Below are 56967 nucleotides of genomic sequence, written 5' to 3' on the forward strand. Positions count from 1 at the left end.
CGGGATCAGGTACGAGAGGGTTTTCCCGACGCCGGTCGGCGCTTCAATCGCCAGATGCCGTCCGTCTTCCCCGGCCAGTGTTTTAGCGACATCAGCAATCATCTGCCGCTGCGGCGCACGGGGAATAAAGTCGGGGATCTGTTCCTGAAGCGCCTTATACCAGGCAGCAATTTGCGCTTTTAGCGCAGCCGTCAATGCCATGAGAAAACCTGAAATACTGTATAAACAGCCACTATTGTGGCACTTTCCTGAACGGGTCGCAAAAAGAAAAACCCGACCATTTGGTCGGGCTTCCCGTTGACTGGATTATTCTGCCGACGTCAGTCGGCGCGGGCGGCGTGGCGGGCGCGGTTTATCACCTGCCGGTTTCGCATCACCGAGTCGGCGTGAAGGTTTGGCCGCGGATTTTGGCGCCCCGCCTTCAGAACGACGCGGTTGTTGCTGACCACGGCCTGCTCCACCCTGACCTTGCCCCTGTGAAGAGCGGCCACGACCGCCGCCGTTGCCGTTACCACCACGCTGCTGGCGACCATTTTGAATCGGCTCCGCTTTAATGGAAGGGTCCGGCTCATAGCCCGGCAGCGCGATACGCGGGATCTCTTTTTTCAGCAGCTTTTCGATGTCACGCAGCAGCTTGTGTTCATCCACACAGACCAGCGACAGCGCTTCACCGGTTGCCGCAGCACGCCCGGTACGACCGATGCGGTGGACGTAATCTTCCGGTACGTTCGGCAATTCATAGTTCACCACGTGCGGCAGCTCTTCAATGTCCAGGCCACGCGCCGCGATATCCGTGGCGACCAGCACCCGAATGTCGCCGGATTTAAAATCAGCCAGCGCACGCGTACGCGCCCCTTGCGATTTATTGCCGTGGATGGCCGCGCTACGAATGCCGTCTTTATTCAACTGCTCCGCCAGATGGTTGGCGCCATGTTTGGTGCGGGTGAAGACCAGCACCTGTTGCCAGTTACCCTGACCAATCATCTGCGAAAGCAGTTCACGTTTGCGTTTCTTATCAACAAAATGGACGTGCTGTGTTACCTGATCGGAGGCGGTGTTACGTCGCGCAACTTCGATTTCCAGCGGATTACGCAGCAATTTTTCAGCAAGCGCTTTGATGTCGTCGGAGAAGGTTGCGGAGAACAGCAGGTTTTGACGCTTCGGCGGCAATTTCGCCAATACGCGACGAATGTCGTGGATAAAGCCCATATCCAGCATGCGGTCAGCTTCATCCAGCACCAGAATTTCAATCTGATCCAGTTTAACGGCGTTTTGATGTTCCAGATCGAGCAAACGGCCAGGGGTCGCCACCAGCACGTCTACGCCGCCACGCAGTTTCATCATCTGCGGGTTGATGCTGACCCCACCGAAGACCACCAGCGAGCGAATGTTCAGGTATTTGCTGTAATCCCGCACGTTCTCGCCAATTTGCGCGGCCAGTTCGCGGGTTGGGGTCAAAATCAACGCACGTACCGGGCGACGCCCCTTAGCATGAGGTTGATTGGAAATAAGATGCTGCAACAGCGGCAGCGTAAAGCCCGCTGTCTTACCCGTACCCGTTTGCGCACTGGCCATCAGGTCGCGGCCTTGCAGCACCGCAGGGATCGCCTGCTGCTGGATAGGGGTGGGTTCACGGTAGCCCTGCTCTGCAACGGCGCGCAAAATATCAGGATTTAAACCCAGGGAATCAAAAGACATAACTACTCCGAACCGCCCCGACCGTTCCCGGTGTAGTTTTCAGGGAGATACACGCAAAAGAGATGACAAAAACCACAATGTCATGAAGGGGCGGAGTGTAGCAGTTTTTGTGACGTACCGCATAAATTATCCCGGAGCATACAGAAAACAAAATAAAGCCCCTGACTGGACAAGCGGAAAAATCAGTCATAATGTTAATCAATCGATTGATTAATACTTAGGTCACGCCATGAATACTTCGACCATGACGACCAAAGGTGAGCAGGCAAAGAGCCAGTTGATTGCCGCTGCCCTTGCGCAGTTCGGTGAATATGGCCTGCATGCCACCACCCGGGATATCGCCGCACAGGCCGGGCAGAATATCGCCGCCATTACCTACTATTTTGGCTCAAAAGATGACCTCTACCTTGCCTGCGCCCAGTGGATTGCCGACTTTATTGGCGGGCAGTTTCGTCCCCACGCCGAGGAGGCGGAACAGCTCTTCGCCCAGCCGCAGCCCGATCGCGATGCAATGCGCGAGCTGATTCTGCGCGCGTGTAAGAACATGATTATGCTGTTAACGCAGGAAGACACGGTGAATCTCAGTAAATTCATCTCGCGCGAACAGCTCTCGCCAACGGCGGCCTATCTACTGATACACAATCAGGTGATCGCCCCACTGCATACCCATCTCACAAGGCTGATTGCGGCCTATACCGGCAGTGATGCCGACGATACACAAACCATTTTGCACACCCACGCTCTGTTAGGTGAAGTTCTGGCGTTTCGTCTGGGAAAGGAAACGATCCTCAAGCGCACGGGCTGGTCGCAATTTGATGAGGAAAAAACCGCGCTGATTTACCAGACGATCACCTGTCATATCGATCTCATTCTGCAAGGTTTAACGCAAAGGAGTCTGGACTCATGAAGAAACCCGTCGTTATCGGACTGGCCGTGGCGGTGATTGTTGCCGTGATTGCCGGTGGAACGTGGTGGTACCAAAGTCGTCAGGATAACGGGCTGACGCTGTATGGCAATGTGGATATTCGCACCGTCAATTTAAGCTTTCGCGTCGGCGGCCGACTCTCTTCACTGGCAGTTGATGAAGGTGATGCCATCACCTCCGGGCAGGTGCTGGGCACGCTCGATAAAGCGCCCTATGAAAACGCATTAATGCAGGCCAAAGCGGGCGTCTCAGTTGCACAGGCACAGTATGACCTGATGCTGGCAGGCTATCGCGATGAAGAGATAGCCCAGGCCGCCGCCGCCGTAAAACAGGCGCAGGCCGCCTTTGACTATGCGCAGAACTTTTACCATCGCCAGCAGGGATTGTGGAAAAGCCGCACTATTTCCGCCAACGATCTGGAAAACGCCCGTTCATCCCGTGACCAGGCACAGGCAACGCTGAAATCGGCGCAGGACAAACTGAGTCAGTACCGCACCGGTAACCGCCAACAGGATATCGCCCAGGCGAAAGCCAGCCTTGAACAGGCGCAGGCGCAACTGGCGCAAGCCGAACTCAATTTGCAGGATACCGCACTGGTCGCCCCCTCTGACGGGACGCTGTTAACCCGCGCCGTGGAGCCGGGCAGTATGTTGAATGCCGGCGGCACGGTTCTCACCCTCTCGCTGACGCGTCCAGTCTGGGTTCGCGCTTACGTCGATGAGCGCAACCTGAGCCGGGTACCGCCTGGACGGGAGATTTTGCTCTATACCGATGGTCGTCCCGATAAGCCTTATCACGGCAAAATCGGCTTTGTCTCGCCGACCGCAGAATTCACCCCGAAAACTGTCGAGACCCCGGACCTGCGGACCGATCTGGTCTATCGCCTGCGCATTGTGGTAACGGACGCCGATGATGCGCTACGCCAGGGGATGCCTGTAACGCTGAAGTTCGGTGACGAGGCGCGGCATGAATGACGCCGTCATTACGCTAAACGGACTGGTTAAACGCTTTGCGGGAATGGAAAAGTGCGCCGTGGCGCCGCTCGACTGCACGATTCACGCGGGCTATGTCACGGGGTTGGTTGGGCCGGACGGTGCCGGGAAAACCACCCTGATGCGAATGCTGGCGGGGTTACTGAAGCCTGACGGCGGCCAGGCTTCGGTGATTGGTTTTGATCCGATTCGCGACGACAGCGCGCTGCATGCCGTGCTCGGTTATATGCCGCAAAAATTTGGCCTCTATGAAGATTTGACCGTCATGGAGAACCTGAACCTCTATGCCGATCTGCGCAGCGTCACCGGCGAGGCGAGGAAAAAAACCTTTGCGCGTCTGCTGGAATTCACCTCGCTCGGCCCGTTTACCGAAAGGCTCGCCGGTAAGCTCTCCGGTGGGATGAAACAGAAACTGGGGCTGGCCTGTACGCTGGTCGGCGAGCCAAAAGTTTTGTTGCTGGATGAACCTGGCGTCGGCGTGGACCCAATTTCACGGCGCGAGCTGTGGCAGATGGTGCATGAACTGGCGGGCGACGGAATGCTGATCCTGTGGAGCACCTCGTATCTCGATGAAGCCGAACAGTGTCGCGACGTGCTGCTGATGAACGAAGGTGAACTTCTCTATCAGGGCGAACCGACGGCACTGACGCAAACCATGGCGGGCCGCAGTTTCTTAATCAGCAGTCCACAGATCAACAACCGCAAGCTGTTGCAACAGGCGTTAAAACTGCCGCAGGTCAGCGATGGCATGATTCAGGGGAAATCCGTTCGTCTGATCCTGAAAAAAGGGGCCACGGCGGACGATATTCGCCGCGGTAATGGGATGCCGGAAATCGCGATTGATGAAACTCAGCCTCGCTTTGAAGATGCGTTTATTGACCTGCTCGGCGGGGCGGGTACATCAGAATCCCCGCTGGGCGCGATCCTGCATACGGTGGAGGGAACGCCCGGCGAGACGGTGATAGAAGCAAAGCAACTGACCAAAAAGTTTGGTGATTTTGCCGCGACCGACCAGGTGAATTTTGCCGTCAAGCGCGGGGAGATTTTTGGCCTGCTCGGACCCAATGGCGCGGGGAAATCCACCACCTTTAAAATGATGTGCGGTCTGCTGGTGCCGACCTCTGGTAAAGCGCTGGTCCTGGATATGGATCTGAAAGTCAGCTCGGGCAAAGCGCGTCAGCATCTGGGCTATATGGCGCAAAAATTCTCCCTCTACGGCAACCTGACGGTGGAGCAGAACCTGCGTTTCTTCTCCGGTGTCTACGGCCTGCGGGGGCGCGCGCAAAACGAAAAAATTGCGCGGATGAGCGAAGCATTTGGTCTGAAAAGCATTGCGTCGCATGCCACTGACGAACTGCCTCTGGGGTTTAAACAGCGCCTGGCGCTGGCCTGCTCGCTGATGCACGAACCGGATATTCTCTTTCTTGATGAACCGACCTCAGGCGTAGATCCCCTCACCCGCCGCGAATTTTGGCTGCATATCAATAGCATGGTCGAAAAAGGTGTGACGGTCATGGTCACCACTCACTTTATGGATGAAGCGGAATATTGCGACCGTATTGGGCTGGTGTATCGCGGGAAGTTGATCGCCAGCGGCACCCCGGATGATCTAAAAGCGCAGACCGCCGACAACGACACGCCGGACCCGACGATGGAGCACGCCTTTATCACGCTCATTCACGAATGGGATAAGGAGCATACGCATGATTAACACCGTACTCTCCTGGCGCCGGGTGCGCGCCCTGTGCGTCAAAGAAACGCGCCAGATCGTTCGCGATCCCAGTAGCTGGCTGATTGCGGTGGTGATCCCCCTGCTGTTGCTGTTTATTTTTGGCTACGGCATCAACCTCGATTCCAGCAAACTGCGGGTGGGGATCCTGCTTGAGCAGCAGAGTGAAGAGGCGCTCGACTTTACGCACACCATGACGGGCTCACCCTACATCGACGCCACCATCAGCGATAATCGTCATGAGCTTATCGAAAAGATGCAGGCCGGGCGCATTCGCGGTCTGGTGGTGATCCCGGTCGATTTCGCCCAGCAAATGGCGCGAGTCAATGATACCGCCCCGATTCAGGTGATCACTGACGGCAGCGAGCCGAACACCGCCAATTTTGTACAAGGCTATGTCGAGGGGATCTGGCAGATCTGGCAAATGCAGCGGGCGGAGGATCGCGGAGAAGAATTTAAACCGTTGATTGACGTACAGACCCGCTATTGGTTTAACCCTGCCGCCATCAGCCAGCATTTTATTATCCCGGGGGCAATCACCATCATTATGACGGTGATCGGCGCCATCCTCACTTCACTTGTGATCGCGCGCGAATGGGAACGCGGCACCATGGAAGCGCTACTTTCCACCGAAGTCACCCGCGTTGAATTGCTCCTGTGTAAGCTGATCCCTTATTACTTCCTCGGGATGCTGGCAATGCTGCTGTGTATGCTGGTCTCGGTGTTTATTCTCGGCGTACCCTATCGCGGTTCGCTATTGATCCTGTTTTTTATCACCAGCCTGTTTTTACTCAGCACACTGGGGATGGGATTACTCATCTCGACCATTACCCGTAACCAGTTTAACGCCGCCCAGGTGGCATTGAACGCCGCCTTTTTGCCTTCGATTATGCTGTCGGGGTTTATCTTCCAGATCGACAGCATGCCCGCGGTGATCCGCGCAGTGACGTACATCATTCCGGCGCGCTATTTCGTCAGTACCCTGCAAAGCCTGTTTCTGGCCGGTAATATCCCGGTGGTGCTGATGATCAACGTCCTGTTTTTAATCGCGTCGGCAGTCATGTTTATTGGTCTGACGTGGCTCAAAACCAAACGTCGGCTGGATTAGGGAGAAGAGCATGTTTCATCGCTTATGGACGTTAATCCGCAAAGAGCTGCAATCGCTGCTGCGCGAGCCGCAGACCCGCGCAATCCTGATTTTGCCGGTACTGATTCAGGTTATTCTGTTTCCTTTTGCCGCCACGCTGGAAGTCACTAACGCCACTATCGCCATTTATAACGAAGATAACGGCAAGCATTCGGTCGAGCTAACCCAACGTTTTGCCCGCGCCAAAGCCTTTACGCACATTCTGCTGCTCAATAGCCCGCAAGAGATCCAACCGACCATCGATACCCAAAAAGCGCTGTTGCTGGTGCGCTTCCCGGCGGATTTCTCGCGTAATCTGGATACCTTCCAGCAGGCGCCGATGCAGTTGATTCTGGACGGGCGTAACTCCAACAGCGCGCAAATCGCGGCCAATTATTTGCAGCAGATCGTCAAAGATTACCAGCAGGAATTGATGGACGGTAAGCCCAAACCCAACAACAGCGAGCTGGTCGTCAGAAATTGGTACAACCCGAATCTGGACTATAAATGGTTCGTGGTGCCGTCACTGATCGCCATGATCACCACCATTGGCGTGATGATTGTGACCTCGCTTTCCGTGGCCCGCGAGCGCGAACAAGGGACGCTGGACCAACTGTTAGTTTCCCCTCTGACCACCTGGCAAATTTTCATCGGCAAAGCCGTTCCTGCGCTGATCGTTGCCACCGGCCAGGCCACTATCGTGCTGGGCATCGGTATCTGGGCGTACCAAATTCCCTTTGCCGGTTCACTGGCCCTGTTCTATTTCACGATGGTGATTTACGGTTTGTCACTGGTCGGTTTTGGGTTGTTGATCTCGTCACTGTGCGCCACCCAGCAACAGGCGTTTATCGGCGTGTTTGTCTTTATGATGCCGGCGATTTTGCTCTCGGGGTACGTTTCCCCGGTCGAGAATATGCCCGTCTGGTTGCAGAATTTAACGTGGATAAACCCTATCCGCCACTTTACGGATATCACCAAGCAGATTTACCTGAAGGATGCGAGTCTGAAGATTGTCTGGGGAAGTTTGTGGCCGCTACTGGTCATAGCAGCCACAACGGGATCAGCGGCGTATGCGATGTTTAGACGCAAAGTGATGTAACTTTTTCTCTTTCGTCAGTAACGAAACTACAGCGGGTCCGGCAAGGATTGCCAGCCCCGCAAAAGCCAACAATACGTTGTTTTGTAAAACACGAGACAACAACCACAGCACAATCATTGCCGCGCCGAAATACCAGGTTGTGGTCAACTCTTCCAGTACATCCGCAACGTCACGCCAGCGCTGTTCATGGTGGCGTTGTAACGCCAGCATCAGCAAAACCGTCACGCCGTAAACCACGCACAGACCGAGACCCACGTGTACCAGTGTACCGCTCATCCAGCCCATCACCAGCAACGCCACTACCAGTAAATGCAACATAATCTGCCAGCAACTGAGACCCGTTGCGACACGAACACGTTGTTGCCACCTCATGGCTAATCTCCTGAAGGATTTTTGTCTAATTACTCAGAGTACCGGACTTTACGGAAAATTCTGTAAGACCGCATCTTTTTGTGACGACGACTACACTATTTTTATTCAGGAAAGTGATGCAAACAGGAGAATTATGCCCGGACAAACGCAGCGATTTTCACTCAACGTGCTCACCCTCAATACCCATAAAGGTTTCACGGCGTTTAACCAGCGTTTTATTTTACCTGAGCTGCGGGAGGCGGTGCGGACCGTCGGCGCGGATATTGTCTGTCTGCAGGAAGTGATGGGTGCCCATGACGTACACTCCCTGCACATTGCAAACTGGCCGAAGACTCCCCATTACGAGTTTCTCGCCGATACCTTGTGGAATGATTTCGCTTACGGGCGTAATGCTGTTTACCCGCAGGGACATCACGGCAACGCTGTACTCTCGCGCTATCCCATTGAATATGATGAAAACCGTGACATCTCCGTTGGCAACAGTGAAAAACGTGGCGTGCTTTATTGCCGCATTATGCCGCCACAGTTAAGCCGCCCAATCCACGTTATGTGTGTACATCTGGGCTTGCGAGAAGCCCACCGCCAGGCGCAGCTCACCATGCTGACCGACTGGGTGAACAGCCTCCCCCCAGGCGAGCCGGTGATTGTCGCCGGAGATTTTAATGACTGGCGACAACAGGCTAACCGTCCGTTAAAGACCCGTGCCGGTCTGGAGGAGATCTTCACCCGCGCCCACGGTCGCCCGGCGCGAACGTTTCCGGTGCGCCTGCCGTTACTGCGCCTTGATCGCATCTATGTCAAAAACGCCAACGCCAGCGCCCCCACGGCGCTACCGCTGCATCACTGGCGACACTTATCTGACCATGCGCCTCTGAGTGCGGAGATTCATCTATGAAATGCGGCTGGCGTGAAGGCAATCAGATTCAGCTCCTGGAGAACGGCGATCAATATTACCCTGCCGTGTTTGACGCCATTGCCCAGGCGGAGCAGAAAATCATTCTGGAAACCTTTATCTGGTTTGACGATGAAGTGGGAAGACAACTGCACGCGGCCCTGCTCAATGCCGCCCAACGTGGCGTACACGCCGAAGTGTTGCTGGACGGGTACGGCTCCCCGGATCTCAGCGACGCTTTTGTTGAAGAGCTGACGGCGGCGGGGATTATTTTTCGCTATTACGATCCCCGCCCTCGCCTGCTGGGGATGCGCACCAATCTGTTTCGCCGGATGCACCGAAAGATTGTGGTGATCGATGCCCGAGTCGCCTTTGTTGGCGGGATTAACTACTCTGCGGAACAGATGTCCAACTATGGCCCCGAAGCCAAACAGGATTACGCCGTTCGGGTGGAAGGGCCGATTGTGGAGGATATTCTGCAATTTGAGCTGGAGAACTTGCCGGGGCAACGCGCGGCACGCCGCTGGTGGCGACGCCATCATCGCGCGGAAGAAAACCGTCAGCCGGGCGAAGCGCAGGCGCTGTTTGTCTGGCGCGATAATGACGAACACCGCGACGATATCGAACGTCATTATCTGAAAATGCTCACTCAGGCAAAACGCGAAGTGATGATTGCGAACGCCTATTTCTTCCCCGGTTATCGCCTGCTGCATGCAATGCGCAACGCGGCCCGACGCGGTGTGCGGGTAAAGCTTATCGTGCAGGGTGAACCCGACATGCCGATAGTCAAAGTCGGCGCGCGACTGCTCTACAACTATCTGGTCAAAGGCGGCGTACAGATTTTTGAATATCGCCGTCGCCCTCTGCATGGCAAAGTGGCATTGATGGATGACCACTGGGCAACCGTAGGTTCCAGTAACCTCGACCCACTCAGTCTGTCGCTCAATCTGGAAGCGAACATCATCATTTATGATCGGACATTTAACCAGACGTTGCGCGACAATCTCAGCACAATCATTACCGATGATTGCAAACAGGTTGATGAATCGATGTTGCCTAAACGCACCTGGTGGAATCTCACCAAAAGCGTGCTGGCGTTCCACTTTTTACGTCACTTCCCCGCGCTGGTCGGTTGGCTTCCGGCCCATACTCCGCATCTGGCGCGGGTTGAACCCCCAGCCCAGCCAGCGATGGAAACTCAGGACCGGGTGGAAGCGCAAGATACAGGGGGAAAACCCTAATGGCGAAATCACATACGCGATGGCGGCGGGCTAAAAAAATCCTCACCTGGCTGTTTTTTATTGCTGTTATCGTGCTGCTGGTGGTTTACGCCAGCAAAGTTGACTGGACCGACGTCTGGGAGGTTGTCCGCGACTATAACCGGATTTCCCTGGCAGGCGCTGTCGGACTGGTGATCGTCAGCTACTTACTCTACGGCTGTTATGATTTGCTCGCGCGCCTCTACTGTGGGCATCGACTGGCAAAACGGCAGGTGATGCTGGTCTCTTTCATCTGTTACGCCTTCAATCTGACCCTCAGTACCTGGGTTGGCGGTATCGGGATGCGTTACCGACTTTATTCCCGTCTCGGCCTACCGGGTAGCACAATCACACGGATTTTCTCACTCAGCATCGCCACCAACTGGCTGGGTTACATCGTGCTGGGAGGCGTGATCTTTACCTTTGGCGTGGTGCAACTGCCTGACCACTGGTATGTCGATGAAAATACGCTACGTGTTCTGGGCGTGGCGTTGCTTTTGATCATTACGTTGTATCTATGGTGCTGCGCCTTTGCGAAGCATCGCCATCTCACCATCAAGGGACAAAAGCTGGTGTTGCCCTCCTGGAAGTTCGCCCTCGCACAGATGGCCATTTCCAGCCTTAACTGGATGGTAATGGGGGCAACCATCTGGCTGTTAATGGGGCAGTCCGTCAACTATTTCTTTGTCCTTGGCGTGCTACTGGTGAGCAGTATTGCGGGCGTCATTGTGCATATTCCGGCAGGAATAGGGGTACTGGAAGCCGTTTTTATCGCTCTTCTCGCGGGAGAGCACACCTCTCAGGGCGCGATTATCGCCGCCCTGCTCGCCTGGCGAGTGCTCTATTATTTTATTCCGCTACTGCTGGCGCTTTTCTGTTATCTGGTTCTGGAGAGTCGGGCGAAGAAATTGCGGGCCAAAAACGAGAAGGCGATGGCGAAGTGATTTTTGCCGGATGGCGTTCAGGGCGAACGCCATCCGGCACAACAGCCATTAACGGCGATTACCGAAAATACGCAGCAACATCAGGAACAGGTTGATAAAGTCCAGATACAACGTTAATGCGCCCAGTATGGAGTACTTGCGCAGATTAGCGCTGTCACGGACGTCGATCTGCTCGCCCATGTTTTTCAGCTTTTGCGTGTCGTACGCGGTCAGTCCGACAAACACAATCACCCCGATATAGGTTACTGCCCACATCAACGCCTCACTTTTCAGCCAGAAGTTGACCAACGATGCCAGAACGATACCAATCAGCGCCATAAACAGCATGTTGCCGAAACCGCTGAGATCGCGCTTAGTGGTGTAACCGTACAGACTCATCGCGCCAAACATGCCGCCCGAAACCACAAAGGTGCTGGCGATGGAAGAGTAGGTATAGACGATAAAAATGCTCGACAGCGTTAACCCGGTCAGCGCGGAGTAAAGCATAAACAGCGTGGTCGCCATCCCGGCGCTGAGTTTATGCACCATCGCAGACAGCACAACCACCAACCCAAGCTGCGCGATAATCAACCCAAAGAAGGTGATTTTGCTGGAAAAGATAAACATCATCAGTTCAGGCGTATTGGCGGCATACCACGCGATAAACGCCGTCAGCAGTAGACCGCAGGTCATCCAGCCATAGACTTGCGCCATGTAGGTTTGCAGGCCGGAACGCGCCTGAACGATAGAATCGGATCGTGGAAATCGGTCCATGATAATCTCCTGGTTGAAAGTGATACCTGTCACTAAGCGTATCACATTATCTCACCAGCGTTTCGCCGCCTGTTGATCGCTATCACGCGCTTCGACCCAGCGGTCGCCCTCCGGCGTCGCCTCGCGCTTCCAGAACGGCGCTCGCGTTTTCAGATAATCCATAATGAACTGTCCGGCTTCAAACGCGCTGCTACGATGCGCGCTGGTCACACCGACAAAGACGATTTCATCGCCTGGCCACAGCTCGCCGATACGATGAATTACCGTCACACGCCCCAGCGGCCAACGGCTACGCGCCTCGTCGACAATATCCGCCAGCGCCTTTTCCGTCATGCCTGGGTAGTGCTCCAGCGTCAGCGCCTTTACGCTGTCGCCGAGATTATGATTGCGGACTTTCCCGGTGAACGTGACGACGGCGCCGTCTTCATCGCGTTCCGCCAGCCAGGGATACTCTTCCCCCACGCTAAACGGGGCAGGCCCCACCACAATTCGCGTTTCAGCCATCTCAGCCTCCCGTCACGGGCGGGAAGAACGCCACTTCATCACCGTCGACTAACGGCTGATCAAAGCTGACTAATGTCTGGTTAACCGCCGCCAGCAATTTGCCATCTTCCAGCGCCAGCGCCCAACGATCGCTTTGTGCCGCCAGATGCTGACGCAGCGCGTCCACCGTGGCGAAGCTGGCTGGCAGTTCCAGCGCATCGATATTGACCAGTTCGCGCACCTGCGCGAAGAAAAGCACCTTAATCATGGGCATCCACCTTGAAATCTCCCGACTTACCGCCGCTTTTCGCCAGCAAGCGTACCGGGCCAATCACCATGTCTTTTTGCACGGCTTTGCACATGTCGTAGATGGTCAACGCCGCAACAGACGCCGCGGTCAGCGCCTCCATTTCCACACCGGTCTTCCCTGTCAAACGGCAGACAGATTCGATACGCACACGGTTGTGCTCCGGTTCAGCCTGCAGTTGTACTTCCACTTTGCTCAACAGCAGCGGATGGCACAGAGGGATCAGCTCCCAGGTGCGTTTGGCGGCCTGAATTCCGGCAATACGGGCGGTCGCAAAAACGTCGCCTTTGTGGTGACTGCCAGAGATGATCATTTCCAGCGTTTCGCTATGCATCGTGACGAAAGCTTCCGCGCGCGCCTCGCGAACGGTTTCCGCTTTGGCGGAGACATCCACCATGTGCGCTTCGCCAGCGGCGTTAATATGGGTCAGTTGCGACATACTTATTTCTTCAAATGAGGGTGAAAATTGCACGGACGCGTGCGGGCATCCAGCTGCGGCGCAATAATATTGTCCCACGCGGTGCGACACGCTTTGGTAGAACCCGGCATGGCGAAAATCAGTGTTTTGTTGGCCACGCCAGCCACCGCGCGAGACTGCAGCGTTGCGGTGCCAATCTCTTCAAAAGAGAGCATACGGAACACTTCGCCAAACCCTTCAACTTCCCGGTCAAACAGCGGCAGTAACGCCTCCGGTGCCTGGTCGCCTTCAGTCAGCCCGGTCCCGCCGGTTATCAGCACCACCTGCACGTCGTCGCTGGCAATCCAGGCGGAAACCTGGGCACGAATGGCGTAACGGTTTTCTTTGACGATGGCTTTATCGACCACTTTATGGCCAGCGTCCAGCGCGGAATCACGCAGAAAATGGCCTGACGTGTCATCTTCTTCGCCGCGACGGCTGGAAATCGTAAGAATAGCGATACGGGTTGGGATAAATTCAGTACTTACCTGACTCATCTGAAATCTCCTTTTAGCGTTTATCCACCAATGTACGATAAATTTTGCGTAATTCCGGTCTGGTTCTGATGCAGGAAATGGGTCTGTTTTTTCGCCAGCAACGCGGCCGAAATACGCGCCTCCAGTGCAGACTGTTGCGTGTCATCTTCCAGCAGATCGCGCAGACTGACGCCACCTTCGCCAAACAGGCACAGGTGAAGTTTCCCCACTGACGACACACGCAGACGGTTGCAGGTTGCACAGAAATCTTTCTCATACGGCATGATAAGACCAATTTCACCGGCATAGTCAGGGTGGCAGAACACCTGCGCCGGGCCGTCGCTGCGCTTACGTAACTGATGGAGCCAGCCGCGACGCAACAGTTCGTCACGCAGCACCTGACCAGAAATATGGTGTTTACGGAAGAGTTCACTCCCCTCCCCGGTTTCCATCAGTTCGATGAAACGCAGTTGGATGGGGCGTGCCTGAATCCAGGCAAGGAAGGTGTCCAGTTGATGGTGATTGACATCGCGCATCAGTACGGTATTGACTTTGACCTTTTCAAACCCGGCGTCAAAGGCGGCGTCGATTCCCGCCATCACCTGCTGAAATTTATCCTGCCCGGTAATGGCGTGAAACTGGCGAGCATCGAGACTGTCGACGCTAACATTGATGCCGGTCAGTCCGGCGTCGCGCCAGTTCGCCGCGTCACGCGCCAAGCGGTAACCATTGGTGGTGACAGCAATCTGGCGGATCGCAGCATTTTCACGCACGGCGGCGATGATGTCGGTAAAGTCACGACGTAAGGACGGCTCACCGCCCGTCAGACGCACCTTCTCGGTGCCCAGGTTCGCAAACGCGCGCGTTACCCGGCGAATTTCGTCGACGGTCAGAAAGCCATTATTGGTGACCCCGCCTGGCTTGTAGCCATCCGGCAGGCAGTAGGTGCAACGAAAGTTACACACATCGGTAATCGACAAACGTAAGTAGTAAAACTTACGCGCGAAAGCATCGGTAAGTTGTGAGCCCATGTACACCTTTCCAAATACGGGAGGCGGAGTCATTTCTTCCTGCGCCCTGGTGACAAACACGTTTACGCGTTGTCACGGCCAAAGCACCGTATCATTTGACCCAGGTGCAGAGGCTAGAGTGTTTATTGTGGTTATGCCGATACTAGCGTGTAAACGTTTTTTACGCCATCTACACTTACGCTGTATAATCATATACATAACGTATTGATCGTGCACTTTCGCTACAGAATAAGCAAAAATCACAGTTTTGCATTGATATACATCATTTTGCTGAACCATCCCCCTAGCCATAAAGAGGTAGATGGCAAGATTTTATTTCCACTCAGCCCACCAGGCTAATTGCTGAAAACCCGCGATTTGCGCTACTGTAATGCAGATCTTTTAACACCAGGAATTACTATGCGCAATCGCACGCTGGCAGACCTCGACCGTGTTGTGGCCCTCGGCGGAGGGCATGGATTAGGACGCGTTCTTTCTTCACTCTCGCCATTAGGTTCACGCCTGACCGGTATTGTTACAACGACAGACAACGGCGGTTCAACAGGGCGTATTCGCCGTTCAGAGGGCGGTATTGCCTGGGGCGATATGCGTAATTGTCTGAACCAGTTAATTACGGAACCCAGCGTCGCTTCAGCAATGTTTGAGTATCGTTTTGGCGGTAATGGCGAACTTTCCGGCCATAACCTCGGAAATCTGATGTTAAAGGCGCTGGATCACCTTAGCGTAAGGCCTCTTGAAGCCATCAATTTAATTCGTAATTTGCTGAAAGTGGATGCGCATTTAATTCCGATGTCGGAGCTGCCGGTAGACCTGATGGCGATCGACTCCCAGGGACATGAAGTATACGGCGAGGTCAATATCGACCAGTTGTCCATGCCACCGCAAGAGTTGATGCTGTCGCCGAAAGTGCCTGCCACCCGCGAGGCCGTGCAAGCCATTAGCGAAGCGGATCTGATTTTGATTGGGCCAGGCAGTTTTTACACCAGTCTGATGCCTATTCTGTTGCTGGACGATCTGGCGCAGGCGTTACGACGTACCCCAGCGCCCATGGTGTATATCGGCAATCTGGGGCGCGAGTTGAGTTTGCCCGCCGCCAGTTTATCTCTTGTCGATAAGCTCGCCATCATGGAGCAGTATGTCGGGAAGAAAGTGATTGATGCGGTCGTGGTCGGGCCGAAAGTCGATGTCTCAGCCATCACCGACAGAATTGTGATTCAGGAGATTCTGGAGGCCAGCGATATTCCGTATCGTCATGACCGTCAGCTACTGCACTGCGCGCTGGAAAAAGCAGTACAAGCGCTCGGCTAAACCGATATGCCTGATGGCGACACTAACGCGCTTTATCAGGCCTACCGCGAAATTCCCTAAGATGCCGCAATAAACAACTCGCGTAACTGGTGCAACTGATCGCGGATCTGCGCGGCTTCTTCAAACTCCAGATTCTGCGCATGTTGCATCATTTGCCCCTCCAGCTCATGGATTTTTTGCTGCAACGCTTTCGGCGTCATGTCCAGCTCAACCACATCGGACTTCGCCCCTGCGCGAGACTTCCCTCTCCCCTTCGCTTTGGTCTTCGCAATGTTCTGACCGAGCGCCAGAATATCGACCACTTTTTTGTTCAGCCCCTGCGGGATGATGCCGTGTTCTTCGTTGTACTGCTGCTGCTTCTCTCTGCGACGTTCCGTCTCGCCAATGGCCTTCGCCATTGACGCGGTAATTTTATCGCCGTAGAGAATGGCTTTGCCGTTAATATTGCGCGCCGCGCGCCCGATGGTCTGTATCAGCGAACGTTCAGAACGCAGGAAGCCTTCTTTGTCGGCATCAAGTATCGCCACCAGCGAGACTTCCGGCATATCCAGTCCTTCGCGCAACAGGTTAATCCCCACCAGCACGTCAAACTCGCCCAGACGCAGGTCGCGAATAATTTCCATGCGCTCAACGGTGTCGATATCTGAGTGCAGGTAGCGCACGCGCTCGCCGTGCTCTTCCAGATATTCCGTAAGGTCTTCCGCCATCCGTTTGGTCAGCGTGGTCACTAACACGCGCTCGTTGATCGCCGCGCGAATACGGATTTCAGAGAGTAAATCATCCACCTGCGTCGCCACCGGACGGACTTCAATAACCGGATCCAGTAGCCCGGTCGGTCGCACCACCTGATCCACAACATCGCCACCGGATTTCTCCAGCTCATAGTTACCTGGTGTTGCGGAAACGTAGATAGTTTGCGGGGCCAGTGCTTCGAACTCTTCAAACTTCAGCGGGCGGTTATCCAGCGCTGACGGCAAACGAAATCCGTATTCGACCAGCGTCTCTTTACGCGCCCGGTCGCCGCGATACATCCCGCCAATTTGTGGAATGGTCACGTGGGATTCATCCACCACCAGCAGACCGTCAGCAGGCAGATAGTCAAACAGCGTCGGCGGTGGCTCGCCCGGTCCGCGCCCGGACAGATAACGGGAGTAGTTTTCGATGCCGGAGCAATATCCCAACTCGTTCATCATTTCCAGATCGAATTGGGTACGCTGTGATAAACGCTGTTCTTCGAGCAGTTTGTTGTTCGCCAGCAGGTTTTTACGCCGTTCCGCCAGCTCGACTTTAATTTCTTCCATTGCCTGCACAATACGTTCACGCGGGGTGACGTAGTGCGTCTTAGGGTAGATGGTATAGCGTGTAATCGTTGACTCTACCTGCCCGGTGAGCGGATCAAACAGCGACAAACGCTCCACCTCTTCGTCGAATAACTCCACGCGCAGTGCGATGTCGTCAGACTCCGCCGGGAAAATGTCGATCACCTCGCCGCGCACACGGAACGTACCGCGCTGAAAAGCCTGATCGTTTCGGGTGTATTGCAATTCCGCCAGACGGCGCAAAATGGCGCGCTGGTCGATAATCATGCCCACCGTCAGATGCAGCATCATTTTCAGGTATAAATCGGGATCGCCCAGACCATAGATGGCAGAAACAGAGGCCACCACCACCACATCCCGACGCTCCAGCAGCGCTTTGGTGGCCGACAGACGCATTTGTTCAATGTGTTCGTTCACCGAGGCATCTTTCTCGATAAACGTGTCGGAACTGGGTACATAGGCTTCGGGCTGGTAGTAATCGTAGTAAGAAACGAAATATTCCACCGCGTTTTCCGGGAAGAACTCTTTCATCTCGCCGTACAACTGCGCCGCCAGCGTTTTATTCGGCGCCAGCACCATTGTAGGGCGCTGCAAATCCGCAATCACATTGGCAATGGTGAACGTTTTTCCTGACCCCGTCACGCCCAGCAAAGTCTGGTGCGCCAGGCCATCTTCCAGCCCTTCCTCCAGACGACGTATCGCCTCCGGCTGATCGCCAGAAGGTTTAAATGCGGAATTCAGTTTGAACGGTTTACTCATGTGCAGCTACCTGAAGGAATGGGCGGGCAGGTGTGTAATTTTACTCGGGATAGCTAAGATTGCCAGTAAAATATACTGGATGAAAAAACAGTAGCACGGTAAAGTATTTCTGTTACGCGGGCAAAAACCACGTCATCACAGTGCAAAATTTAGCCTCAGACGAGATAAAAAACCACCCGATGTCGGTTATCCCCAGACCTATGACTTTTTTAACATTTGTCAAGCCATGTAATGCGCGTTTTATGGCATTCAATGACACTTTTCTTGCAGCCATTGCTTTTATTTAACAAGCTGTTTTATAAAGGATATTTCTTTAAGCCGTCTTTCACACCAATTCAGTCGCAGGCCGCGTATTCTCTCGCTTACGTTATGTTTTCTAACTCTAATGCACAAGGTTATCCACAGGAATAGTGGATAACTGCTCCCAGCCCGTATGGACTGCCGCCTGGCAAAATCGACCTTCTGGTCATTTTCATACGACTAAAAAAAAATTATCGCTAATTTTTGATTTTTATCTGCTAACAATACGCCCCCAGCCAGACGAGATCTTGCTCGCATTTTCACCATTTTGTTGGTTGCACTGCTTTCGTCTAACTGGGCACCGATAGCGTGCAATCCTCTGTCATGACGCCTGGCCGGTTAAGAATCCATATCCCAAACCCAGGGTAAGCATCGAAAATCCTTCGTTTTTCCTCCATAACGGGGTTATGGCAAGAGAATTGCAACTTATCAGGACCTGCCGGTCAGGCGAATAGCATCTTGATGGGGGAGTTATGTTGAGTCTTCGCGCGGTGAATCAGTATTACGGTGGTCAACACACGTTGTGGAATGTTGATCTCGATTTAATCCCCGGGCAATGCACCTGCGTGCTGGGGCTTCCTGGGATGGGGAAAACCACGCTGGTGAACTGTATTACGGGGATCTTGCCTATCGAAAGCGGGACGATCTTCTGGCATGAAACCGGGGCTCCGCCCCGCGACCTGCGCACAACGCCTGCCGCCGACCGTTCTGCGATGGGAATGGGCTATCTCCCGCAAGAGCGGCGCATCTTTTCACAGCTGACCGTAGAAGAGAATCTGCATATTGCCCGTAAAGCCGCAGGGGAAAACGTCCCCATTGCGAGCTGCGATATATACGGTTTTTTCCCCGAACTTTATGCGCTGCGCCACCAAAAAGGCGTCATTCTGCCCGAAGACAATCAACACCAACTGGCACTGGCCTGTGCGCTGGTGACACAACCGCGTCTGCTGATCCTGGATGAGCCGACGCGGGGGATCGGGCACGCCTTTATCCACAAACTGGGGAATGTGCTTGTGCGGCTGAATCAGGAATGGGGACTCACCATTTTGCTGGTGGAACAAAGCCTGCCGTTTATTCGCCGGGTCGCTGACCGTTTTTGCCTCCTGCACCGGGGACGCAACGTGGCGCAGGGGCATCTGACCCAGCTAAACGACAAGCTTCTTAATCAGTGGATGACGCCCGCTCCAGAGCGCTGAGATCGAGGTAATGGCCTGTCGGGGCGCATTCCGGCGACTCGGCCAGCCAGGGGATTTCCCCTAACAGCGGCGCCGGGATCACGCGCGATAACGTCTCCATATACTCCTGATGGCGTTTCCCAGGCGGCGTGACGTCGTTGGCAATCCAGCCCGCGAGCGTTAAACCGGCTTGCTGTACCGCCTGCGCTGTCAGCATGGCATGGTTGATACATCCCAGTTTGACGCCCACCACCAGAATCACCGGCAATTGCTCGGCGCAAACCCAGTCAGCAAATGTCAGGGTCGTTGAGAGCGGCGTAAACCAGCCACCGGCCCCTTCAACCAACACCCAGTCAGCCTGGACTTCTAACGCCCGTAAACCGTCAGACATCACCGTCGCGAGAATGGGTCTTCCCTCGTCGGCGCTGATAATATGCGGCGATGTCGGCTCCGCAAAGGTGTACGGATTGATGTCCTGATACGCCAACGCCTGCGTGCTGTTACGCTGTAATGCCTGCGCATCGCCGTTGCGTAAACCTTCCGTCGTCATTTCACTGCCCGACGCCACCGGTTTGTAACCCACCGTCCGGTACCCCCGCAAAGCGGCGGCCTGCAGTAGCGCGCAACTGGCGACAGTTTTCCCGACTTCGGTGTCAGTCCCGGTGACAAAATAACGCTTAGTCACGTTCAATCACTCCCAGAAAAAGATGATAAGTCAGCGGGTATTTCCCCTGCTGTTGCGGCCAGGCCAGTTGTAACTGCTGGAGCTGACTGCGGGTGAGCACTCGCTGTTCGCGCCCTTCATGCAGATGGGTCGCCCCGATGCCTTTGAGTGAACGCATCGCGCTCAGCGCATCGTCAAACCAGAGCGTGATCGCCTGAATCCTGTGCCGTGCGCGCCAGCCTCGCAGGGCGTTTTCGAGAGTCACACCGTCTAAAAAGTGGTTGGCATGCGCCCGATTGTCGACCGCCAGCCACGCCTGCCGCAACTCCGGCAACGACCCTTGCGCCAGGGTGGTAAACGCCACCTGTCCGCCGGGACGCACCACACGATATAGCTCCGATAACGCCTGGGGTAAATCACTGCACCACTGCACGGCGAGGTTACTCCAGGCCAGATCGAAGCTCGCCGTGGGTTGTGAAATCGCTTCAATATCCGCCATCAAATAATGATCTGCGGCCTGTTGACGGCGCGCCTCCTCGAGCATTTGCGCTGAGAGATCGAGCGCCGTCACTTCGCTGCCCTGCGCGCGCCAGTAGCGGCTCATACGCCCCGGCCCGCATCCGGCATCCAGCACCTGTGAAAACGCACGCTCCGGCAACAATCCCAGTAACGCATCCGCGCTCAGGCGTTGCAGTTCGGCATGTTGTTCATACTGCGTCGCGGCCCGACCGAACGCCGCTGCAATAGCCTGCTTATCAAACTGCGCCATGCAGCACCTCCAGCAGGCGATCGATGTCCTGTTTTTCGTGCGCCTGGGTCAGCGTCAAACGCAGCCGCGCGGTGCCGACAGGAACGGTAGGCGGGCGGATCGCGGTCGCCCAGCACCCCTGGCTGCGCAACGTTTCCGCCAGCTGTAATGCGCGCGCGTTATCGCCGACGATCAGCGGCTGGATTGCGCTGTGCGAAGGCGCCAGGGCGAACGCCGTGGTATCCACGCCCGCACGAAAATGTTCAATCAGTGACGCCAGTTTTTCTCTGCGCTGGCGACCTTCATCGCTACGGATCACCGCCAAAGAGGCGCGTAACGCCTGGGCCTGAGCGGGTGGCATACTGGTGCTGTAGATCAGGTGGCGGGCGAACTGCAACAGATACTCTGCCACACTGTCGGAACAGAGAATGGCCGCGCCGCTGACGCCGAACCCTTTGCCGAACGTGACCACCAGCAGTTCTGGTTTCACCTGCTGCTGCCAGCAACTCCCTCGCCCCTCCTCGCCAGTAACGCCAATACCGTGCGCATCATCGACCAGCAGCCACGCTCGGTGCTGTTGCGCGGTACGCTGAATCTCAGCAAGCGGCGCGCTGTCGCCATCCATGCTGAATACCCCTTCGGTCACCACCAGTTGTTGACCAGACGTCGGGGCGGCCAGCAAACGCGACAGATGTTCGGGGTTGTTATGCGTAAAACGACGCAATTGCGCAGGACTAAGGCTGGCGGCCTCCAGCAGCGACGCGTGACTGAGCCGGTCTGCCACGATGCGATCGTCTTTTGCCATCAGCGCGGCAATGACCGCCTGGTTCGCTGCAAAACCGGAAATAAATAACAGCGCACGCGAATACCCCAGCCACTGCGCCAGCTCTTCCTCCAGCGCCTGATGGGCAACGGAATAGCCGCTGACATGACCCGAACCGCCGCTACCAACGCCAAAACGCTCCGCGCCTTGCTGCCAGGCGCAGATAATCTGCGGATGGTGACTCAGTCCCAGGTAATCATTGCTGGAGAAATTGAGATACTGACGATCGCCCGAACAGAGCCAGCGTCCGGCCCCCTGCACCACCGCGTGCCGGCGGCGCAACGCATCGGCAGAACGACGCGCTGACAGCGCATCGTCGATTTTTTGCTGCCAGGTCATACGGTTGCCGCGTTGTAGTAATCGTCGGTGTCCGGGGTCATCAGCGCCTGTTCGAGGCGTTGTTGCTGTTCGTTATCACCCGCCAGCACGGCAGTTTGTTGTGGATTCAGCCCCAGTTTGCGGAACAACTGCAGATCTTTGTCCTCTTCCGGGTTTGGCGTGGTCAGCAGTTTACAGCCGTAGAACACCGAGTTTGCGCCCGCCATAAAGCACATTGCCTGGGTCTGTTCGTTCATCTGTTCACGGCCTGCGGAGAGGCGGACAAACGAGGTGGGCATCATGATACGCGCCACCGCAATGGTGCGAATAAAATCAAACGCGTCGACGTCGTCATTATCGGCCAGCGGCGTCCCTTTCACCTTCACCAGCATGTTGATGGGCACGCTTTCCGGCGGCGTCGGCAGGTTGGCTAATTGCAGCAACAGTCCGGCCCGATCGTTTACCGTTTCACCTAAACCCACGATACCGCCAGAGCAGACCTTAATGCCCGCCTCGCGGACTTTGTCCAGCGTGTCGAGACGCTCCTGATACGAACGGGTGGTGATAATGTTGCCGTAGAACTCTGGCGAGGTGTCGAGGTTGTGGTTGTAATAGTCCAGACCTGCTTCAGCCAGGCGCTGCGCCTGGGATTCGTTGAGGGTGCCCAGCGTCATACACGCTTCCAGCCCCAGCTCCTTCACCCCCTGCACCATCTGCTCCAGATACGGCATATCGCGTTCGTGTGGATTCTTCCAGGCCGCCCCCATGCAGAAGCGGGTCGAACCCGCATTTTTGGCTTTACGCGCAGAGTCCAGAACCTGTTCAACTTCCATCAAACGTTCTGACTCGAGACCCGTTTTGTAGCGAGAACTCTGCGGGCAATATTTGCAATCTTCCGGGCAGGCGCCGGTTTTAATCGACAACAGCGTGCTGACCTGCACCTGCTGTGGGTCAAAATGTTGACGATGAACCTGTTGCGCTTCAAACAGCAAATCCAGCAGCGGTTTTTCAAATAATTCGGTGACTTGCGACATTGTCCAGCGAGCGTGGTGAGCCATGTGGCCTCTCCAAAAGGTGTTGTTAATTTTTGATTCGGTGTAGACTCGTAAACCTAAATCTTTTTAATTTGGTTTACAAGTCGATTATGACAACGGATGATCTTGCCTTTGACCAACGCCATATCTGGCATCCCTACACCTCCATGACTTCACCGCTCCCGGTATATCCGGTGGCGCGCGCCGAAGGTTGCGAGCTGATTTTGTCTAATGGCGAACGCCTGGTTGACGGCATGTCCTCCTGGTGGGCGGCGATTCATGGCTACAACCACCCGCAGCTCAACGCGGCAATGAAAACGCAGATCGACGCCATGTCGCACGTCATGTTCGGCGGCATCACCCATGCCCCGGCTATCAATCTGTGCCGTAAACTGGTGGCGATGACCCCTGAGCGACTTGAGTGCGTTTTTCTGGCGGATTCCGGTTCGGTCGCGGTGGAAGTGGCGATGAAAATGGCGCTGCAATACTGGCGAGCATTGGGCGAATCCCGCCAGCAGTTCCTGACGTTTCGTAACGGTTATCACGGGGATACGTTCGGCGCGATGTCCGTCTGTGACCCGGAAAACTCGATGCATAGCCTGTGGAAAGGCTATCTGCCGGAAAACCTGTTCGCGCCCGCGCCGCAAAGCCGGATGGGCGGCGAGTGGGATGAGCGGGATATGGTGGCGTTCGCCCGTGTGATGGCCGCACACCGCAAGGATATTGCGGCGGTCATTCTGGAGCCGATAGTCCAGGGCGCGGGCGGTATGCGGATGTATCACCCTGAATGGCTGCGTCGCATCCGCAAAATGTGCGACCGCGAAGGCATTCTGCTGATTGCCGACGAGATTGCGACCGGATTTGGCCGAACGGGTAAACTGTTTGCCTGCGAGCACGCCGACATCACGCCGGACATTTTGTGTCTGGGAAAAGCGCTGACCGGCGGCACCATGACCCTCTCCGCCACGTTAACCACCCGCGCTATCGCGGAAACCATCAGCAACGGCGAAGCTGGATGTTTTATGCATGGCCCAACGTTTATGGGCAATCCACTGGCCTGTGCTGTGGCGACCGCCAGCCTGTCTCTGCTGGAAAGCGGAGCGTGGCAACAACAGGTTGCCGCCATCGAAACGCAATTACGCGCTGAATTAGCCCCTGCCGCGCAATCGCCGTGGGTGGCAGATGTGCGCGTGCTGGGCGCCATTGGCGTGGTGGAAACAACGCATCCGGTGAATATGGCGGCGTTACAACGCTTCTTTGTGGAACAAGGGGTATGGGTTCGCCCGTTCGGTAAACTTGTCTATCTGATGCCACCTTACCTGATTCAACCTGAGCAACTGCGTAAGCTGACGCAGGCAGTGAACGACGCCGTGACGCAGGAAACATTTTTTATCCATTAATCGGCGGTAAGCCCGTCTGATACTGGCTACACTTTTTGCGATTCAGTCGATTAACGGAGGGGGCATGAAACTTATCAGCCATGACCTGCGCGAAGGGGAAAAACTGCCCCATCGCCAGGTGTTTAACGGGATGGGCTATGACGGAGATAATATTTCTCCGCACCTGGCCTGGGACGACGTCCCACCGGGGACGAAAAGCTTTGTCGTGACCTGTTACGATCCCGACGCCCCCACCGGATCAGGCTGGTGGCACTGGATTGTCGTCAACCTGCCTGCCGACACGCGCGTTTTACCGCAAGGCTCAGGCTCTGGTCTTTCGCCGCTGCCGGAAGAAGCGATTCAAACACGTACCGATTTTGGTAAAGCAGGCTACGGCGGCGCTGCGCCGCCAAAAGGGGAAACTCACCGCTATATCTTTACGGTTCATGCCCTGAATGTGGAACGCATTGACGTCGATGAAGACGCCAGCGGCGCGATGGTCGGATTTAATGTCCATTTCCATTCGCTCGCCAGCGCGTCAATTACTGCGATGTTTAGTTAAGTCTCGTTTTGCCGGGTGGCGGCGCAAGCGCCTTACCCGGCCTACCTGGCTCATGCACAGGCCGGATAAACCTTAGCGCCATCCGGCATTGTTACAAGAACGCAGGCACCAGGCGCAATAAATCACCGCGAGCCAGTAGTGCAGTGGCGCACTCGATGTCCGGGGCGAAGAAGCGATCCTGGGTGTAGTGCGGAACCTGTTCACGTAATGCCTGGCGTGCCTGTTCCAGCAGCGGACTTGAGGTTAACCCTTCACGTAAATCAATCCCCTGACAGGCTGCCAGCCACTCCACGGCGATCACCCCTCGCGTATTGGCTGCCATTTCCCACAACCGACGACCCGCTGCCGGTGCCATAGAGACATGATCTTCCTGGTTCGCCGATGTCGGCAGACTGTCGACGCTGTGCGGATGCGCCAGCGCTTTGTTCTCGCTGGCCAACGCCGCCGCCGTCACCTGGGCTATCATAAAACCGGAGTTAACCCCGCCATTTTTCACGAGGAACGGCGGTAACTGCGACATGTGTTTGTCCATCATCAACGCAATGCGTCTTTCTGACAGCGCACCGATCTCCGCGATCGCCAGCGCCAGATTATCCGCCGCCATCGCCACCGGTTCCGCATGGAAATTGCCGCCGGAAATCACATCGCCCTCTTCGGCAAACACCAGTGGGTTGTCCGAGACCGCGTTGGCCTCCACCAGCAACACTTCCATGACCTGACGCATTTGCGTCAAACATGCGCCCATCACCTGCGGCTGACAGCGCAGAGAGTACGGGTCCTGCACTTTTTCGCAGTTATGGTGAGAGTCGGAAATCGGGCTGTTTTCAGTCAGCACGTGGCGATAAAGCGCCGCCGCGTCTATCTGCCCGCGTTGCCCGCGCGCCGCATGAATACGCGCGTCAAACGGACGGCGTGATCCCAGCACGGCTTCCGTGGTCAGTGCCCCGCATACCAACGCAGAAGCAAACAACTCTTGCGCCTCAAACAGACCTCGCAGGGCAAACGCAGTGGACGCCTGCGTGCCGTTAAGTAGCGCCAGCCCCTCTTTTGCCGCCAGCGTGACAGGCTCGAGACCCGCTTTACGCAGCGCCTCTTTCGCCGGTAGCCACTCACCTTGCCAGCGCGCTTTGCCTTCGCCGAGCAGCGTAAGAGACATATGCGCCAACGGCGCTAAGTCGCCTGACGCCCCCACCGACCCTTTTGCCGGAATCAGCGGATAAACCTCAGCATTGACCAGCGCAATCAGCGCTTCAATCACGCTCAGGCGAATGCCGGAAAATCCACGTGCCAGACTGTTGATTTTCAGCACCATCATCAGACGCACCATCGCGTCATCCAACGGTTCGCCAACCCCTGCCGCATGTGAAAGCACCAGCGAGCGCTGCAAATTTTGCAGATCTTCATTGGCGATGCGCGTCTGCGCCAGCAGACCGAAACCGGTATTGATCCCGTAAGCGGTACGCCCTTCAGCCACAATGGTGTTCACACAGGCGACGCTGGCATTGATGCCATCAATCGCGCAGGAATCCAGACTCAGTTGCACAGGCTGCTGCCAGACGGTGCGCAGTTGCGCCAGAGTCAGCTGGCCCGGCGTTAACATAAGCGTATTCATATCAACGATTTCCTTGAGTAGCCGCGATCATGGGTAAGTTCAGCCCCTGCTCGACAGCACATTCAACAGCGATGTCATAACCGGCATCGGCATGGCGCATAACGCCCGTTGCCGGATCATTGTGCAGTACCCTGGCGATGCGTGCTGCCGCCTCATCGGTGCCGTCACAGACGATCACCATCCCGGCATGCTGGGAGAAGCCCATTCCCACGCCGCCACCGTGATGCAGTGAAACCCAGGTTGCGCCGCTGGCGGTGTTGAGCAACGCATTCAACAGCGGCCAGTCGGAGACCGCATCGGAGCCATCACGCATCGCTTCGGTTTCACGGTTTGGGCTGGCGACGGAGCCGGAATCGAGATGGTCACGTCCGATCACAATCGGCGCGGAGACTTCGCCGCTGCGTACCATTTCGTTAAATGCCAGTCCCAGTTTTTGCCGCCACTCCAGTCCGACCCAGCAGATACGCGCGGGAAGTCCCTGGAAGTTGATGCGTTCACGGGCCATATCCAGCCAGTGATGCAGGTGTTTATCGTCTTTGACGATTTCTTTCACTTTGGCATCGGTTTTATAAATATCCTGCGGATCGCCGGAAAGCGCCACCCAGCGGAACGGGCCAATCCCACGGCAAAACAGCGGTCGAATATAGGCAGGGACAAAGCCCGGGAAATCAAACGCCTTTTCGACGCCCATCTCTTTAGCCATTTGGCGAATATTGTTGCCGTAGTCAAATGTCGGTACGCCCATTTCGCTAAATGCCAGCATGGCCTGGACGTGCGTCGCCATTGAGCGTTTTGCCGCCAGTACCGTACCTTGTGGGTCAGAAATCGCTTTCAGCTGGTACTCTTCCCAGCTCCAGCCAGAAGGCAGATAGCCATGCAGCGGATCGTGGGCGCTGGTCTGGTCGGTGACCATATCCGGGCGTACGCCTCGTTTTACCAGTTCTGGCACGATGTCCGCCGCATTGGCGCACAGCGCGATAGAGACGGCTTTCCCTTCACGGGTGTATTTCGCAATACGCGCCAGCGCGTCATCCAGGGATTCAGCCTGCTCATCGACATAGCGGGTACGCAAACGGAAATCGATACGGCTTTGCTGGCATTCAATGTTCAGTGAACAGGCGCCGGCCAGCGTCGCGGCCAGCGGCTGAGCGCCGCCCATACCGCCCAGCCCGGCAGTCAGAACCCAGCGCCCCGCCAGATTGCCCTGATAATGCTGGCGTCCGGCTTCAACAAATGTTTCGTAGGTGCCCTGCACGATCCCCTGGCTACCAATGTAGATCCAGCTTCCGGCTGTCATTTGGCCGTACATGGCCAGACCTTTCGCATCCAGTTCGTTGAAGTGTTCCCAGGTCGCCCAGTGCGGCACCAGGTTAGAGTTGGCGATCAACACGCGCGGCGCATTTTCATGGGTTTTGAATACGCCCACCGGTTTGCCGGATTGCACCAGCAGGGTTTCATCGTCATTCAGTTTGGTCAGCGCGTTAACGATGGCGTCATAACACTGCCAGTCGCGCGCGGCGCGCCCTATCCCGCCATACACCACCAGCTCGTGGGGATTTTCAGCAACATCGGGATCAAGGTTATTCATTAACATGCGCAGCGGCGCTTCAGTCAGCCAGCTTTTGGCTGTTAGGGTCGTCCCTCTTGGGGCACGGATATCCTGCTCACGATATTTGCTTTGGGGCATGTCAGATTCCTCACGAACGCTCAGATAAGTCACTAACATATACTTGTCTATACAAGCTATCGCAAGGACGTAATTAACAGAAATGATACATTTTTGTTATATTGCGTCAGCAATCACGGTTTTCGCTGTCGTCCGCTCAGGACATAAAATGGCCTTGCAGGCGATAACGCGCCCCCGGAAAGAGTAAACGCGCATGGGAGACGATCTGTGTTGCCGACCAGGTGGTACGACGGATCAGCAGGCAAGGGTCATGTTCCTTAATATTTAACAAGGCGCACTCTTCCGCCGTAGCGCGCACCGCTTCGACAATGTGCTCCCCTTCGGTCAAAGGGGCGATAAGCGACAAATAGGCATGCGGCGTGGTCTGGTGGTAATCCTGAGAGAGATATTCCGGCACCACTTCCGCATTCACACAGCGATCCTCAATTTGCACCGGCAGCGCGTCTTCGTAGTGCACCATGATGGAATGGAAAATGGGTGTCCCTTCTTTGACGTTAAGCGCCGCCGCCTGCAACGCCGTCGCCCGCGTGCTCTCCAGCGTCAGCACTTCACAACGGTGCTGATGGTGACGGGCGACGATTTCGTCAGCAATACTGCGGATTTCAAACAGCGCGGATTGCCCTTTCGGCTCCGCGACAAATGTCCCGACACCCTGCAGGCGCACCAGCAACCCCTCATCGGTTAGCTCCCGTAGCGCCCGGTTGATGGTCATGCGACTGAAACCATACTGCGCCACCAGCTCCGCTTCCGACGGAATACGGTCATGGGGTTGCCAGACTCCGCTGGCGATTTTTTCGCTGATGGCCTGTTTGACCTTTTCATAAAAGGGCGCAGGCGCACTGGCCGTGGCGGAACGTGAGCGAGAGGGAAACATGCAAAAGCCTTCCTTATGCGTATAAAAGGGGATCTGGTTTTAGTGCCACCAGTGCGCGATTTGCCAGCCAAGCCGCGCCGCAACTCGCGCTGCTTTGCCATCATCGTCAAAGCGGGGGTTAAATTCAACCATATCCACCGCCTGAAGTTTACCGCTTCGACAAACGGGTTCCACCAGACGCATTACGGTGGCAAGCGGCACCCCCAGCGCGGCGGGTGCGGAAACGGCTGGCATTTCCCAGACCGGAAGCACGTCGAGATCGATAGTCAGATAGATTTTGTCCACACTGGCGATAAACTGCGACAGCTGCGGTTGTGCGTCACCGCAGTTCAGATCCTCAACGACCATCACCTTACGCCGTTGCGCCTCATCCCATAGCGCGGCGGTATTTGCCGCCCGACTCACGCCAAAGCAGGCATAATGAAACCCGCGCCCCTGTTCCTCGCAGAGCTGCGCCAGTTGCCGAAATGGCGTGCCGGACGTCGCGCTTTGCGCGTGGCGAAGATCGAGATGCGCATCCAGATTGAGGATCCCAACGCGTGCATCCGGAAACGCATCCAGAACGCCAGCCCCATGACCAAACGCGGTTTCATGTCCACCGCCTAACACCAGAGTGCGCATATTGGCCTGCTGGCAGTGCCGTACGGCATCACGCAAGGCGTGTTGCGCCGCCTCCAGATCGGGGGCCTGCGCGATGATATTGCCTAAATCCACCAGTCGGTCGTGCCCCTGATGCGCCGCGAGGTTCGCCAGCGCTTTTCGCAGCGCATCCGGTGCGCCCGCAGCACCAGGACGCCCCTGATTACGCTTTACGCCTTCATCACAGGCAAACCCCAGTAACGCGATGCAATCCGGGTATGAGGAGGGGGAGAATGTCGGACTTAGCGTAATCGTCTGGAACAGGCGCAGCGCATTGGCGGCTTCTGCGCTGTCATCACGCCCCTGCCACAAAGAACGGGGTGTCGGTTGCCATTGCATCATTTTATCTGTCCTCTGAAAATGCGTTGATACAGCGGGTTACGGCCCGGCTCGTACAGGATTTCAACCGGAAGCGCCGCATCCCAGACAACAAAATCAGCCACATAACCCGCTTTAAGCTGCCCATGCGTTGCCTGTCGCCCGAGCGCGCGCGCAGCATGGCGTGTGACGCCTGCCCACGCCTCTTCCGGCGTTAGACCAAACTGAACACAGGCCATGTTCATCGCCAGATGCAGACTGATGAACGGGCTGGTGCCTGGGTTAAAATCGGTGGCGACGGCCATCGGCACCTGGTAGCGGCGCAGCAGTTCAACCGGCGGACGCTGGATCTCTTTGAGAAAATAAAACGCCCCCGGCAGCAGGACGCCCACGGTACCGCTTTGGCGCATCGCCGCCACGCCCGCTTCGTCCAGATATTCGATATGATCGGCAGACAGGCCGTGATAACGACTGACCAACTGCGCGCCGCCCAGCAAAGAGAGTTGCTCAACGTGGCCCTTAACCGGGATCCCCAGCGCCTGCGCGGCCTGGAACACACGCTCGCTTTGCGCCAGAGTAAAACCGACGCTCTCGCAGAACAGATCCACAGTCTCAAACATCCCCTTTTCCCATAAATGAGGCAGCATCGACTCGCACACCTGTGTGATGTAACCGTCAGGATCGTCGCGATATTCCGCAGGTGTGGCGTGCGCCGCCAGTAAGGTCGGGCTGATTTCCACGGTGTTCTCAGACGCCAGCACCGCGATAACCTGCAGCATCTTCTCTTCTGTGGGCAAATCCAGACCGTAGCCCGACTTTATCTCCAGCAGCGTGACGCCCTCTTTAACAAGGCGCGCCATTCTGGCCCGTGCGATGGCAAGTAAATCATCTGCGGAGGCTTTTCGCGTCGCCGACACGGTCGAATTTATCCCGCCACCCTGCGCGCTAATCTGTTGATACGAGACTCCGTTTAGCCGCTGTTCCCATTCTGCGGCGCGGTTGCCGCCAAAGATCAGGTGCGTATGACAGTCTACCAATCCCGGCGTGACCAGACGCCCCTGCATATCAAACGTCTTACTCTGCGCCACGTCTAATGATGACTCGGGGACAATGTCCAGTATATTGCCCTGACGCACCACCAGCGCATGCCCCTCGACCATGCCATACGGCGTGTTACGTTCGGGATCCATCGTCGCCAGCCGGACATTCCGCCAGATGACGTCATCAGGTAAAAGTTGCCGCATTCCATCCACCACTTGTCATAGGTTGTATAGACATTTATTTTTATTCCTGCGCTGTTGTCAACCGGGGGAACGATAAATGTTGCTTATTTGTGACATATCGGCCCAATCCATGCGGCATCTGACGCCTAAAAATGAACTTTTTGCCTTTTCACCTTCCCGTTTCGCTCAACTTAGTATAAAAAAGCAGGCTTCAATGGATTTAATTTAACTTTCAAAGCCCGGAGCAACCTGTGAACACATTATCAGTTTCCCGTCTGGCGCTGGCACTGGCTTTTGGCGTGACGCTGACCGCCTGTAGCTCTACGCCGCCCGATCAAATCCCTTCCGATCAGACTGCGCCAGGAACGTCCTCGCGTCCGATCCTGTCGGCGAATGAAGCGCAGAATTTTGTTGCTGCGCATTATTTCTCTTCACTGACGCCAAATACGGCACCGTGGTCGCCTTCTTCTATTTCTCTGCCAGCGCAGCCTGACTTTGTGGTCGGCCCGGCAGGAACGCAGGGCGTCACGCATACGACGATTCAGGCGGCAGTGGATGCTGCAATTACCAAACGTACCGATAAGCGTCAGTTTATTGCGATTATGCCAGGCGAATATCAGGGTACCGTGTACATTCCGGCCGCACCTGGCAGCCTGACGCTGTACGGTATGGGCGAGAAGCCGATTGATGTGAAAATTGGCTATGCCATTGACGGCGATATGAGCATTGCTGACTGGCGTCGTACGGTAAACCCGGGCGGTAAATATATGCCGGGTAAACCCGCGTGGTATATGTTTGATAGCTGCCAGAGCCAACGTAACGCAAACATTGGCGTCATGTGTTCAGCGGCTTTCTGGTCGCAGAATAACGGCCTGCAATTGCAAAACCTGACAATCGAAAACAATCTCGGTGACAGCGTAGATGACGGTCATCACCCTGCCGTTGCCCTGCGCACCGACGGCGACAAAGTTCAGATCAACAATGTGAACCTTCTCGGTCGTCAGAACACCTTCCTGGTAACCAACAGTGGTGTGCAAAACCGTCTGCAAAACGATCGTCAGCCGCGCACGCTGGTCACCAATAGCTACCTCGAAGGGGATGTGGATATTGTGTCGGGTCGTGGCGCCGTGGTGTTTGATAACACCGACTTCCGCGTTGTGAACTCCCGTACACAGAAAGAAGCTTACGTTTTCGCCCCGGCAACGCTGTCAAACGTCTTCTACGGTTTCCTCGCGACCAACAGTCGTTTCACGGCAAGTGGTGATAATGTCGCGCAACTGGGCCGCTCGCTGGATGTCGATGCAAATACCAACGGTCAGGTGGTGATCCGCGATAGCGTGATCAACGAAGGCTTTAATATGGCCAAACCGTGGGCTGATACCGCGATTTTTAAACGCCCGTTTACTGGAAACACCGGAACGATGGATGATAAGGGTGACGTTCAGCGCAACCTGAACGACACTAACTTCAACCGCCTGTGGGAGTACAACAACCGCGGGTTAGGCAGCAAAGTGGTTGCTGAGCCGAAGCAGTAATCGCAGCCCTGGCCCGGTAAGCGCTACCGGGCCATGTGCCGGATAACGGCTGATACGCCTTATCCGGCCAGCGACACAGAATTAATACGCGTTAACGACCACCCACATTGGCCCCTGACCCACCGCATAGCGCGCTTTTTCACTTAGCAGTCCCTGCTCGCCAACAATGTCATACACCGCAATATGGTGTGACTTTTGCCCGGCGGCGATCAGATATTTTCCCTGGTTATCAACATTGAAGCCACGCGGCTGGGTTTCCGTCGGCTGATAGCCTTCTTTGGTCAGCACGCTACCATCTTCAGAAACACTGAACACCGTGATCAGACTGGCGGTACGATCGCAGGCATACAGATGACGGCCATCAGGCGTAATGTGAATGTCTGCCGCCCAGCGCGTGTCGGAGAAATCAGCAGGCATCATATCCAGCGTTTGTACACACTCCACGTTGCCATGAGGGTCTTTGAGTTCCCAGACATCCACGGAGCTGTTCAGCTCATTCACGCAGTAGGCGTATTGCCGGTTCGGGTGGAATGCCATATGGCGTGGGCCTGCACCTTCAACCGTCGTCACTTCCGCCGGTTCCTGCGCCACCAGTTTGCCGTCGTCGCTGAGCGTAAACTGGCAAATGCGGTCCTGTTTGAGCGCCGGAACCCACAAGGTACGATTATCCGGCGAGATATTCGCGGAGTGGCATCCCTCCAGCCCTTCAACGACATCCACCACCTCAACAGGCAGCCCATCTTCCAGACGCGTCACGCTGACGTTTCCGGCATTGTAGGATCCGACAAAGACAAAGCGCCCCTGACGATCGGTGGAAATATGCGTCGGACTGCCCGGCAATGCAGACTCCGCTGCAAACGTCAGCGCTCCGTCGTCTGGCGCAATGCGATACGCCAGTACGCGAAACTCCGGACGCACGCCAACGTAGAGATAGCGCTTATCCGAACTGACCACCATCGGCTGAACCTGCCCGGGTACGTCAACCACCTGCACAAGCGTCAACCCGCCTTCATGACTCAGGCTCCAGACGTGAATTTGCTGGCTTTCAGGGCTGGCGGTATAAACTGTTTGCTTCATGAATGCTCCTTTGCTTTTGGCAACTGACTGCACTAACCGGATACAGCTTAACGTAGTCGCTTTTAACGATGAATTCTGAATTAACGCTCAGAGTTTTGCCCGACTCTCGTCTCGGTGTACCATCCTCTCAGACAAAACTCTCAACCTTAACCTGGAAATACCTATGACCGCTCGCGTGATTGCTCTGGATTTAGACGGTACCTTGCTGACCCCGAAAAAGACCTTGCTCCCCTCTTCCCTTGAGGCACTTTCGCGCGCCAGAAAAGCCGGGTATCAACTTATCATTGTCACGGGTCGCCATCACGTTGCTATTCATCCTTTTTATCAGGCACTGGCGCTGGATACACCTGCAATTTGCTGTAATGGCACCTATTTGTATGATTATCATGCAAAAAGCGTACTGGAAGCGGATCCATTACCAGTGAGTCAGGCACTGCAATTAATCGATATGCTTGATGAGCACCAAATCCACGGGCTGATGTACGTTGATGACGCCATGCTCTACGAGCGCCCTACCGGGCATGTGATTCGCACCACTAACTGGGCGCAAGCCCTGCCGCCGGAACAGCGCCCGACGTTTACTCAGGTGTCTTCGCTGACACAGGCCGCGCATGAGGTAAATGCCGTCTGGAAGTTCGCCCTCACGGACGAAAATATTCCTAAGTTGCAACAGTTTGCTCAACACGTCGGACAAACTCTGGGTCTGGAGTGCGAATGGTCATGGCACGATCAGGTTGATATTGCGCGTAAAGGCAACAGCAAAGGGAAACGCCTGACGCAGTGGGTTGAGGCCCAGGGAGGCTCAATGCAAGACGTAATTGCATTCGGCGATAACTTTAACGATATCAGCATGCTGGAAGCCGCGGGCACCGGCGTCGCCATGGGCAATGCCGAGGATGCGGTGAAAGCGCGGGCCAACGTTGTCATCGGCGACAACACCACCGACAGCATTGCGGCGTTTATCTATTCTCATCTGCTGTAATCAGGCGGTAATCGACACGCTCTTGATTTGCGCGTACAGCCACAGGCCAGGTTTGATACCCAATTCATCCCTGGCCCACGGGCTGATCCTCGCCCACAGGGTCCTGCCCCCAATCTCCAGTTGCACTTCAACCTGCCCTTTGTCGTCATAACACTGCGCCACTTTGGCGCGCAAAATATTGCGGATACTGGTTTGCTGCGGCGGTTGCAGTACCAGTGACACATCCGAGGCCTGAATGCGAATGCGCATCGCGGTTTGCAGCGGCTCATCAAGCTTGCTCACCCACAGATGCTGATCCCCAAGGGCCAGCGCCGTCATCGCATAATGCGGATGGTGTTCCAGCACGCTGACTTTCAGAATACTGCTCTGCTGTTCCTGCGGTAGCCACGGATGCATGACATTGCTCCCCCACACCTCCTCCAGCGCGCCAAAGGCTTTCACCTGACCGTTTTCCAGCACCATGACTTTATCTGCCAGGTGCAGGATCTCATCAAGGGAGTGGCTGACATACAGCATAGGAATATGAATTTCGCGGGCCAGGCGTTGCAGGTAAGGCAGCAGTTCACGCTTACGCGGAATATCCAGCGAGGCCAGCGGTTCATCCAGCAACAACAGTTCTGGCGCCGTCAGCAGCGCCCGACCGATGGCCACGCGTTGCTTCTCACCGCCCGAGAGGCTTCCCGGCAAACGATCCAGCAGAGGTTCAATCCCCAGCAAGGTCACCAGTTTATCAAACTGCCCGGCCATGCTTTTCGCCATACCGTAACGAAGATTGCCGCGCACTTTATAATGCGGGAAAAGGCGGGCGTCCTGGAAAACATACCCCACGCGCCGTTTTTCTGGGGTTAAACAGATGCCGTTTTCGACATCGTTCAGCACCCGACCGTTGAGCACAATGCGCCCGGTTTGCGGGCGCGTCAGGCCGCTGATGGCATTAATGAGCGACGTTTTTCCCGCGCCGGAAACGCCAAAAATCGCGGTGATCCCGCTGGCAGGCAACGTTTCGTTGAGCGTCAGACAGTGTGAACCTAATGTCTGGGAGAAATTGAGTTCCAGCATCGTTATCTCCCCGTCCGTTCACGGCTGATACGGGCCAGCCATTCCGACACTAACAGGGAAATCAGCGCCAGCACGATAGAAATCAAACACAGTCTCGCTGCCGCGCTTTCCCCTCCGGGTGTCTGGATCAGGGTATACATCGCGGAAGGAATGGTGCGCGTTTCACCGGGAATATTGGAAACAAAGGTAATGGTTGCGCCAAACTCGCCGAGCGAACGGGCAAACGCCAGCACCGTACCCACAATAATGCCCGGCAGGGTGAGCGGTAACGTAATGGTCAGGAACACGCGCCAACGGCCTGCGCCGAGCGTGCGTGCGGCCTGTTCCAGTTTGACATCCACCCCTTCCAGCGCCAGGCGAATGGCCCGCACCATCAACGGAAAAGACATGACGGCAGCCGCCAGCACCGCGCCGCGCCAGCTAAACGCAAAGGTAATGCCGAACACATCATACAACCACTGGCCGATAAATCCGCGTCGCCCCATCGCAACCAACAGGAGATAACCGACCACCACGGGCGGTAACACCAGCGGAAGGTGCAGTACGCTATCGAGCAGGGCTTTGCCTGGAAACGTGCACCGGACAAGTAACCAGGCAAAAAAGATCCCAAACGGCAGGCTAAACAGCACGGCCAGGGAAGAGACTTTCAGGCTAAGTAGAACCGCCTGCCATTCTGGATCGGTCAGTATCATTACTTCGTCGTAAATCCATAACGTTTAAAAATGTCAGAAGCCTGCGGTCCTTTCAGGTAGTCATAGAACGCGCTGACCGTTGCGTTTTTGTGTCCATCGACAATCGCGACCGGATATTCCACTTTTTTGTGCGAATCTTCCGGGAAGGTCGCCACCACTTTTACCCCTTTGCTGGCAACGGCATCAGAGCCATAAACGATGCCTAGCGGCGCTTCGTTACGTTCCACCAGCGCCAGCGCACCGCGAACATCTTCAGCGGGTGCCAGTTTCGGTGCCAGAGTATCCCATGCGCCCAGTTTTTGCAGCGCTTCTTTGGCGTAGATGCCGGCCGGAACGTGCTCCGGGTCGCCAACGGCCAGACGCCCGCCGTTCAGCAGTTGCGTCCAGTTAGTTTTGCTGTCGATAGTGAACGCTTTCTGCTCGCTTGTTTGCGGTGCGACAACCACCAGGCTGTTACCCAGCAGCGTTTGACGCGAACCGGTATCTATCGCTTTTTTATCCACCGCGTAATCCATCCATTTCTGATCGGCAGAGATAAACAGATCCGCAGGTGCGCCCGCTTCAATCTGGCGCGCCAGCGTTGACGAAGAAGCAAAAGAAGAGACGACGTCAACGTGCTTCTCTTTTTTGTACTGCGCTGCAATATCCTGCATCGCGTTGGTCAGTGACGCCGCCGCAAAGACAGTGATCTTCCCTTCATCCGCCAGCGTTTGTCCGGCAACCGTCAGAGATAATGTTGCCCCGGCAACCAGGCGTAACCATGTACGTGCCATTTGTAACTCCTTTTGAATATCGTTATGTAAACGTAAATATAACGACATTGCCAACATATTCCCAGCGGTTATTCACGCCCATGAGAGATGACACAAAGAAAATATCGGCAGGAAAAGCAGGATCTTGAGAAAACAAAAACGCCCGGCTGAGCGGGCGTTAGGGGAATCAATGGTTCTGTCTGGGCTGGTCTTTTTTACCAATACCGGAGAAAATGTTGAACACTTCTCCCAGGCCGTAGATCATCCCGAGGATGACTGCCATGACTACAGGTACCATGATTACGGCGAATAACAGGCTTTTCAATAACTCTAACATGGTCAACTCCAGATATAATCCTTCAGTTATTCTAACCTTATAAACAAGAAAAGCACTCCCCTTTTGTGCTATCGGCTTTGCGCGCCCGCCGTTTTCCGTCACAATAGTCCTTTTGCCAGGATCTTGTTATGCAAGCCGAAATCCTTCTCACCCTGAAACTTCAGCAAAAACTGTTTGCGGACCCACGACGCATTTCTCTGCTTAAGCACATTGCGCTTTCCGGCTCCATTAGTCAGGGAGCGAAAGATGCGGGCATCAGTTACAAAAGCGCCTGGGATGCCATTAACGAGATGAATCAACTCAGCGAGCAGACGCTCGTAGAGCGTGCAACCGGCGGTAAAGGCGGCGGTGGCGCGGTGTTGACACGCTACGGTCAACGACTGATCCAGCTTTACGATTTACTGGCGCAAATTCAGCAAAAAGCCTTCGATGTGCTGAGCGATGACGATGCTTTACCGCTCAACAGTCTGCTGGCGGCCATTTCCCGTTTTTCACTGCAAACCAGCGCCCGTAACCAGTGGTTTGGCACGATCACCTCGCGCGACCACGATCAGGTGCAGCAGCACGTCGACGTCCTGTTAGCCGACGGTGAAACGCGACTGAAAGTGGCGCTCACGGCTCAAAGCGGTGAACGTCTGGGTCTGAATGAAGGCAAAGAAGTGCTGATCCTCCTGAAGGCTCCCTGGGTGGGAATTACCCAGGACGACGCCATCGCGCAGGCTGCCGACAACCAACTTCAGGGCACCATCAGCCATATCGAACGTGGCGCTGAACAGTGCGAAGTGCTCATGACACTGCCGGATGGTCAGACTTTATGCGCTACATTGCCGGTTGAAGAAACGGTCAATCTAAAGGAAGGCGCTAACGTCACCGCGTATTTTAATGCTGACCGGGTGATTATCGCCACGTTGTGCTAAGCACATTGACATTGTTTCACGAAAGACGTATCCCTGTGGCTTATCGCTGCAAAAAATGGGATATAAAATGTCATCGTTGCATATTTCGCAAGGCACGTTTCGTCTGAGCGATACCAAAACGCTTCAACTGAACACGTTTACGTTGAATGCGGGTGATAGTTGGGCGTTTGTGGGCTCTAACGGCAGTGGAAAATCCGCGCTGGCGCGAGCACTGGCGGGTGAACTCCCTTTATTAAAAGGTGAACGCCAGTGCGGGTTTACGCGCAGAACTCGCCTCTCATTTGAACAGTTGCAACAACTGGTCAGCGATGAATGGCAGCGGAATAACACCGATCTGCTCAGCCCTGGCGAAGAGGATACCGGGCGCACGACGGCGGAAATTATCCAGGCTGAGGTCAAAAACCCTACCCGGTGCGCGGAGCTCGCAGCGCAGTTTGGCATCACCGGGTTACTCACCCGGCGTTTTAAATATCTTTCCACCGGCGAAACACGCAAAACTCTGCTCTGCCAGGCGCTGATGTCTGAGCCAGATCTGCTGATCCTCGACGAGCCGTTTGACGGGCTTGACGTGGCTTCCCGCCGCCAGTTAGCCGAGCTTCTCGCCACCCTGCACCAATCGGGTTATACGCTCGTGCTGGTCTTAAACCGTTTCGATGAGATCCCTGACTTTGTACAATTTGCTGGCGTCCTCGCTGACTGCACGCTAACGGAAACTGGCGAAAAATCCGCTCTGTTACAACAGGCGCTGATTGCCCAGCTCGCCCACAGCGAGCAACTGGCCGGCATGCAATTACCAGAACCCGATGTCCCCTCTGCACGCCACAGCCTGCCGGAGACAGAGGCGCGCATTGTGCTTAAAGACGCGGTCGTTTCTTACAACGATCGCCCGATCCTCAACCACCTGAGCTGGCAGGTCAATCCGGGCGAGCACTGGCAGATTGTCGGTCCTAACGGCGCAGGGAAATCGACGCTGCTCAGCCTGGTTACCGGCGATCACCCTCAGGGCTACAGCAACGACCTGACGCTGTTTGGGCGTCGTCGCGGCAGCGGTGAAACCCTGTGGGATATCAAAAAACACATTGGCTATGTCAGCAGCAGCCTGCACCTTGACTACCGTGTCAGTACCACGGTACGTAATGTGATCCTGTCGGGATTTTTTGACTCGATCGGCATCTATCAGGCCGTCTCGGACAGGCAGCGCAAGCTGGTGCAGCAATGGCTGGATATTCTTGGCATGGACAAACGCACCGCCGACGCGCCATTCCACAGCCTCTCCTGGGGACAACAGCGACTGGCGTTGATTGTACGTGCGCTGGTGAAACACCCCACTCTGTTGATCCTTGATGAGCCGCTCCAGGGGCTGGACCCGCTGAATCGTCAACTTGTCCGCCGCTTTGTCGATGTGCTAATCAGTGAAGGGGAAACTCAGTTGCTGTTTGTCTCGCACCATGCCGAAGACGCGCCAGACTGCATCACCCATCGCCTGGAGTTTGTACCGGAAGGCGACGGATATCTCTACCGGCAGACAGCGCGGCATTGATTTTCATCCGTGGGCGCGTCAATGCGCCCTTTTTTCGGACAAACACCGCAGCCGTTCCTTAATCCTATGATTTACAATGATGTAATTGCTCGCAGAACGTGAAGCCATCAAAATGTAAACGATTCCACTAATTTATTCCATGTCACACTTTTCGCAACTTTGTTATGCTATGTTTATTTCATACCATAGGCTTAACGGAGCGAATTATGAGAGTGTTGGTTACAGGTGGTAGCGGTTACATAGGAAGTCATACTTGTGTACAGTTGCTGAAAAACGGTCACGATGTCATCATCCTTGACAACCTCTGCAACAGTAAGCGCAGTGTATTGCCCGTTATTGAACGTTTAGGCGAAAAGCATCCAACTTTCGTTGAAGGCGATATCCGCAACGAAGCGCTGATGACCGAAATTCTGCACGATCACGCGATTGATACCGTGATTCACTTTGCCGGCCTGAAAGCCGTTGGCGAATCCGTCGCTAAACCGCTGGAATATTATGACAACAACGTTAACGGCACCCTGCGCCTGATCGGTGCCATGCGCGCTGCCGGTGTCAAAAACTTCATCTTCAGCTCCTCCGCCACCGTTTACGGCGACCAGCCAAAAATTCCGTATGTCGAAAGCTTCCCGACTGGTACGCCGCAAAGCCCGTACGGCAAAAGCAAACTGATGGTTGAACAGATCCTCACCGATCTGCAAAAAGCGCAACCGGACTGGAGCATCGCGCTGTTGCGTTACTTCAACCCGGTCGGCGCGCATCCGTCGGGCGATATGGGCGAAGATCCGCAGGGCATTCCGAATAACCTGATGCCCTACATCGCCCAGGTGGCGGTGGGTCGTCGCGACTCTCTCGCCATTTTTGGCAACGACTACCCGACCGAAGACGGCACCGGCGTGCGCGACTACATCCACGTGATGGATCTCGCTGACGGGCATGTCGCCGCAATGGAAAAACTGGCGGGCAAGCAAGGCGTACACATTTATAACCTTGGCGCAGGTGTCGGCAGCAGTGTGCTGGACGTCGTCAACGCCTTCAGCAAAGCCTGCGGTAAACCGGTGAACTACCATTTTGCCCCGCGTCGCGAAGGCGACCTTCCCGCCTACTGGGCGGATGCCAGCAAAGCAGACCGCGAATTGAACTGGCGCGTCACCCGTACGCTTGACGAAATGGCGCAAGATACCTGGCACTGGCAGTCACGCCATCCACAGGGATATCCAGATTAAGGAACAATCATGACGCAATTTAACCCTGTCGATCATCCACATCGCCGCTTTAACCCGCTCACCGGGCAATGGATTCTGGTTTCGCCGCACCGTGCGAAACGCCCCTGGCAAGGGGCGCAGGAAACACCGTCTAACGAACGCCTGCCTGCACACGATCCGGATTGTTTCCTGTGCGCGGGCAACACCCGTGTGACCGGTGATAAAAACCCCGATTACAGCGGCACCTACGTTTTTACGAACGACTTTGCCGCCTTAATGTCCGACACACCGGACGCGCCGGACAGCCACGATCCGCTGATGCGTTGCCAGAGCGCACGCGGCACCAGCAGGGTTATCTGTTTTTCGCCGGATCACAGCAAAACCCTCCCCGAATTGAGCGTTCCTGCGCTAGCGGAAATCGTGAAAACCTGGCAGGAACAAACGGCAGAACTGGGAAAAATGTATCCGTGGGTACAAGTTTTCGAGAACAAAGGCGCGGCAATGGGGTGTTCCAACCCGCACCCGCATGGCCAGGTTTGGGCTAACAGTTTCCTGCCCAACGAAGCCGAACGTGAAGATCGTTTGCAGAAAGCCTACTTCGCTGAGCAGGGTTCCCCGATGCTGGTGGATTATGTCCAGCGTGAACTGGCCGATGGCAGCCGCACTGTGGTGGAAACCGAGCACTGGTTGGCGGTCGTCCCCTACTGGGCAGCCTGGCCATTTGAAACATTGCTGCTGCCAAAAGCGCATGTACTGCGCATGACCGATCTGACCAATGACCAGCGCGACTCTCTGGCGCTGGCGTTGAAAAAACTGACCAGTCGTTATGACAACCTGTTCCAGTGCTCATTCCCCTACTCAATGGGTTGGCACGGCGCGCCATTTAACGGCGAAGAGAACGAACACTGGCAACTGCACGCACACTTTTATCCGCCGCTGCTGCGCTCTGCGACCGTCCGTAAATTTATGGTCGGTTACGAAATGCTGGCAGAGACCCAGCGTGATCTGACGGCAGAACAAGCAGCAGAGCGCCTGCGTGCGGTCAGCGACATCCATTTTCGCGAATCCGGAGTTTAAAAAATGAGTCTGAAAGAGAATACACAATCTCTGTTTGCAGAAATTTTTGGCTACCCTGCCACCCACACCATTCAGGCGCCTGGCCGCGTTAATCTGATCGGCGAACATACCGATTACAACGACGGTTTCGTGCTGCCCTGCGCTATCGACTATCAGACAGTAATTAGCTGCGCAACGCGCGACGATCGTAAAGTTCGTGTCATTGCTGTCGATTATGACAATCAGATTGACGAATTCTCCCTTGACGCCCCCATCGTCACCCACGACAGCCAGCAATGGTCAAACTACGTACGCGGTGTGGTAAAACACCTGCAAAAACGTCACGCGGGTTTTGGCGGCGCTGATTTGGTCATTAGCGGCAACGTGCCGCAAGGCGCGGGTTTAAGCTCTTCCGCCGCGCTGGAAGTGGCGGTCGGTACCGTGTTCCAGCAGCTTTATCATCTGCCGCTGGATGGCGCGCAAATCGCGCTCAACGGCCAGGAAGCAGAAAATCAGTTTGTTGGCTGTAACTGCGGTATTATGGATCAGTTGATCTCCGCGCTGGGCAAGAAAGACCATGCGTTGCTTATCGACTGCCGTTCACTGGCCACTAAAGCTGTATCGATGCCAAAAGGCGTGGCGATCGTTATCATCAACAGCAACTTTAAACGTACGCTGGTGGGTAGTGAATACAACACTCGCCGCGAACAGTGCGAAACAGGCGCACGCTTCTTCCAACAACCCGCTCTTCGCGATGTCAGCCTTGATGCCTTCAACGCGGTGGCCAGCAAGCTGGACCCGGTGGTGGCAAAACGCGTTCGTCACGTCCTGACTGAAAACGCGCGTACCGTTGAAGCGGCAAATGCGCTGGAGAACGGCGACCTGAAACGTATGGGTGAGTTGATGGCCGAATCTCACGCCTCTATGCGTGATGATTTTGAAATCACCGTACCGCAGATCGATACGCTGGTTGAGATCGTCAAAGCGACCATTGGCGAAAACGGCGGCGTGCGCATGACCGGCGGCGGCTTCGGCGGCTGCATCGTCGCGCTGATCCCAGAAGCGATGGTACCTGCCGTACAACACGCCGTGGCTGAGCAGTACGAAGCAAAAACCGGCATCAAAGAAACCTTCTACGTCTGCAAACCTTCACAAGGAGCCGGACAGTGCTAAATGAAACTCCCGCACTGGCCCCCGATGGTCAGCCATACCGCCTGTTAACCCTGCGCAACAGCGCAGGGATGGTGGTTACGCTGATGGACTGGGGAGCCACGCTTCTTTCCGCCCGGATCCCCCTGAGCGACGGCAGTGTTCGCGAAGCCTTGCTGGGCTGTTCCAGCCCGGAACAGTATCCCGAACAGTCAGCGTTTCTCGGCGCATCTATAGGTCGTTATGCTAACCGCATCGCCGATAGCCGCTACAGTTATGCGGGTGAAACGGTCAGCCTGCTGCCAAGTCAGGGTGAAAACCAACTGCATGGCGGCCCCGACGGTTTTGATAAACGTCGCTGGCAGGTCGTCAACCAAAATGATTGCCAGGTATTGTTCGCGTTGACGTCCGAAGATGGCGACCAGGGCTTCCCAGGGCGTCTGTGCGCCACCGCGCAATATCGACTGACCGAGGACAATCGCATTTCGGTAACCTATCGCGCGGCGGTGGATAAACCTTGCCCGGTCAATCTGACCAACCACGTTTATTTCAACCTGGATGGCGATGTGACCGATGTCCGCAATCATAAGCTGCAAATTCTGGCAGATAATTATCTGCCGGTTGATGAAGCGGGTATCCCGCGCGAAGGGCTGAAATCCGTTGTCGGCACTTCATTTGATTTCCGCCATGCGAAAACGATCGCCAGCGCGTTTCTTGCTGATGACGATCAACGCAAAGTGAAGGGATATGACCACGCATTTTTGTTGCAGGCCAGGGGCGATGCCCGTACTCCTTGCGCACATCTGTGGTCACAGGATGAAAAGTTGCAGATGAAGGTGTACACCTCGGCACCGGCACTGCAATTTTATTCCGGTAACTATCTGGGCGGGACACCTTCCCGTGGCCCGGACGCCTATGCCGACTGGCAAGGTCTGGCGCTGGAAAGTGAATTCCTGCCGGACAGCCCAAACCATCCCCAATGGCCGCAGCCAGACTGTATTCTTCGCCCGGGCGAAGAATATGTGAGCCTGACCGAATATCAGTTTATTCCTGCCTGATTAAGCGCCCTCCGAACGGAGGGCGGTTTTATCTCCATCCTGCTCAATTCCCCATCATTCGAAGACAAAATCGCAACCATGAGTTCACAAGAACCTTACACTGCGTCACTATTTTCGCTATGGTTATGCGTAAGGATTGCCGCAGATTCGTCACGGCAATATAATGAGAATTATTATCATTAGATGAAGATTGAGGAGTAAGCATATGGCTGTAACTAAGCTGGTTCTGGTACGTCATGGTGAAAGTCAGTGGAACAACGAAAACCGCTTCACCGGCTGGTACGATGTTGATCTGTCTGAGAAAGGCGTGGGCGAAGCAAAAGCGGCAGGTAAACTGCTGAAAGAAGAAGGCTATAGCTTTGATTTTGCTTATACCTCTGTGCTGAAACGTGCCATCCACACCCTGTGGAACGTACTGGACGAACTGGATCAGGCCTGGCTGCCGGTAGAAAAATCCTGGAAACTGAACGAGCGTCACTACGGCGCGCTGCAGGGTCTGAACAAAGCCGAAACCGCAGAGAAATACGGTGATGAGCAGGTGAAACAGTGGCGTCGTGGCTTTGCGGTTACACCGCCAGAGCTGACCAAAGACGATGAGCGCTTCCCGGGCCACGATCCGCGTTATGCCAAACTGACTGACAAAGAGCTGCCGGTGACAGAAAGCCTGGCGCTGACCATTGATCGTGTCATCCCTTACTGGAATGAATCCATTCTGCCGCGCATGAAAAGCGGTGAGCGCGTCATTATCGCCGCTCACGGTAACTCCCTGCGCGCGCTGGTGAAATACCTGGATAATATGGGTGAAGATGAAATTCTTGAACTGAATATCCCAACCGGCGTACCGCTGGTGTATGAGTTCGATGAAAACTTCAAGCCAATCAAACATTACTATCTGGGTAATGCTGACGAAATCGCTGCAAAAGCGGCTGCCGTAGCGAACCAGGGCAAAGCGAAGTAATCCATCTCATCAGCCGGGTAGCCATTCGTCATCAATCGGCTACCCGGTGCTATATTTTTATATATCCCGAAAAGATGGCACAAAAAAAGCCAACTGCAAGAGTCGGCTCTGGAACTGGAGCAGGTAAGGTGATTTATCCGCGGCGCGCTTTAACCGCGTTTGACAACTTACGCAGCAGCGAGTCGGTGTCTTCCCAACCAATACAGGCATCGGTAATGCTTTTACCGTAGGTCAGCGGTTCACCGCCTTCCAGGTTTTGATTACCTTCGACCAGATGGCTCTCCACCATCACGCCAATAATCGCCTTTTCTCCACCGGCAATTTGCTGGCAGACATCCGCGCAGACATCCATCTGCTTTTTGAACTGCTTGCTGGAATTGGCGTGGCTAAAATCGATCATCACCTGTGAAGGCAGCCCTGCTTTCCCAAGCCCCTCTTTCACGGCAGCGACGTGCTGCGCGCTGTAGTTCGGTTCTTTCCCGCCACGCAAAATGATATGGCAGTCGCCATTTCCGCTGGTATTCACAATCGCGGAGTGACCCCATTTAGTGACGGAAAGGAAACAGTGCGGTGCCCCTGCGGCGTTGATAGCGTCAATGGCGACCTTGATCGTGCCATCGGTGCCATTTTTGAATCCTACCGGGCAGGAAAGCCCTGAAGCCAGTTCACGGTGAACCTGAGATTCGGTGGTACGCGCCCCAATGGCGCCCCAGCTCATCAGGTCGGCAAGGTATTGTGGGGTGATCATGTCAAGGAACTCACCGGCAGCCGGTAAACCGCTATCATTGATATCCAGCAATAACTTACGCGCGATACGCAGACCATCGTTGATCTGGAAGCTGTTATCCATGTGCGGATCGTTGATCAACCCCTTCCAGCCCACGGTGGTGCGTGGTTTTTCAAAATAAACGCGCATGACGATCTCAAGATCGTCTTTTAATTCTTCACGCAGCGTCAGCAGGCGAGCCGCATACTCTTTGGCCGCCGCCGGATCATGAATTGAACACGGTCCAATCACGACCAGCAGGCGATCGTCATTGCCTTTCAGAATTTTATGAATCGCTTTACGGGCATGCGCTACCGTGTTGGCAGCGTTTTCAGTAGCGGGGAATTTTTCCAGGAGTGCGACCGGCGGTAATAACTCGTTGATCTCTTTAATGCGTAAATCGTCGTTCTGATAATTCATGATTATTCCAGCGTTGCCATACTTATATAAATGAATGCAATCCCTCCAATCTATATCTTCATCCCGAAAGTGTAAACTGGGTTTTACAGTTTGCATGGATTAATCCTGAAATCAGTTGAAAAACGCCATAAAGTAGCGATAAACGAGATCCAGGCTACAATTTTCAACTTCAATTGCTCTTATTAAAATTATTTCCCAGATTCTATGCTGTGCTAAATCGCCTTACCGCAGTCGTTAACGCCCACTTCTCAACGCCTGCAGATTCCCGCAAAACCTGAAATTTAGCTGATATCGGGAGAGTACAAGCTCTCCTTTTTATTTTATCAGTCAAAAATCCGTATGATGTCATACAGTAATGATGAGAATAACAAAGGGATGACACTATGGCGCACTCACATACTCATACTTCACCTCACCTGCCGGAAGATAACAATGCCCGTCGGTTGCTGTTCGCATTTTGTGTCACCGCCGGATTTATGTTGGTTGAGGTGGTAGGCGGAATAATCTCCGGCTCGCTGGCTCTGTTGGCGGATGCAGGCCACATGCTCACCGACGCCGCCGCCCTGCTCTTTGCCCTACTGGCCGTACAGTTTTCCCGGCGACCGCCCACGATCCGCCATACCTTTGGCTGGCTAAGACTCACGACACTGGCTGCGTTTGTAAATGCCATCGCGCTGGTAGTGATCACCATTTTGATCGTCTGGGAGGCCATTGAACGTTTCTATACACCGCGACCCGTTGCAGGCGGCATGATGATGGTTATCGCCGTCGCCGGACTGATGGCCAATGTGCTCTCATTCTGGATACTGCACCGCGGCAGTGAAGAAAAAAACCTCAACGTCAGGGCCGCAGCCTTGCATGTGATGGGGGACTTACTGGGGTCAGTCGGGGCAATCATTGCTGCGCTGATTATCATCTGGACGGGCTGGACGCCTGCCGACCCGATCCTCTCGATTCTGGTTTCCCTGCTGGTGCTAAGAAGCGCATGGCGTTTGTTAAAAGATAGCGTCAATGAACTCTTGGAAGGTGCGCCGGTTTCACTGGATATTGCCGCATTACAGCGTCATCTCAGCAGGGATATCCCGGAAGTACGTAATGTGCATCATGTGCATGTCTGGATGGTCGGTGAAAAACCGGTGATGACGATGCATGTGCAGGTGATCCCACCGCACGATCATGATGCCTTGCTGGCGCGCATCCAGCATTTTCTGATCCATCATTACCAGATTGAACACGCCACCATACAGTTAGAGTATCAACCCTGTAACGGTCCGGATTGCCATCTGAACCAGAGGCAATCCGGGCCTATACATCACCACCATTAATGGGAAAGCGCGCGTGAGCCGCGTTTGCGCGCGCTGTTGATCCACATCCGACTGCCATTCAGGGCAATGAACGTCAGGATCAGGTATTCCAGCGACATCGCGTAAACGCCTTGTAGCGCGAAGATCACCACGCTGATGACGTTGATGACCACCCACAGTAGCCAGTTTTCAACGTATTTGCGCGTCATCAGGATCATCGCCACAATCGACAGTACCATCATGCAGGAATCCCAGAAGGGGAAGGCGTCAGGCTGAAGCTCAGGCGCGGTGACCTGCAACCCCAGCGCCTGCATAATATTCACAGCAATTTTTGTCAGGAAGGCAAATACCGGGTCGATGAATGCCGTCATGAAACCAATGGCTACCACGCAGACAGCCAGCCAACTCAGCGCTTTTGGCAACGGCAGCCAGCGAATTTTCAGTTCCGTTTCATGTTGGCTGGTTTGCCGGGACCAGGCATACCAGCCGTAGATATTGGCGGCAAAGAAAAAGACCTGTAACAGCAGGCTGGCATAGAGTTGGATCTGAAAGAAAATAATGGCGAATAACGTAACGTTAATCAGACCAAAGAAGTAATTGCTGATCTTCTCCAGACTCGCCAGTCCGATACACAATAAACCGGCGACAGTCCCCACAGCCTCAATCCACGACAGAGCGTACCCTCCCGCGCCGATTGGGATATGAACCAGAATGTTCTGCGTGCTAAAAAAATCCATCTTTTCCCCCAGAGCAAAACGCCATGATTAAGCTCGTAGTGTAGCCGCAAATTCCAGCATGCGGTTTAACGGCAATAAAGCCCCTTCTCGCAGCGTTTCATCAACATGGATTTCATGGGACGCTCCGCCTTGTTCCAGGCCTTCAGCAATCGCTTTAAGGCCGTTCATCGCCATCCAGGGACAATGCGCGCAACTACGACAGGTCGCACCTTCTCCCGCCGTCGGCGCTTCGAGCAACTCTTTCTCAGGAACCGCCTGTTGCATTTTGTAGAAAATACCCCGGTCGGTCGCCACAATCAGTTGCTGGTGCGGCAACGTTTTCGCCGCATTGATGAGCTGACTGGTTGACCCCACCGCATCGGCCATATCAACGATCGACTGAGGTGACTCAGGATGTACCAGCACGGCGGCATTGGGATAAAGCCCTTTCATGCGGGTTAAGGCCTGGGTTTTAAACTCATCGTGTACAATGCAGGCGCCCTGCCAACATAGCACATCAGCACCGGTCTTTTTCTGTACGTAGTTACCCAGATGGCGATCCGGAGCCCAGATGATTTTTTCACCTAAACTATCAAGATGTTCAATAAGTTCAACGGCGATGCTGGACGTCACCACCCAGTCAGCCCGCGCTTTTACCGCGGCTGACGTGTTGGCATAGACCACCACGGTGCGTTCCGGATGGGCATCACAAAAAGCGCTGAATGCGTCGATCGGACATCCCAAATCCAGCGAACATTCCGCCTGCAGGGTCGGCATCAGGATTGTTTTTTCCGGGCTGAGGATTTTGGCGGTTTCCCCCATAAACCGCACCCCTGCAACCAGCAGGGTTGACGCCGAATGTTTCGCGCCAAAGCGCGCCATCTCAAGCGAATCCGAAATACAGCCGCCGGTTTCTTCGGCCAGTTGCTGGATTTCCGGGTCGGTGTAATAGTGGGCAACCATTACAGCATCCCGCTCTTTCAGCAGACGTTTGATTTTCTCACGGTAGTAGTGTTTTTCATCCGCGCTCAGTGGTGCTGGCTTCGGTGGAAACGGATAAATTGCGGCTTCTGGATCAAACATCACGCTCATCATGCTTTCTCGTTTTACTGGCTTAACGAAATTGTCGGTTATTAGCGCGCTAAGCGCATTAATAAGACATGGGTGTTTTGTATGCTAAACAAGATAGCCGAAACAGTGGGAAAAGTCGTGGGGATTTTGGGCATGAGTGTATGTATTGAGTGTCGAATGGCGTTGGTGCTTACCCGGTCAACAAAGACAGAACGAGTGTGGATCTGAGAAGCGAAGCGCTATCAGACAATTACCCAAATTGCAGATAGCAAAAAGGCACCGCCAGCGCCCTCTTTTACATTGGTGGGTCGTGCAGGATGACTCGCTTCACTCGCCCTTCGGACCGTCGCCGCAAACGGCTCCGTTGTCTCACTGCGTTCGACCCAAACCTGCAGCAGGTTCGAATCATTAAGTTCTGCGCATAGCAAAAAGGCGCCTTTAGGGCGCCTTTTTACATTGGTGGGTCGTGCAGGATTCGAACCTGCGACCAATTGATTAAAAGTCAACTGCTCTACCAACTGAGCTAACGACCCCTTGCGGGATTTACTACTTTAATCATTCAGGATGGTGGGTCGTGCAGGATTCGAACCTGCGACCAATTGATTAAAAGTCAACTGCTCTACCAACTGAGCTAACGACCCATACGGGTGTTACCTGAAAGATTTTACTCGGTACCAATTTAAAATTGGTGGGTCGTGCAGGATTCGAACCTGCGACCAATTGATTAAAAGTCAACTGCTCTACCAACTGAGCTAACGACCCGAGTGGTGGGTGATGACGGGATCGAACCGCCGACCCCCTCCTTGTAAGGGAGGTGCTCTCCCAGCTGAGCTAATCACCCGATACTACGCTGGATACTGCTTTAAGTGGTGGGTCGTGCAGGATTCGAACCTGCGACCAATTGATTAAAAGTCAACTGCTCTACCAACTGAGCTAACGACCCACTTTTGCGTTGCTTTTGGTTTGTTTGATATCCCGTGGCAACGGCGGCATATATTACTGATTTCAGATTTCAGCGCAACAAAAATTTCGATATAGATCACTCAACTGCTTATGAATCACACGACACGACCAGAAATAATGCGATTTCTGGTCGCATGGTGTGCATTACATCGCGCTGAGACGTTTTTGCGCTTGTTTCGCGCCATCAGTACCAGGGTATTTACTGATGACCTGCTGGTAAACGGCTTTAGCTTTTTCTGTATCGCCTTTGTCCTGCATGATGACGCCGACTTTGAACATCGCATCAGCAGCCTTCGGTGACTTCGGATAGTTTTTCACTACCGAAGCAAAATAGAACGCTGCATCATCTTTTTTACCCTTGTTGTAATTCAACTGCCCCAGCCAGTAATTGGCATTCGGCTGGTACGTTGAGTCCGGGTATTGTTTGACGAAGTTCTGAAACGCCACAATCGCGTCGTCCTGACGGGATTTATCATGTACCAGGGCAATTGCCGCGTTGTAATCCGTATTCGCGTCTCCGCTTGAAGCGGGCACGCCTGACGTTGCTGCTCCAGCATCAGGAACAGGTGCTGGCGTAGTTGTTGCCGCACCACTTTGATCGCCAGCTGCAGGCTGCGCTGCTGCGTTACCGCTACTCAGACTGTCTATCTGCAACAGGATCTGTTTCTGACGTTCAACAACCTGATTCAGTTGATACTGGCTTTCCTGAATTTGACCACGCAGGGAATCAATATCAGTCTGATTATCGGAAAGTTGCTGCTGGAGTTGGGTTAAAAGCTGGCTATGAGCATTAGAAATACGCTCGAGTTGAGTGACGCGGTCTTCGACCGAGCCAGAGCCGACACTACTGATTGGCGCCTGAGCAAAAGCGGCCCAGGGGGCCGCTATGCCAACCAGTAACGACAGACTCAACAGGTGATGTCTGAAGTTACTGTTCATGTCATTCTCTTAGTAAACCAGTACGGCACGACGGTTTTTGGAGTAAGCCGCTTCGTCATGACCCAGTACTGCAGGTTTTTCTTTACCGTAAGAAACGATGGAGATCTGGTCAGCAGAAACGCCTTTACCCTGCAGGTACATTTTAACAGCGTTAGCACGACGTTCGCCCAGGGAGATGTTGTACTCAGGAGTACCACGTTCGTCCGCGTGACCTTCTACGGTGACTTTATAAGACGGGTTGCTACGCAGGAAGTTTGCGTGCGCATCCAGCATTGCAGCGAAATCAGAACGGATATCGTACTTGTCCAGATCGAAGTAAACGATGTTGTTCTGCTGCAGCTGTTGCATCTGCAGACGCGCTTGCTCTTCGGAGGACATGTTGCCGCTGCCATTAGCATCCATACCAGTGCCAGCACCCATCATGCCTTCGCTGCCGTCATTGCTGGCGTTCTTGTTAGAAGAACATGCCGCGATTGCCATAACAGGCAGAGCGATCATCAGCCCCTTCAGCACTTTGTTCAGTTGCATTTCAATGATTCCTTTATTAATCAATTATTTATTATCACAGATACGGCGACCAGGCAGGGAATTTAACCTGACCATCAGTTGCCGGAAGACGCGCCTTGAAACGCCCATCTGTAGAAACCAAATTCAGCACGGATCCCATCCCCTGAGAAGAGCTGTAGATTACCATAGTGCCGTTAGGTGCCAGACTTGGCGTTTCATCCAGGAACGTTGACGACAGAACTTGTACGCCACCCGTTACCAGATCTTGTTTGGCAATGTGTTGTTGCCCACTATTTGAGCTTACCATTACCATAAATTTACCGTCGCTGCTCACATCAGAATCCTGGTTTTGCGATCCTTCCCAGGTAATACGTTGCGGAGCACCGCCGTTGACATTGACTTTATACACCTGTGGACGACCAGCCTGGTCAGAGGTAAATGCCAGATTCTGGCTGTCCGGGAACCAGGTCGGTTCAGTGTTGTTGCTACGACCATCCGTCACCTGGCGGATCTGGCCAGAACCAATGTCCATCACATACAGGTTCAGACTACCGGTTTTAGACAAGGCAAACGCCAGTTTGCTGCCGTCCGGAGAGAATGCCGGCGCACCGTTGTGACGCGGGAAAGAAGCAACCTGACGAACCGCACCGTTAGACAACGTCTGGATGACCAGCGCAGAACGACCGCTTTCAAAGGTAACGTATGCCAGTTTAGAACCGTCCGGAGACCATGCCGGAGACATCAGCGGCTGCGGGGAACGGTGAACCACGAACTGGTTATAGCCATCGTAGTCAGACACACGCAATTCATACGGGAACTGACCGCCATTGGTCTGAACCACATAAGCGATACGGGTACGGAATGCGCCCTTAATACCGGTCAGTTTTTCGAACACTTCGTCACTTGCAGTATGACCCGCATAACGCAGCCACTGCTTGTTCACTTTGTAAGAGTTCTGCGCCAGAACGGTACCCGGTGCACCACCAGTGTCAACCAACTGATACGCAACATTGTAGGAACCGTCCGGATTCGGCGTTACCTGGCCGACCACGACTGCGTCAATGCCCAAAGCAGACCAAGCCGCAGGCTGAACTTCCTGAGCGGTACCCGGCTGCTGAGGCAGGCGAGAACGGTCTAGCGGATTAAATTTACCGCTGTTGCGCAGGTCAGCACCCACGATACCACCGATATCTTCAGGGGCTGCGCCCGGCCCCGCCCACTGGAATGGCACAACGCCAATTGGGCGCGCCGAGTCCACCCCCTGGGTGATCTCGATACGTACTTCTGCGTGCAGCACGGCTGCCCACAGCATCAGAAAACCAAATGCTACTCGTAATGCCTGCTTCATCATATCTCCCTTATCCAGGCGGAAAGCCCACGATAATTTAGCAGAATGTTAACAAACTCAAATACACAAAACTACCAGAACCCAGCGACTACCGCAGTTTGTTTTTTCCCGTCACGACCGGGAAAACCTGGCTTACGGTTTAAAGTCCAGAGGTGCGTTTTTAAACACTTCATATACCGCCTGGCTCGGTGGTTTTGGAATCTTCGCCTGTCTGGCTGCTGCAAGCGCTGCCTGACAAAGCGCGGGATCGCCACCTTCAGATTGAATATCCAGTAACATACCGTCGGAAGCCAGCTTTATGCGCAACGTACAGGTTTTCCCTGTATAGGACGAGGCGTCATAAAACTTACTCTCAATGGCAGATTTAATCTGCCCGGCATAGTTGCTGATATCCGCACCTGATGCGCCATTATTTTTAGTATTACCACTCCCCGCAGGGGAAGCATTGCTGCCTTTCGCCCCACCGCCGGATTTCGGTGCATTCTTACCAGAGCTTAAATCGCCCAGCAGATCGTCGACACCAGAAGCGGCAGCGGCTTTTTCAGCCGCCGCTTTTTTAGCTGCAGCGGCCTTATCTGCAGCAGCTTTCTTATCGGCAGCCGCTTTTTTATCTGCAGCAGCCTTCTCAGCGGCGGCTTTTTTGTCCGCAGCAGCTTTTTCTGCAGCCGCTTTCTTATCGGCTGCGGCTTTTTCAGCTGCGGCAGCTTTCGCAGCAGCGGCTTTTTCAGCTTTCTCAGCGGCGGCCTTCTCTGCTGCCGCTTGCTTCTCGGCTTCTGCCTGTGCTTTTTTCGCAGCCTCAGCGGCAGCCTTAGCAGCCATCACCTCAGCGGCTTTCTTCGCATCAGCAGCGGCTTTTGCGGCTTCAGCCTCCGCTTTTTTCTGTGCGTCTGCGGCCGCTTTCTTCGCGGCTTCAGCAGCTTGTTTCGCCTGAGCATCCGCTTTGGCCTTCGCGTCTGCAGCGGCTTTCGCCGCCGCTTCCTCTGCCAGCTTCTGTTGCTCCTGCGCTTTTGCCGCTGCAGCTTCAGCCTGTTTTTGTTGCTCCGTCTGCTCGCGCACTTTTTCCTGCGCAGCTAAACGTTCTTTCTCAAGTTGTTTCAAACGCTCTTGTTCAGCAGCCTGTTTCTCACGAAGTTCCTCGGCTTGCTGCTGCGCTTGTTTTTCACGCTGTTGCTCAGCACGCTTCGCACTCGCCTGTTGCTGCTGCTTACGGTCGTACTGCTGAACAATAGCGCCAGGATCAACCATGACGGCGTCAATGGAAGATCCACCGCCGCCCCCTGCTGATGCCTCAATGTGCTCATCGAACGAACTCCAGATCAGTACCGCAAATAAAATGACATGCAGCACCGCTGAAATAATTATCGCCCGTTTGAGCTTGTCGTTTTGTTCGGTTGCCTTTGACACTCTCGGTTCCCAAAAAACTGTTCGTCTGTTACTCGCTATATTGCAAGCCAGAGGGACGCAGACTTCAGATTGGCTGCGTCATCAAGCCAACCGACTTCACGCCCGCACTGTGTAACAAGTTCAGCGCTTTAATTATTTCATCGTAAGGCACATCTTTCGCGCCCCCGATTAAGAAGACCGTTTTCGGATTGGACTCCAGGCGGCTTTTCGCCTCGGCAATAACCTGTTCTGGCGGTAACTGATCCATACGATCTTTTTCAACCACCACGCTGTATTGCCCAATACCGGAAACTTCAATAATGACCGGAGGTTCGTCATTGCTGCTCACGGCCTGCGACTCGGTCGCATCCGGCAGATCGACTTCCACACTCTGGGTAATGATGGGCGCTGTTGCCATAAAGATCAGCAGCAGCACCAGCAGAACGTCGAGCAACGGTACAATATTGATTTCGGACTTAAGTTCTCGACGACCTCGTCCACGCGTTCTGGCCATGGCTTACCCCTTGTTGCTCTCGCTACTGGTAAACGCCTGGCGGTGCAGGATCGCGGTGAACTCTTCCATAAAGTTGTCGTAATTCAGTTCCAGCTTGTTCACGCGCTGATTCAGGCGGTTGTAAGCCATAACGGCTGGAATAGCAGCGAACAGACCGATTGCCGTTGCAATCAATGCTTCCGCGATACCTGGCGCAACCATCTGCAGGGTGGCCTGTTTTACCGCTCCCAACGCGATAAATGCGTGCATAATCCCCCAGACCGTACCAAACAGACCGATATACGGACTGATGGAGCCCACCGTACCGAGGAAGGGAATATGCGTTTCTAATGTTTCCAATTCACGGTTCATCGAGATACGCATCGCACGGGATGCACCCTCAACCACCGCTTCTGGTGCATGATTGTTCGCCCGATGCAGGCGCACAAACTCTTTGAACCCGCTGTAGAAGATTTGCTCCGAACCGGCCAGGTTTTCACGGCGCCCCTGACTTTCCTGATACAGGCGAGACAGTTCGATTCCGGACCAAAATTTATCTTCGAACGCTTCAGCTTCACGCGCAGCTGCGTTAAGAATACGAGTTCGCTGGATAATAATAGCCCAGGATGCGATCGAAAAACCAATCAAAATCAACATGATAAGTTTAACCAGAAGGCTTGCCTTCAGGAACAAATCAAGGATATTCATGTCAGTCACTGCTTAAACTCCGCGACAATAGACTTGGGAAGCGCACGAGGCTTCATTTTGAGTGGATCAACGCAAACAATCAGAACTTCTGCTTCATTCAGCACGGTGTTCTCTGCGTTGACAATGCGTTGCGTGAATACCAAAGAGGTGCCACGCATTGACGTAATTTCTGTTTGGATTTCGAGCATATCGTCTAGTCGCGCTGGCGCAAAATATTCCAGTGTCATTTTGCGTACCACAAAGGCGACTCGTTCAGCCAGCAACACCTGCTGGCTGAAGTGATGATGGCGCAACATCTCTGTGCGTGCTCTTTCATAAAAAGCGACGTAACTGGCGTGATAAACCACACCACCGGCATCGGTGTCTTCATAGTAGACACGAACCGGCCATCGAAATATATACTTGTTCATTCCTGCCGCCTCTTTGTTGGCTTCGTCCACTCACACCTGCCACTTACTCCTGTAAGCTCCAGGTGATTCGCGCACTTGCCTCCGCGATGCCGCGAGAATGCTGTTGTATATAGCGTTGTCTTCACTTTACATCCCGGTAATGCAACAAAAGTTAGAGATTTTAAACGTTGCTACTATACGCGCGCTGATGAGGCTTGGGAATGGGGGGAAGTTAAGGGAGAGTAAAAAATTATGGGCTTATGCAAGCCCATAAATATTTAAGGATGTTTCTTATTCAAAGGAAGAAGAAAAACAGGCCAGTGATAAGCACGATATCGGCAATCAATGGAGAGAAAAGCCC

The 56967-nt window shown here is 54.6% G+C and carries 57 protein-coding genes, 5 tRNA genes and 1 riboswitch (2 of these 63 running past the window's edge); of the genes, 22 read left to right on the forward strand and 40 right to left on the reverse strand.

What is annotated here, in order from left to right; all coding sequences use genetic code 11:
- Both dinG and rhlE read right to left on the reverse strand, forming a co-directional pair.
- On the reverse strand, window positions 1-201 hold the beginning of the coding sequence (gene dinG / locus NNO04_RS05615; RefSeq protein ID WP_271443840.1) for an ATP-dependent DNA helicase DinG. 1944 nt of this gene lie to the left of the window's left edge; only the first 201 of its 2145 coding nucleotides appear in the window; it begins with the start codon at window positions 199-201; its stop codon lies beyond the left edge, outside the window.
- A gap of 105 nt (window positions 202-306) precedes the next feature.
- Window positions 307-1698: an ATP-dependent RNA helicase RhlE gene (gene rhlE / locus NNO04_RS05620; protein WP_271443841.1), complete on the reverse strand. Its 1392-nt coding sequence runs from the start codon at window positions 1696-1698 to the stop codon at window positions 307-309.
- Between the two features lie 229 nt (window positions 1699-1927).
- Here rhlE and cecR point away from each other — a divergent pair, with 229 nt between their 5' ends.
- Genes cecR through NNO04_RS05645 form a run of 5 tightly spaced genes read left to right on the forward strand, consistent with a single transcriptional unit; the run spans window position 1928 to window position 7569 of the window.
- Window positions 1928-2605 carry a transcriptional regulator CecR gene (gene cecR / locus NNO04_RS05625; protein WP_271443842.1) on the forward strand — a complete coding sequence of 226 codons (678 nt, stop codon included), beginning with the start codon at window positions 1928-1930 and terminating at the stop codon, window positions 2603-2605.
- Window positions 2602-3597: a secretion protein HlyD gene (gene hlyD, locus NNO04_RS05630; protein WP_271443843.1), complete on the forward strand. Its 996-nt coding sequence runs from the start codon at window positions 2602-2604 to the stop codon at window positions 3595-3597. Before cecR ends, hlyD begins: the two co-directional genes overlap by 4 nt.
- Entirely contained in the window at window positions 3590-5326 is a 1737-nt protein-coding gene (locus NNO04_RS05635) for an ATP-binding cassette domain-containing protein (RefSeq protein WP_271443844.1), read from the forward strand. The genes hlyD and NNO04_RS05635 overlap by 8 nt, the downstream gene beginning before the upstream one ends.
- On the forward strand, window positions 5319-6452 hold the full coding sequence (locus tag NNO04_RS05640) for an ABC transporter permease (RefSeq protein ID WP_271443845.1): 1134 nt from the start codon (window positions 5319-5321) through the stop codon (window positions 6450-6452). The genes NNO04_RS05635 and NNO04_RS05640 overlap by 8 nt, the downstream gene beginning before the upstream one ends.
- 10 nt (window positions 6453-6462) lie before the next feature.
- Window positions 6463-7569: an ABC transporter permease gene (locus NNO04_RS05645; protein WP_271443846.1), complete on the forward strand. Its 1107-nt coding sequence runs from the start codon at window positions 6463-6465 to the stop codon at window positions 7567-7569.
- On the opposite strand, the gene NNO04_RS05650 is transcribed toward NNO04_RS05645, so the two are convergent.
- On the reverse strand, window positions 7531-7941 hold the full coding sequence (locus NNO04_RS05650) for a YbhQ family protein (protein WP_271443847.1): 411 nt from the start codon (window positions 7939-7941) through the stop codon (window positions 7531-7533). The two genes, NNO04_RS05645 and NNO04_RS05650, sit on opposite strands and share 39 nt — an antisense overlap.
- Before the next feature lie 133 nt (window positions 7942-8074).
- Here NNO04_RS05650 and NNO04_RS05655 point away from each other — a divergent pair, with 133 nt between their 5' ends.
- The 3 genes from NNO04_RS05655 to NNO04_RS05665 are packed head-to-tail and all read left to right on the forward strand — an operon-like array spanning window position 8075 to window position 11036.
- Entirely contained in the window at window positions 8075-8836 is a 762-nt protein-coding gene (locus tag NNO04_RS05655; protein WP_271443848.1) for an endonuclease/exonuclease/phosphatase family protein, read from the forward strand.
- Window positions 8833-10074 carry a cardiolipin synthase ClsB gene (gene clsB / locus NNO04_RS05660; RefSeq protein WP_271443849.1) on the forward strand — a complete coding sequence of 414 codons (1242 nt, stop codon included), beginning with the start codon at window positions 8833-8835 and terminating at the stop codon, window positions 10072-10074. Before NNO04_RS05655 ends, clsB begins: the two co-directional genes overlap by 4 nt.
- Window positions 10074-11036 carry a lysylphosphatidylglycerol synthase domain-containing protein gene (locus NNO04_RS05665; protein WP_271443850.1) on the forward strand — a complete coding sequence of 321 codons (963 nt, stop codon included), beginning with the start codon at window positions 10074-10076 and terminating at the stop codon, window positions 11034-11036. The genes clsB and NNO04_RS05665 overlap by 1 nt, the downstream gene beginning before the upstream one ends.
- Window positions 11037-11084: 48 nt before the next feature.
- Here NNO04_RS05665 and NNO04_RS05670 read toward each other — a convergent pair whose 3' ends face one another.
- From NNO04_RS05670 to moaA, 6 genes are all read right to left on the reverse strand, one after another.
- Window positions 11085-11789 carry a Bax inhibitor-1/YccA family protein gene (locus tag NNO04_RS05670; protein WP_271443851.1) on the reverse strand — a complete coding sequence of 235 codons (705 nt, stop codon included), beginning with the start codon at window positions 11787-11789 and terminating at the stop codon, window positions 11085-11087.
- A 51-nt stretch (window positions 11790-11840) separates the two neighbouring features.
- Window positions 11841-12293 (reverse strand): molybdopterin synthase catalytic subunit MoaE, encoded by a 453-nt coding sequence (gene moaE / locus NNO04_RS05675; RefSeq protein WP_162383384.1) that lies wholly within the window; start codon window positions 12291-12293, stop codon window positions 11841-11843.
- Between the two features lies 1 nt (window position 12294).
- The gene (gene moaD / locus NNO04_RS05680; protein ID WP_271443852.1) at window positions 12295-12540 is read right to left on the reverse strand and encodes a molybdopterin synthase sulfur carrier subunit; all 246 of its coding nucleotides are present in this window, start codon (window positions 12538-12540) and stop codon (window positions 12295-12297) included.
- A complete protein-coding gene (gene moaC / locus NNO04_RS05685; RefSeq protein WP_271443853.1) occupies window positions 12533-13018 on the reverse strand; it encodes a cyclic pyranopterin monophosphate synthase MoaC in 486 nt (161 codons plus the stop codon). The genes moaD and moaC overlap by 8 nt, the downstream gene beginning before the upstream one ends.
- A 2-nt stretch (window positions 13019-13020) precedes the next feature.
- Window positions 13021-13533, reverse strand: coding sequence for a molybdenum cofactor biosynthesis protein B (moaB, locus tag NNO04_RS05690; protein ID WP_162383387.1), 513 nt, complete (start codon window positions 13531-13533; stop codon window positions 13021-13023).
- A gap of 20 nt (window positions 13534-13553) precedes the next feature.
- Window positions 13554-14543: a GTP 3',8-cyclase MoaA gene (gene moaA / locus NNO04_RS05695; RefSeq protein ID WP_271443854.1), complete on the reverse strand. Its 990-nt coding sequence runs from the start codon at window positions 14541-14543 to the stop codon at window positions 13554-13556.
- Window positions 14531-14676, reverse strand: a riboswitch (molybdenum cofactor riboswitch). Its footprint overlaps the gene before it by 13 nt.
- Window positions 14677-14942: 266 nt before the next feature.
- Here moaA and yvcK point away from each other — a divergent pair.
- Complete coding sequence (gene yvcK, locus NNO04_RS05700) at window positions 14943-15851, forward strand: uridine diphosphate-N-acetylglucosamine-binding protein YvcK (RefSeq protein WP_271443855.1); 909 nt, start codon at window positions 14943-14945, stop codon at window positions 15849-15851.
- Window positions 15852-15907: 56 nt separating this feature from the next.
- Here the strand turns inward: yvcK and uvrB are convergent, their stop codons facing one another.
- The gene (gene uvrB, locus NNO04_RS05705; protein ID WP_271443856.1) at window positions 15908-17929 is read right to left on the reverse strand and encodes an excinuclease ABC subunit UvrB; all 2022 of its coding nucleotides are present in this window, start codon (window positions 17927-17929) and stop codon (window positions 15908-15910) included.
- 773 nt (window positions 17930-18702) lie between these two features.
- On the opposite strand from uvrB, the gene NNO04_RS05710 reads away from it, so the two are divergent.
- Window positions 18703-19425, forward strand: a complete 723-nt coding sequence (locus tag NNO04_RS05710) for an ABC transporter ATP-binding protein (protein ID WP_271443857.1) — start codon at window positions 18703-18705, stop codon at window positions 19423-19425.
- On the opposite strand, the gene bioD is transcribed toward NNO04_RS05710, so the two are convergent.
- Genes bioD through bioB form a run of 4 tightly spaced genes read right to left on the reverse strand, consistent with a single transcriptional unit; the run spans window position 19391 to window position 23015 of the window.
- Entirely contained in the window at window positions 19391-20089 is a 699-nt protein-coding gene (gene bioD / locus NNO04_RS05715; protein WP_271443858.1) for a dethiobiotin synthase, read from the reverse strand. The two genes, NNO04_RS05710 and bioD, sit on opposite strands and share 35 nt — an antisense overlap.
- Window positions 20082-20837 carry a malonyl-ACP O-methyltransferase BioC gene (gene bioC / locus NNO04_RS05720; protein WP_271443859.1) on the reverse strand — a complete coding sequence of 252 codons (756 nt, stop codon included), beginning with the start codon at window positions 20835-20837 and terminating at the stop codon, window positions 20082-20084. Before bioC ends, bioD begins: the two co-directional genes overlap by 8 nt.
- Window positions 20824-21978, reverse strand: coding sequence for an 8-amino-7-oxononanoate synthase (gene bioF / locus NNO04_RS05725; protein WP_271443860.1), 1155 nt, complete (start codon window positions 21976-21978; stop codon window positions 20824-20826). Before bioF ends, bioC begins: the two co-directional genes overlap by 14 nt.
- Window positions 21975-23015, reverse strand: coding sequence for a biotin synthase BioB (gene bioB / locus NNO04_RS05730; protein WP_271443861.1), 1041 nt, complete (start codon window positions 23013-23015; stop codon window positions 21975-21977). The genes bioF and bioB overlap by 4 nt, the downstream gene beginning before the upstream one ends.
- A gap of 86 nt (window positions 23016-23101) precedes the next feature.
- Between bioB and bioA the strand changes: the two genes are divergently transcribed.
- Window positions 23102-24391, forward strand: coding sequence for an adenosylmethionine--8-amino-7-oxononanoate transaminase (gene bioA / locus NNO04_RS05735; protein WP_271443862.1), 1290 nt, complete (start codon window positions 23102-23104; stop codon window positions 24389-24391).
- Window positions 24392-24455: 64 nt separating this feature from the next.
- Window positions 24456-24932 (forward strand): kinase inhibitor, encoded by a 477-nt coding sequence (locus NNO04_RS05740; protein WP_271443863.1) that lies wholly within the window; start codon window positions 24456-24458, stop codon window positions 24930-24932.
- A gap of 91 nt (window positions 24933-25023) precedes the next feature.
- Here NNO04_RS05740 and hutH read toward each other — a convergent pair whose 3' ends face one another.
- From hutH to hutI, 5 genes are all read right to left on the reverse strand, one after another.
- Window positions 25024-26544: a histidine ammonia-lyase gene (gene hutH, locus NNO04_RS05745; protein WP_271443864.1), complete on the reverse strand. Its 1521-nt coding sequence runs from the start codon at window positions 26542-26544 to the stop codon at window positions 25024-25026.
- A gap of 1 nt (window position 26545) precedes the next feature.
- On the reverse strand, window positions 26546-28231 hold the full coding sequence (gene hutU, locus NNO04_RS05750) for a urocanate hydratase (RefSeq protein ID WP_271443865.1): 1686 nt from the start codon (window positions 28229-28231) through the stop codon (window positions 26546-26548).
- Window positions 28232-28367: 136 nt separating this feature from the next.
- A complete protein-coding gene (locus NNO04_RS05755) occupies window positions 28368-29105 on the reverse strand; it encodes a histidine utilization repressor (RefSeq protein ID WP_271443866.1) in 738 nt (245 codons plus the stop codon).
- A 39-nt stretch (window positions 29106-29144) separates the two neighbouring features.
- Window positions 29145-30086 (reverse strand): formimidoylglutamase, encoded by a 942-nt coding sequence (gene hutG / locus NNO04_RS05760; RefSeq protein ID WP_271443867.1) that lies wholly within the window; start codon window positions 30084-30086, stop codon window positions 29145-29147.
- Complete coding sequence (gene hutI / locus NNO04_RS05765) at window positions 30083-31306, reverse strand: imidazolonepropionase (protein WP_271443868.1); 1224 nt, start codon at window positions 31304-31306, stop codon at window positions 30083-30085. The genes hutG and hutI overlap by 4 nt, the downstream gene beginning before the upstream one ends.
- A gap of 230 nt (window positions 31307-31536) precedes the next feature.
- Between hutI and NNO04_RS05770 the strand changes: the two genes are divergently transcribed.
- The gene (locus tag NNO04_RS05770; RefSeq protein ID WP_271443869.1) at window positions 31537-32820 is read left to right on the forward strand and encodes a putative acyl-CoA thioester hydrolase; all 1284 of its coding nucleotides are present in this window, start codon (window positions 31537-31539) and stop codon (window positions 32818-32820) included.
- A gap of 81 nt (window positions 32821-32901) precedes the next feature.
- Here the strand turns inward: NNO04_RS05770 and pgl are convergent, their stop codons facing one another.
- The gene (gene pgl / locus NNO04_RS05775; protein WP_271443870.1) at window positions 32902-33897 is read right to left on the reverse strand and encodes a 6-phosphogluconolactonase; all 996 of its coding nucleotides are present in this window, start codon (window positions 33895-33897) and stop codon (window positions 32902-32904) included.
- A 163-nt stretch (window positions 33898-34060) separates the two neighbouring features.
- Between pgl and NNO04_RS05780 the strand changes: the two genes are divergently transcribed.
- The gene (locus tag NNO04_RS05780; RefSeq protein ID WP_271443871.1) at window positions 34061-34879 is read left to right on the forward strand and encodes a pyridoxal phosphatase; all 819 of its coding nucleotides are present in this window, start codon (window positions 34061-34063) and stop codon (window positions 34877-34879) included.
- Here the strand turns inward: NNO04_RS05780 and modC are convergent, their stop codons facing one another.
- The 4 genes from modC to NNO04_RS05800 form a co-directional block, all read right to left on the reverse strand.
- Window positions 34880-35938: a molybdenum ABC transporter ATP-binding protein ModC gene (gene modC / locus NNO04_RS05785; protein WP_271443872.1), complete on the reverse strand. Its 1059-nt coding sequence runs from the start codon at window positions 35936-35938 to the stop codon at window positions 34880-34882.
- A 2-nt stretch (window positions 35939-35940) separates the two neighbouring features.
- Window positions 35941-36630: a molybdate ABC transporter permease subunit gene (gene modB, locus NNO04_RS05790; RefSeq protein ID WP_192611625.1), complete on the reverse strand. Its 690-nt coding sequence runs from the start codon at window positions 36628-36630 to the stop codon at window positions 35941-35943.
- Window positions 36630-37403 (reverse strand): molybdate ABC transporter substrate-binding protein, encoded by a 774-nt coding sequence (gene modA / locus NNO04_RS05795; protein WP_271443873.1) that lies wholly within the window; start codon window positions 37401-37403, stop codon window positions 36630-36632. The genes modB and modA overlap by 1 nt, the downstream gene beginning before the upstream one ends.
- Window positions 37404-37569: 166 nt before the next feature.
- Complete coding sequence (locus tag NNO04_RS05800) at window positions 37570-37719, reverse strand: AcrZ family multidrug efflux pump-associated protein (RefSeq protein WP_271443874.1); 150 nt, start codon at window positions 37717-37719, stop codon at window positions 37570-37572.
- A 128-nt stretch (window positions 37720-37847) separates the two neighbouring features.
- On the opposite strand from NNO04_RS05800, the gene modE reads away from it, so the two are divergent.
- From modE to gpmA, 7 genes are all read left to right on the forward strand, one after another.
- Window positions 37848-38636, forward strand: a complete 789-nt coding sequence (gene modE / locus NNO04_RS05805; protein ID WP_271443875.1) for a molybdenum-dependent transcriptional regulator — start codon at window positions 37848-37850, stop codon at window positions 38634-38636.
- Between the two features lie 67 nt (window positions 38637-38703).
- Window positions 38704-40176 carry a molybdate ABC transporter ATP-binding protein ModF gene (gene modF / locus NNO04_RS05810; protein ID WP_271443876.1) on the forward strand — a complete coding sequence of 491 codons (1473 nt, stop codon included), beginning with the start codon at window positions 38704-38706 and terminating at the stop codon, window positions 40174-40176.
- Between the two features lie 206 nt (window positions 40177-40382).
- A complete protein-coding gene (gene galE / locus NNO04_RS05815; RefSeq protein WP_271443877.1) occupies window positions 40383-41399 on the forward strand; it encodes a UDP-glucose 4-epimerase GalE in 1017 nt (338 codons plus the stop codon).
- A gap of 9 nt (window positions 41400-41408) precedes the next feature.
- Window positions 41409-42455, forward strand: coding sequence for a galactose-1-phosphate uridylyltransferase (galT, locus tag NNO04_RS05820; protein ID WP_271443878.1), 1047 nt, complete (start codon window positions 41409-41411; stop codon window positions 42453-42455).
- A gap of 3 nt (window positions 42456-42458) precedes the next feature.
- Window positions 42459-43607: a galactokinase gene (gene galK, locus NNO04_RS05825; protein ID WP_271443879.1), complete on the forward strand. Its 1149-nt coding sequence runs from the start codon at window positions 42459-42461 to the stop codon at window positions 43605-43607.
- Window positions 43601-44641: a galactose-1-epimerase gene (gene galM / locus NNO04_RS05830; protein ID WP_271443880.1), complete on the forward strand. Its 1041-nt coding sequence runs from the start codon at window positions 43601-43603 to the stop codon at window positions 44639-44641. The genes galK and galM overlap by 7 nt, the downstream gene beginning before the upstream one ends.
- A 205-nt stretch (window positions 44642-44846) precedes the next feature.
- Complete coding sequence (gpmA, locus tag NNO04_RS05835) at window positions 44847-45599, forward strand: 2,3-diphosphoglycerate-dependent phosphoglycerate mutase (protein WP_162383415.1); 753 nt, start codon at window positions 44847-44849, stop codon at window positions 45597-45599.
- 133 nt (window positions 45600-45732) lie between these two features.
- Here gpmA and aroG read toward each other — a convergent pair whose 3' ends face one another.
- Window positions 45733-46785 carry a 3-deoxy-7-phosphoheptulonate synthase AroG gene (aroG, locus tag NNO04_RS05840; RefSeq protein WP_271443881.1) on the reverse strand — a complete coding sequence of 351 codons (1053 nt, stop codon included), beginning with the start codon at window positions 46783-46785 and terminating at the stop codon, window positions 45733-45735.
- Window positions 46786-47168: 383 nt separating this feature from the next.
- Here aroG and zitB point away from each other — a divergent pair, with 383 nt between their 5' ends.
- On the forward strand, window positions 47169-48110 hold the full coding sequence (gene zitB, locus NNO04_RS05845) for a CDF family zinc transporter ZitB (protein ID WP_271443882.1): 942 nt from the start codon (window positions 47169-47171) through the stop codon (window positions 48108-48110).
- Here the strand turns inward: zitB and pnuC are convergent.
- The 15 genes from pnuC to ybgE form a co-directional block, all read right to left on the reverse strand.
- Complete coding sequence (gene pnuC, locus NNO04_RS05850) at window positions 48107-48826, reverse strand: nicotinamide riboside transporter PnuC (protein WP_271443883.1); 720 nt, start codon at window positions 48824-48826, stop codon at window positions 48107-48109. The genes zitB and pnuC overlap by 4 nt on opposite strands.
- Before the next feature lie 27 nt (window positions 48827-48853).
- Window positions 48854-49897: a quinolinate synthase NadA gene (nadA, locus tag NNO04_RS05855; RefSeq protein ID WP_271443889.1), complete on the reverse strand. Its 1044-nt coding sequence runs from the start codon at window positions 49895-49897 to the stop codon at window positions 48854-48856.
- Between the two features lie 436 nt (window positions 49898-50333).
- Window positions 50334-50409: transfer RNA gene (locus NNO04_RS05865), tRNA-Lys, on the reverse strand.
- 32 nt (window positions 50410-50441) lie between these two features.
- Window positions 50442-50517, reverse strand: a tRNA-Lys gene (locus tag NNO04_RS05870).
- Between the two features lie 45 nt (window positions 50518-50562).
- Window positions 50563-50638, reverse strand: a tRNA-Lys gene (locus NNO04_RS05875).
- A gap of 3 nt (window positions 50639-50641) precedes the next feature.
- Window positions 50642-50717: transfer RNA gene (locus tag NNO04_RS05880), tRNA-Val, on the reverse strand.
- A gap of 26 nt (window positions 50718-50743) precedes the next feature.
- Window positions 50744-50819: transfer RNA gene (locus NNO04_RS05885), tRNA-Lys, on the reverse strand.
- A 164-nt stretch (window positions 50820-50983) separates the two neighbouring features.
- Entirely contained in the window at window positions 50984-51778 is a 795-nt protein-coding gene (gene cpoB / locus NNO04_RS05890) for a cell division protein CpoB (protein ID WP_271443884.1), read from the reverse strand.
- Between the two features lie 9 nt (window positions 51779-51787).
- Window positions 51788-52306, reverse strand: coding sequence for a peptidoglycan-associated lipoprotein Pal (gene pal, locus NNO04_RS05895; protein ID WP_162383422.1), 519 nt, complete (start codon window positions 52304-52306; stop codon window positions 51788-51790).
- Between the two features lie 34 nt (window positions 52307-52340).
- Window positions 52341-53633, reverse strand: a complete 1293-nt coding sequence (gene tolB / locus NNO04_RS05900; protein ID WP_162383429.1) for a Tol-Pal system beta propeller repeat protein TolB — start codon at window positions 53631-53633, stop codon at window positions 52341-52343.
- Window positions 53634-53765: 132 nt separating this feature from the next.
- Entirely contained in the window at window positions 53766-55037 is a 1272-nt protein-coding gene (tolA, locus tag NNO04_RS05905) for a cell envelope integrity protein TolA (RefSeq protein ID WP_271443885.1), read from the reverse strand.
- Window positions 55038-55101: 64 nt separating this feature from the next.
- Complete coding sequence (tolR, locus tag NNO04_RS05910; protein ID WP_192611607.1) at window positions 55102-55530, reverse strand: colicin uptake protein TolR; 429 nt, start codon at window positions 55528-55530, stop codon at window positions 55102-55104.
- Between the two features lie 3 nt (window positions 55531-55533).
- Window positions 55534-56226: a Tol-Pal system protein TolQ gene (gene tolQ, locus NNO04_RS05915; protein ID WP_271443886.1), complete on the reverse strand. Its 693-nt coding sequence runs from the start codon at window positions 56224-56226 to the stop codon at window positions 55534-55536.
- Window positions 56223-56627, reverse strand: coding sequence for a tol-pal system-associated acyl-CoA thioesterase (ybgC, locus tag NNO04_RS05920; protein ID WP_192611606.1), 405 nt, complete (start codon window positions 56625-56627; stop codon window positions 56223-56225). The genes tolQ and ybgC overlap by 4 nt, the downstream gene beginning before the upstream one ends.
- Window positions 56628-56901: 274 nt before the next feature.
- On the reverse strand, window positions 56902-56967 hold the 3' portion of the coding sequence (gene ybgE / locus NNO04_RS05925; RefSeq protein WP_271443887.1) for a cyd operon protein YbgE. Its footprint extends 228 nt past the window's final position; the window shows 66 of its 294 coding nt (coding positions 229-294); the start codon falls outside the window, past its right edge; its stop codon occupies window positions 56902-56904.

Source organism: Citrobacter sp. Awk 4, assembly GCF_028069725.1.
In the GTDB taxonomy this organism is placed as follows: domain Bacteria; phylum Pseudomonadota; class Gammaproteobacteria; order Enterobacterales; family Enterobacteriaceae; genus Citrobacter_D.

Coding starts and splice junctions, on each gene's coding strand:
- rhlE (WP_271443841.1), bottom strand. CDS start 1,698: ATGTCTTTTGATTCCCTGGGTTTAAATCCTGATATTTTGCGCGCCGTT.
- cecR (WP_271443842.1), top strand. CDS start 1,928: ATGAATACTTCGACCATGACGACCAAAGGTGAGCAGGCAAAGAGCCAG.
- hlyD (WP_271443843.1), top strand. CDS start 2,602: ATGAAGAAACCCGTCGTTATCGGACTGGCCGTGGCGGTGATTGTTGCC.
- NNO04_RS05635 (WP_271443844.1), top strand. CDS start 3,590: ATGAATGACGCCGTCATTACGCTAAACGGACTGGTTAAACGCTTTGCG.
- NNO04_RS05640 (WP_271443845.1), top strand. CDS start 5,319: ATGATTAACACCGTACTCTCCTGGCGCCGGGTGCGCGCCCTGTGCGTC.
- NNO04_RS05645 (WP_271443846.1), top strand. CDS start 6,463: ATGTTTCATCGCTTATGGACGTTAATCCGCAAAGAGCTGCAATCGCTG.
- NNO04_RS05650 (WP_271443847.1), bottom strand. CDS start 7,941: ATGAGGTGGCAACAACGTGTTCGTGTCGCAACGGGTCTCAGTTGCTGG.
- NNO04_RS05655 (WP_271443848.1), top strand. CDS start 8,075: ATGCCCGGACAAACGCAGCGATTTTCACTCAACGTGCTCACCCTCAAT.
- clsB (WP_271443849.1), top strand. CDS start 8,833: ATGAAATGCGGCTGGCGTGAAGGCAATCAGATTCAGCTCCTGGAGAAC.
- NNO04_RS05665 (WP_271443850.1), top strand. CDS start 10,074: ATGGCGAAATCACATACGCGATGGCGGCGGGCTAAAAAAATCCTCACC.
- NNO04_RS05670 (WP_271443851.1), bottom strand. CDS start 11,789: ATGGACCGATTTCCACGATCCGATTCTATCGTTCAGGCGCGTTCCGGC.
- moaE (WP_162383384.1), bottom strand. CDS start 12,293: ATGGCTGAAACGCGAATTGTGGTGGGGCCTGCCCCGTTTAGCGTGGGG.
- moaD (WP_271443852.1), bottom strand. CDS start 12,540: ATGATTAAGGTGCTTTTCTTCGCGCAGGTGCGCGAACTGGTCAATATC.
- moaC (WP_271443853.1), bottom strand. CDS start 13,018: ATGTCGCAACTGACCCATATTAACGCCGCTGGCGAAGCGCACATGGTG.
- moaB (WP_162383387.1), bottom strand. CDS start 13,533: ATGAGTCAGGTAAGTACTGAATTTATCCCAACCCGTATCGCTATTCTT.
- moaA (WP_271443854.1), bottom strand. CDS start 14,543: ATGGGCTCACAACTTACCGATGCTTTCGCGCGTAAGTTTTACTACTTA.
- yvcK (WP_271443855.1), top strand. CDS start 14,943: ATGCGCAATCGCACGCTGGCAGACCTCGACCGTGTTGTGGCCCTCGGC.
- uvrB (WP_271443856.1), bottom strand. CDS start 17,929: ATGAGTAAACCGTTCAAACTGAATTCCGCATTTAAACCTTCTGGCGAT.
- NNO04_RS05710 (WP_271443857.1), top strand. CDS start 18,703: ATGTTGAGTCTTCGCGCGGTGAATCAGTATTACGGTGGTCAACACACG.
- bioC (WP_271443859.1), bottom strand. CDS start 20,837: ATGGCGCAGTTTGATAAGCAGGCTATTGCAGCGGCGTTCGGTCGGGCC.
- bioF (WP_271443860.1), bottom strand. CDS start 21,978: ATGACCTGGCAGCAAAAAATCGACGATGCGCTGTCAGCGCGTCGTTCT.
- bioB (WP_271443861.1), bottom strand. CDS start 23,015: ATGGCTCACCACGCTCGCTGGACAATGTCGCAAGTCACCGAATTATTT.
- bioA (WP_271443862.1), top strand. CDS start 23,102: ATGACAACGGATGATCTTGCCTTTGACCAACGCCATATCTGGCATCCC.
- NNO04_RS05740 (WP_271443863.1), top strand. CDS start 24,456: ATGAAACTTATCAGCCATGACCTGCGCGAAGGGGAAAAACTGCCCCAT.
- hutH (WP_271443864.1), bottom strand. CDS start 26,544: ATGAATACGCTTATGTTAACGCCGGGCCAGCTGACTCTGGCGCAACTG.
- hutU (WP_271443865.1), bottom strand. CDS start 28,231: ATGCCCCAAAGCAAATATCGTGAGCAGGATATCCGTGCCCCAAGAGGG.
- NNO04_RS05755 (WP_271443866.1), bottom strand. CDS start 29,105: ATGTTTCCCTCTCGCTCACGTTCCGCCACGGCCAGTGCGCCTGCGCCC.
- hutG (WP_271443867.1), bottom strand. CDS start 30,086: ATGATGCAATGGCAACCGACACCCCGTTCTTTGTGGCAGGGGCGTGAT.
- hutI (WP_271443868.1), bottom strand. CDS start 31,306: ATGCGGCAACTTTTACCTGATGACGTCATCTGGCGGAATGTCCGGCTG.
- pgl (WP_271443870.1), bottom strand. CDS start 33,897: ATGAAGCAAACAGTTTATACCGCCAGCCCTGAAAGCCAGCAAATTCAC.
- NNO04_RS05780 (WP_271443871.1), top strand. CDS start 34,061: ATGACCGCTCGCGTGATTGCTCTGGATTTAGACGGTACCTTGCTGACC.
- modC (WP_271443872.1), bottom strand. CDS start 35,938: ATGCTGGAACTCAATTTCTCCCAGACATTAGGTTCACACTGTCTGACG.
- modB (WP_192611625.1), bottom strand. CDS start 36,630: ATGATACTGACCGATCCAGAATGGCAGGCGGTTCTACTTAGCCTGAAA.
- modA (WP_271443873.1), bottom strand. CDS start 37,403: ATGGCACGTACATGGTTACGCCTGGTTGCCGGGGCAACATTATCTCTG.
- NNO04_RS05800 (WP_271443874.1), bottom strand. CDS start 37,719: ATGTTAGAGTTATTGAAAAGCCTGTTATTCGCCGTAATCATGGTACCT.
- modE (WP_271443875.1), top strand. CDS start 37,848: ATGCAAGCCGAAATCCTTCTCACCCTGAAACTTCAGCAAAAACTGTTT.
- modF (WP_271443876.1), top strand. CDS start 38,704: ATGTCATCGTTGCATATTTCGCAAGGCACGTTTCGTCTGAGCGATACC.
- galE (WP_271443877.1), top strand. CDS start 40,383: ATGAGAGTGTTGGTTACAGGTGGTAGCGGTTACATAGGAAGTCATACT.
- galT (WP_271443878.1), top strand. CDS start 41,409: ATGACGCAATTTAACCCTGTCGATCATCCACATCGCCGCTTTAACCCG.
- galK (WP_271443879.1), top strand. CDS start 42,459: ATGAGTCTGAAAGAGAATACACAATCTCTGTTTGCAGAAATTTTTGGC.
- gpmA (WP_162383415.1), top strand. CDS start 44,847: ATGGCTGTAACTAAGCTGGTTCTGGTACGTCATGGTGAAAGTCAGTGG.
- aroG (WP_271443881.1), bottom strand. CDS start 46,785: ATGAATTATCAGAACGACGATTTACGCATTAAAGAGATCAACGAGTTA.
- zitB (WP_271443882.1), top strand. CDS start 47,169: ATGGCGCACTCACATACTCATACTTCACCTCACCTGCCGGAAGATAAC.
- pnuC (WP_271443883.1), bottom strand. CDS start 48,826: ATGGATTTTTTTAGCACGCAGAACATTCTGGTTCATATCCCAATCGGC.
- nadA (WP_271443889.1), bottom strand. CDS start 49,897: ATGAGCGTGATGTTTGATCCAGAAGCCGCAATTTATCCGTTTCCACCG.
- cpoB (WP_271443884.1), bottom strand. CDS start 51,778: ATGAACAGTAACTTCAGACATCACCTGTTGAGTCTGTCGTTACTGGTT.
- pal (WP_162383422.1), bottom strand. CDS start 52,306: ATGCAACTGAACAAAGTGCTGAAGGGGCTGATGATCGCTCTGCCTGTT.
- tolB (WP_162383429.1), bottom strand. CDS start 53,633: ATGAAGCAGGCATTACGAGTAGCATTTGGTTTTCTGATGCTGTGGGCA.
- tolR (WP_192611607.1), bottom strand. CDS start 55,530: ATGGCCAGAACGCGTGGACGAGGTCGTCGAGAACTTAAGTCCGAAATC.
- ybgC (WP_192611606.1), bottom strand. CDS start 56,627: ATGAACAAGTATATATTTCGATGGCCGGTTCGTGTCTACTATGAAGAC.